The sequence below is a fragment of the Streptomyces sp. NPDC003027 genome, assembly GCF_053591435.1.
This window is the reverse complement of sequence record NZ_JBSFTU010000018.1, coordinates 56,612-110,250: the sequence shown is the minus strand read 5'-3', so window position 1 is coordinate 110,250 and position 53,639 is coordinate 56,612. Positions and strand designations below refer to the sequence as shown.

Here is a 53,639-nt window from a genome sequence, read left to right as displayed (position 1 = left end):
AACCGCTCCGCCCCGGCGGCCTGGGGGCCGACGGCGTGCGCGGTCCACTTGAGCGAGCCGTCGGGCCAGCGGGCCGTGGTCCACGTCTGTACGGGGACCTCCTCGCCGTCGGCGGTGGTGAGCGCGAAGGTGCGGTCGGCGGGGTGGACGCCCTTGGGCCACGGCACGCCGAACGTGGACCCGGGCGCGGCGCCGAGCCCGCCGCCCTCCAGCCAGCCGACGGAGACGGGCCGGTCGGCGGCGGGCGTTCCGGCGGCGGGCGCGGCCTGGGCGCTGCCGCGCCCGAGCGCCCAGCTGAACTGCGCGGCGGCCCCGGCGACGGCGGCGGCCTTGAGGAGGGACCTGCGGGGAATCGAGGACATCGGGCTTCCTTTCCATGTGCATGACATACGACCGGGACGACCCGCCCCGGTCCCCCGGGCCCGGGCCCGGCGTCAGGGGGTCGTCGTCGTGGTGCGGTGTTCGATCGCCAGGGTCGAGGCGACGAGCATGCCGAGCGCCGGGGCGGCCAGGGGGGCCGCGAACCAGGCGGAGGCCGCGATCACGGCGAAGCCGCAGACGACCAGGAGCGAGCCGGCCGGGTCGCGGACGGTGCGGCGGGCCGCGGCGGGCAGCAGCGTCCGCCACGACGCTCCCGGCCGCCAGGCCGCACCGGCCCGCAGCACCGTGACGACGAGGCCGATCGCCGCCAGCACCCCGATCGCGCCCACGACGGGCCCGCCCGGAAGTCCCGCCCGTACGATCGCGAGATCGAGCCACACCAGGCCGAGGGCGGCCCACCCGGCGAGACCCACGAGCCAGCCGCGCCGGGCCGCGGACCGCAGGTCGGCGGCGAACCGCCGCCACCCGCTCTCCTCTCCCCCGGTCCAGTGGCGCAGATGCGCCGCGCCGGCGGCCAGCGCCGCCGGCAGGGTGACCAGCGGCAGGGACGCGACCGCGATCCACACCCCCACGAGAAGGCACTCGGCGAAGACGCCGAACCCGGCCAGTGTCCGCGGCTTGAGCATCCCCTCAGCCCTTGAGTCCCGAGGTGGCCATACCGTCGATCAGATATCGCTGGAAGGCCAGGAAGAAGAGCAGCACCGGCAGCAGCGCCACCAGCGACATGGCGATCATGCCGCCGTAGTTGGCCACACCGTCCTGGTCGACGAACATCTTCAGACCGAGCGAGACGGTGTACTTCTCCGGCTCGTTGAGGTAGATCAGCGGCCCCATGAAGTCGTTCCACGCGTTGATGAAGGTGAAGATCGCGCTGGTGATCAACGCCGGCCGGCACAGCGGCAGCACGATCGACCAGTAGATCCGCAGATGCCCGCAGCCGTCCAGCCGCGCGGCCTCGTCCAGCTCCTTGGGCAGGTTCCGCATGAACTGCATCATCAGGAAGACGAAGAAGGCGTCCGTCGCCAGGTACTTGCCGAGCAGCAACGGCGTGTAGGTGTTGATGAGTTCGAGCTTCTGGAACAGCACGTACTGCGGGATGAGCAGCACGTGGTACGGCAGCAGCAGCGTGCCGATCATGACGGCGAACAGGATGCCGCGCCCGGCGAAACCGATCCGGGCGAAGGCGTACGCCGCCAGCGAGCAGGAGAAGAGCACGCCGACCACCGAACCGACGGCGAGCAGGAGGGAGTTGGTGAAGAAGGTCGAGATCGGGATGTCGGCGATGCCGTCGGCGAGCCTGCTGTAGTTCTCCACGATCGGATCGGTGGGGAACAGCTCCAGACTGCCGACGATCTCGTCGTTCGGCTTGAACGAGCCGCCGATCACCCACACCACCGGATAGAGCACGACCGCGAGGACGGCGAGCGCCCCCACGTGCCAGGCGACCGAGCCCGTACTCCGCGATACGCCTGTCATCGTCATCGGGAGGCCTCCTCGTAGTGCACCCAGCGCCGCTGGGACCAGAACAGCACCGCCGTCACCAGACCGACGGCGAGCAGCAGCATCCAGGCCATCGCCGAGGCGAAGCCCATCCGGCTGTTCTCGAAGCCCTGGATGTAGAGGTAACAGGTGTAGACGAGCGTCGCGTCGGCCGGTCCGCAGGCGTTGCCCTGGCCGCCGAGGATGTAGGCGGAGCCGAAGATCTGGAAGGAGTGGATGGTCTCCAGGAGCACGTTGAAGAAGAGCACCGGCGAGATCATCGGCAGGGTGATGTGCCAGAACCGCCGCCAGGCGCCGGCGCCGTCCATCTCCGCCGCCTCGTACAGCTCGCGCGGCACCTGCTTGAGACCCGCCAGGAAGATCACCATCGGCGCGCCGAACTGCCAGACGGTGAGCGCCACCAGGCTGTAGACGATGCGGTCCGGGTCACCGATCCAGCCGCCCGCGTCCAGGCCGAACAGCTGCTGGGTCCGGTCGACGACGGCATCGTCCGAGAAGAGGGCGCGCCAGACGATGGCGACGGAGACGCTGGCGCCGATGAGCGAGGGCGCGTAGAAGGCCGCCCGGTAGAAGCCCTGGCCCCGCCGGCTCTGGTTGAGGAGCAGGGCCACACCGAGCGCGGCGGCCAGCTTCAGCGGCGTACCGACGATCACGTACCAGCTCGTCACCTCCACCGAGGTCCGCCAGCGTGGGTCGGCGAACATGTCGGTGAAGTTCCGCAGGCCGACCCAGCGCGGAGCGTCGAAGAGGTTGTAGTCGGTGAAGGCGAAGTAGAGCGAGGCGACCATCGGTCCCGCGGTCAGCAGCAGGAAGCCGGCGATCCACGGGGACATGAAGAGATAGCCGGCGAGGTTCTCGCGTCGCGCCCGGCGGCCCGCGCCCGGCGGGGCGGGAGCCGTGGCGGCGGCGAGGCGCGGCCCGGCGGGCTCCGCCTCCGGCGACGCCGAAGGTACCTGTGTCATGGCGGGGCCCATCAGGAGCCGAGCGCCGTCGCGCACTCGGTGAAGTACTGCTTCACCGCGTCCCCCACCGACCGCTTGCCGAGGGCCATCTCCTCCGCGAGGCGCAGGAAGGCCGCCTCGCAGACATCGGCGCCGGCCGGGTGCGGGGTGATCGTCTCCAGGACGCGGGTGTCGACGAGCTGCTTCTCGTACGCCGCGATCTGCTGGGCGACCGGGTCCGACGGCTTGAAGGCCTCGTACTGCGCCGTGGTGGCCGGAACACCTCGGTCGAAGCCCATGACCTTGGCGACCTCGGGGTCGTGGACCATGAAGTCGATGAACTGGGCCACTTCCGCGGGGTGCTTGGTGCGCTTGGAGCCGCTGAGCATCAGCGAGCCGAGGTACTGCCCGGTCCGCTTGCCGTCGGTCGTCGGGATGGGCGCGAGGCCGTACCGGCTCTTGCCCTCCGAGGTGTAGCGGATGGTGAAGTTGTCCCAGGTGAACTCGGAGGCGGCGAGCTCGGCGGCGACGGCGGACTTCGGCTTGACCTGCGCCACCCGCTTCGGGTCGGAGTAGAGGCCCGCCCTCACCCCGGCGTACCCCTTGGTCCACCAGTCGGTGAGGTCGCCCTCGGTGAAGCCGAGTCCCTTGTCGGTGAAGAACGCCTTGCCGTGCTGGCGCAGATGGAGGTCGTAGAGGTACATCACGCCGTACATGCCGCTGTCGCCGGCCCGGCCCTGGGTGTCGCGGATCGTGGCGAGGGCGGCGTGGAACTCGTCCCAGGTCCAGCCGGGGCGCGGGGTGACGCGGGCCTTCTCGAAGACGGCCTGGTCGATGACGAGCGCCATGGAGTTGCTGCCGACGGGGACGCCGAGCAGCCTGCCGTCGATCTCGCCGAACTTCTCCAGGCCGGCCCGGAAACCGTCCATGCGCAGGTTCCCGGCCTTCACCTGCCCGCTCAGGTCGAGCAGGACGTTCTTCTCGTCGTACTTCCGCAGGAAACCGACCGCGTTCTGGAAGACGTCTGGCGGATTGCCGCCCGATGCCTGGGTGTTGAACTTCTTCCAGAAGTCGAGGTAGGGCTGGAAGTCCGTCTTGACCTTGATCTTCGGGTACTTCTCCTCGAAGAGCGCGATCGACTGGTTGATGCGCTTGGCACGGTCGTCCGAACCCCACCAGGCGTACCGGATGGTGACGGTCCCGTCGCCGGAGCCGCCACCGCTGCCACAGCCCGCGGCGGTCAGGCCGAGAGCGGCCAGTGAGCCACCCGCGAGCTTGAGCACTCCCCGCCGGTCGACCGTCCCTTGAGTACGCACCGTTCCTCCTGCGATTGAAACGTTCCAAGAAAGCGCTTGCTGGCACAACGTAAAGACGGCCGGGCCGGACGTCAACGGTTCGGACAGGATCCGTCGGGGCGCTTCTCGCGGAAGCGGCTCAGTCGAGGTGGAAGACCTCGGTCAGCGGCACCATGGAGGCGTCCGGAGCGCCGTCGAGCGCCTCGAAGAACGGCGCCATCCGCGTCTGCCAGCGCGCGTTGACCCCGGTGGCCGCCATGGCGGCGCGGGCGGCCTCGAAATCCTCGGTCTCCAGATAGCCGACCAGAAGTCCGTCCTCCCGCAGGAAGAGGGAGTAGTTGCGCCAGCCGGCGGCGGTCAGGGCGTCGAGCATCTCGGGCCAGACGGCCCGGTGCTGGGCGCGGTACTCGTCCAGCCGGTCGGCGCGGACCTTGAGCAGAAAACAGACGCGTCGCATGGCGCCTTCCGTCCGGGAGGGCGACCGCCCTGCTGAATGGATTCAAGAAAGGAGGGTTGTTCGATATATCGAACTGCACTCGCTTCCTCGAACAGGACCGTAAGGCGGAGGAACTCCCACGCGCAAGGGCCGGACGGGCCCCGTAAAGCGGGTCCGTCCGGCCCTGTCGTACGCGGAGCCGGCTCCTGGCGGGGCGGCTGCTACTCGAGCAGCTCCGCGTACGAGCCCATGGCCAGGGCGATGTCCGCCTGGGCCCAGAACCGGTGGTAGGTGAAGACGGGGGCGGTGCCGCCCGCCAGATAGGCCTCGATCTTCGGCCAGGCCGGGTCGTCCTGGTAGAAGGAGCGGATCGAGGAGAAGGTGGACGAGGAGTTCACCGTGTCACCGTTCGGCATGGTGCCGGTCCAGCCGCTCGGCACGTACACGGGGTCGTCGAAGCGGTTGTAGTCCGCGCGGGTCTCCGGGACGGCGATGCCCAGCGGGTCCTGGTGGTGGGCCCACATGCCGTCGAGGAGTGCCTTGGCGACCCGCTTGGCCTCGGTATGGCCGGACTTGGCGGCGTAGTACGTCAGGGTCTTGGCGTAGGCGGCGGCCACGCCGACGTCGTCGGTGTAGTCGGTGACGGTGACGTGCAGGCCCGCGTTGGCGCCGGGGTTCGCGGCGTTCCAGGTGTCGGGGGCGCCGGACCACCGGAGCGTGGAGGGGATCCGGTAGGTGCCGTCGGGGTTGACCGTGGTCTTCGACAGGGCCCAGGCGACCCACTTGTCGAGGACGGTCTTGGCGGCCGTGTCACCGGTCTGCCGGTAGTACTCCGCCACCCGCTCCATCGACCAGGCCTGGAAGCCGAACCACTGGTTGGACGCCGGGTCGTGGTAGACCGGCTTCTCGTCGTAGAACAGGCCGTGGAAGGTGGGGGTGCCGGCCGGCGGGGTGGCGTAGCGGCCCTGCCAGCTGTTGGTGGCGCCGCCCGCGATGGCGCCCTCGGAGGACTGGAGCCAGCGGTAGAACTCCAGTTGACGGTCGAGGCTGGTCGCCCAGTCCGCCGCGCCGGTGGCCGACTTGGGCTTGAGCGGGGCGTACTCGCTCAGGGCATAGGCGGCGAGCGGGTTCTGGTAGCCGCCGTGGGCGTGGCTGGAGCCGATCCGCCACGACCAGCCGGCGGCGGTGTCGGTCGCGCCGCCCCAGGCGTAGTACCAGGACATCAGGTAGTGCGCGCTGTCCTTGCCGTTGCCGGCGGGGCAGGCGGTCGGCCCGACGCAGTTCCCGGACTTCTTGAAGTACTTGTCGAACATGGCGTAGCGCAGGTAGTCACCCATCTTGGCCGCCTTGGAGACGGTGGCCGTGACCTGGGCGCCCTTGCCCTGCTCCTTGGCCCAGATGTCGGCCCAGTAGGCGGCCTGGACGGCGCGGGCGTCGGCGTCGGGGGCGTTGGTGAACTTCCACTGCTTGGCGTAGGAGGCGTCCCCGGTGAAGAGGTCGAGATAGCCGTTCTTCCCGCCGTAGCGGAAGTTGTCGCAGGTGGGGTGGGTGACGGTCTCCCAGACGGACTCCTGCGGTCCGCGCTGGAAGGTGTTGATGTACGAGGGTCCGGTCGCCGCCGGTCCCGCGGAGCACTTCCCGGGCTCGTTGCCGAAGCCGTAGACGTTGTCGACGTCCTGGAGCCAGTGCATGCCGTAGATGTCGTCCGTGCCGTACGTGCTCTTCAGCTCGCCGGCGATCGGGTCGGAGCCGGCCGTGACGCCGGAGTCCAGCCGCGCCGGGTACTGCGACGGCAGATCGTGCTCGGGCGCGTAGGTGGCGGGCTTGGAGGCGTTGTAGGTACCGGTCGTCGGCTGGTCGGCGTGGGTGGGGATCATGTACTTCTCCATGATGTCCCAGGCGCCGTTGAACTTGGTCCAGTCGCCGGTGATCTTGCCGTACATCGCCTGGAGCCAGATCAGATAGCTGTACGCCTCCGAGGTCGTCTGGTGGCCGTGGTCCGGGGCCTCGACGATCAGGGTCTCCACCGAGTGGTACGGAATGCCCTCGGGTGAGAAGTAGCCGTTGGCCGGGTTCGTGATCTTCCCGTGGAGGTCGAGGAAGCGGGCGTCGTACGTGGAGTCGGCGGCCAGTTGGGCGACGGTGACCTCGGCCTTGGTGTGGCCGGGGGCGGTCGCGGTGAAGACGGCCGAGCCGGTGCCGGTGGCCGCCGCGGCGACGGTCACCTTCTGGGCGGTGTTCCAGTTCGCCGGGGTGAAGGTGAGCCGCCCGCCCGTGCTGACGGTGAGGCCGGCGTTGCCGGAGGTGCGCGTGACGGCGACGGTGACATCGCCCGCCGGCCGGGTGGAGAGCTTCAGGTCGAAGGTGCCGGTGGTTCCCTGGCGGACCCCGAGCTGGGCGGGCGTGGCGACGAGGGCGGGACCGGCGGCGACGGTGATGCCCACCGGGGCCGATTCGCCGGAGGCGCCCATGCTGTCGTACGCCTTGGCGTAGAGGGAGTGGGCGCCGGCCGCGAGGCCGGTCGCGCTGAACGTGAACGGCGCGGTGGTGTCCGTGCCGAGCAGGGTGGTGTCGCTGTAGAACTCCACCTTGCCGACGCTCGCGCCGTCGGCGGCGGCCGCGGTGGCGGCCAGCGGGACGGGGTCGCCCTGGGTGAAGACCGCTCCTGCGGCCGGGCTGGTGAGCACGGCGACCGGTGGCTGGTGGGCTCCGGCGCACGGCGTGCCGTTGACGGCGAAGGCGGTGGGCGCGGCGTTGGTCCCGGTGTAGCCGAACTGGGCACCGGTGGTGACGGCCGCTCCGGCGGCGACGGTCCTGTTCCAGGCGGCGTGGGTGACGGTGACGGTCCTGCCGGACTGGGACCAGGTGCCGTTCCAGCCGTTGGTCAGCTTCTGGTCGCCGGTCTGGTCGTACGTCAGTGTCCAGCCGTCCAGCGGGGTGGTGGCGCGGTTGGTGAGGGTCAGCTCGGCGGTGAAGCCGGATCCCCAGTCGTTGGTCTTGTAGTCCACGCTGCACTGCACCGCCGCGGCGTGGGCGGTGGTGCCGACGGCGGTCATTCCGAGGGGTAGGGACAGGGCTGCGGCAAGCGCGGCCAGTAGGCCGCGTCGTCTGCGGGGCCGGCGTGGTGGCATGCGGTGGTTCTCCTCGCGGCTCGGGGAGGTGGGGGCGTGCGGAGAAGAAGGGCACATTCTCTGAACCAGTGGGAGCGCTCCCACTGTGCAGACGGGACGCGAGGGCGTCAAGGTGCCCGAAGAATCGAACACATTCGACCAGAAACTTCTTCAACTCCTCTGTTGCTTGGCGCCGGTTGCCGCTACGGTCTGGGCCCACCAGTGGGAGCGATTCCGTCAGTCGGCGCGTCGTCAGAGACGCGCCCTCGCTGCAAGGAGTCGCTCATGCGACATCCCCCACGTCTGTCCGCGCTGCTCGCCGGAGCGGCGCTCACCATGGCGGGCACCGCTTTCGCCGTGGTCGGTACGGCCTCCGGAGCAGCGGCCGCACCGGTGTGCACGGTGGCGTACTCGGTCGTCGGCCAGTGGTCCGGCGGCTTCCAGGGATCCGTCACCGTCACCAACAACAGCACCGCGCTGAGCGGCTGGAGTCTCGGCTTCGACTTCCCGGCCGGTCAGCGCGTCAGCCAGGGCTGGGGCGGGAAGTGGTCCCAGGCCGGGACGAAGGTCACGGCCGTCAACGAGAACTGGAACGGTTCGCTCGCCACGGGCGCGAGCGTCACGGCCGGCTTCATCGCGTCCTGGTCGGGCACGAACACCGCGCCCACGGCCTTCACGCTCAACGGCACCGCGTGCGACATCGCCTCCGGCCCCGGCCCGACCCCGACACCCACTCCGACACCCACCCCGACCCCGACCCCGACCCCGACACCCACACCGACGCCCACCGATCCGACCGACCCACCGGACCCGGTCGGCGGTGCGCCCGAGCTGAGCGTGGCCGGAAACCGGCTCGTCGACCAGAACGGCGCCACCCGCCGGCTCCTCGGCGTCAACCGCTCCGGCGGCGAGTTCATGTGTGTACAGGGCCACGGCATCTTCGACGGCCCGGTCGACGACGCCTCGGTCCGTGCCATCGCGGACTGGAAGGCCAACACCGTCCGTATCCCGCTCAACGAGGAGTGCTGGCTGGGCCTGTCCAACATCAAGCCCGAGTACCGGGGCGCGAACTACGTCAACGCCGTCAAGGACCTGGTCGGCCGCGTCCTGGCGCACGGTATGACGCCGATCGTCGAACTCCACTGGACGTACGGCCAGTACACCGGCAACTCGGCGGGCTGCTCGGACGTCCACGCCTCCTGCCAGAAGCCGATGCCGAACGCGCAGTACACACCGGCCTTCTGGAAGTCGGTCGCCGACACCTTCAAGAGCGACCGCCGGGTGGTCTTCGACCTCTTCAACGAGCCCTATCCGGACCGGGCGACCTCCACCGCGGCGCAGGCATGGACGTGCTGGCGCGACGGCGGCACCTGCCCGGGCATCGGCTACGAGGTCGCCGGCATGCAGGACCTGCTGGACGCGGTCCGCGCGACCGGGGCCCGCAATCTCGTCCTCGTCCCCGGCATCGCGTACTCCAACGACCTCAGCCAGTGGCTCGCCCACGCCCCCACCGATCCCACCGGCAATCTCGCCGCGGCCTGGCACGTGTACAACTTCAACACCTGCTCCAACGAGGCCTGTTGGGACAGCACCCTCGCTCCCGTCGCCGCCAGGGTCCCCCTGGTCGCGGGCGAGATAGGCGAGAACACCTGCGGTCACGCCTTCATCGACCGCGTCATGAAGTGGTTCGACGACCGCTCCCTGTCGTATCTCGGCTGGACGTGGAACACCTGGAACTGCTCCTCGGGTCCGGCCCTGATCACCTCGTACGACGGCACACCCACCGCATTCGGCATCGGGCTGCGCGACCATCTGCGCGCCCTGAACTGAGAGGCATCCCCGAAATGAGCCGCACAACGAGCCGCACCACGAGCCGTACCGCCCTTCTGGCGGCCCTCGGCCTGATCACCGCCACGGGCGCCACGGCCACCGTCATGACGTCCACCGCCGGGGCAGCCGCCGCCGGCTGCAAGGTCGAGTACCAGATCACCAACCAGTGGAGCACCGGCTTCGGAGCCAATGTCGTGGTCACCAACACCGGTGACCCGCTCAGCGCCTGGACGCTGGAGTGGTCCTACGCCGGTGACCAGAAGGTCACCCAGGGCTGGAACGCCACGATCACGCAGTCCGGCGCCGCCGTGACCGCCAGGAACCTCTCCTACAACGGAAGCCTGACGACGGGTGGTTCCACCTCCTTCGGGTTCAACGGCTCCTACAGCGGGACCAACGCCCTCCCCGCGTCCTTCACGCTCAACGGCGTGACCTGCAACGGCGCGACCCAGCCGCCGACGACACCGCCGACCACGCCGCCCACGACGCCTCCGACCACCCCGCCGCCGGCCGGTGGCAAGGCCGACAACCCGTACGCCGGCGCCAAGGTGTACGTGAACCCGGAGTGGTCCGCGAAGGCCGCCGCCGAGCCCGGCGGCAGCAGGGTCTCGAACCAGCCCACCGGCGTCTGGCTCGACCGCATCGCCGCCATCGGGGGTGTGAACGGCGGCATGGGGCTGCGCGACCACCTCGACGAGGCCCTGACGCAGAAGGGCTCCGGTGAGCTCGTCGTCCAGCTGGTGATCTACAACCTGCCGGGTCGCGACTGCGCCGCCCTCGCCTCCAACGGCGAGCTCGGCCCGACCGAGATCGACCGGTACAAGACCCAGTACATCGATCCGATCGCGGCGATCCTCGCCGACCCGAAGTACGCGGGCCTGCGGATCGTCACCACGGTCGAGATCGACTCGCTGCCGAACCTCGTCACCAACGTCTCCGGACGGCCCACGGCCACCGCCAACTGCGACGTGATGAAGGCCAACGGCAACTACGTCAAGGGCGTCGGCTACGCGCTGAACAAGCTGGGCTCGATCGCCAACGTCTACAACTACGTGGACGCGGGCCACCACGGCTGGCTCGGCTGGGACGACAACTTCGGCGCCTCCGCCGAACTGTTCAAGCAGGCCGCGACCGCCGAGGGCTCCACGGTCTCCAAGGTGCACGGCTTCATCGTCAACACCGCCAACTACAGCGCGCTGAAGGAGGACCACTTCACCATCGACGACAGTGTGAACGGCGTCTCCGTGCGCCAGTCGAAGTGGGTCGACTGGAACCGATACGTCGACGAGCTGTCGTACGCCCAGGCGATGCGCGCCAAGCTGGTGTCCCTCGGCTTCGACTCCGGTCTCGGCATGCTGATCGACACCTCTCGCAACGGCTGGGGCGGCACCGCCCGGCCCAGCGCGCCCGGCGCGCGGACGTCGGTCGACACGTATGTCAACGGCGGCCGTTACGACCGGCGCATCCACCTCGGCAACTGGTGCAACCAGGCGGGCGCGGGGCTCGGCGAACGGCCCAAGGCGGCTCCGGCGGCGGGCATCGACGCGTACGTGTGGATGAAGCCTCCGGGCGAGTCGGACGGTTCCAGCAAGGAGATCCCGAACAACGAGGGCAAGGGCTTCGACCGGATGTGCGACCCGACGTACACGGGCAACCCGCGGAACGGCAACAGCATGTCGGGCGCGCTGCCGGACGCGCCCATCTCGGGCCAGTGGTTCTCCGCCCAGTTCCAGGAGCTGCTGAAGAACGCCCACCCCGCGCTGTGACGGACGCCTGTCCGTGACGCGCGCCGGGGGCCGGCCGGAACTCCGGTTCCGGCCGGTCCCCGGCCACGGTCAGCGCGGATGGAGGGTCGATCCGCGGACCACCAGCTCGGGCTGGAGCACGACCTGCCGGTGCCGGTGCACGGCATCGGTGTCCCCGGCCTCCTCCAGGAGCAGTTCGGTGGCCAGGGTGCCCAGCGTCGCGGCGGGCTGCCGGACCGATGTCAGCGGAACGGCCGCCGCGGCGGCGAACTCGATGTCGTCGTATCCCACGAGGGCGATGTCCTCGGGGACCTTGACCCCCGCCGCGTACATCGACTGCAGCACGCCGAGCGCGAGCAGGTCGTTGGCGCAGAAGACGGCGGTGGGACGCCGTGCCGTCCCCAGGAGCCGCGCGCCCGCGTCGCGGCCGGCGTTCACGTCGAGCCGGTCGGCGACGATCTCGTGCAGGGCGTGCGGCGGCAGCCCGGCCTCGGCCAGGGCGTTCAGCGCTCCGGTGCGCCGGTCGCGGACCTGGTGGAGATGCGGCGGCCCGCTGACGTAGGCGATCGAGGAGTGGCCGAGGGAGACGAGATGACGGACGGCCAGCGCGCCGCCCGCCACGTCGTCCACCGAGACGGAGCACTCGGAGGGGCCGCCGGCCACCCGGTCCACCAGGACGAAGGGAATGCCGTGCCGCCGGAACTCGCGGAGGTTGTCGCCGCTGGGGTCGGCCGGTGTGACCAGGACGCCGTGTACGCGCTGTTCGGCGAAGAGGGAGAGGTACTCGGCCTCGGCCTCGGGGCTCTGGTCGCTGTTGCAGACCATGACGCTGAGCCCGGCCGCGCGGGCCGAACGCTCGGCCCCACGGGCCAGGTCGACGAAGAACGGGTTGCCCATGTCGAGCACGAGAAGCGCGAGGATGCGGCTGCGTCCGGCCCTCAGCTGGCGTGCCGACTCGCTGCGCACATAGCCGAGACGCGCGATCACGTCCTGCACATGGCGGCGTGTGCGCTCGGAGACGCGGTCGGGCCGGTTGATCACGTTGGAGACCGTGCCGACCGAGACACCCGCCTCCCGGGCCACGTCCTTGATCCCGGCACCCTGCCCGCCGCCGCCTGCCGTACGCCTCACCTGGAGCGTCCCGTCCCCTTCACGTGCCACCGCCGCCCGAATGCGGATTGGATCGTATCAACGGGTGTTTCTCGGCGGGCCGGACGCTGCTCCTGGTACTGAGCCGAACAGCGCCCGCTGAGCCGCGAGCCGAGCCGTTTCACCGTCTAAAACGATTCATCCCGGGACAGGGTGTTCCCGCCGGGGCGTCCGGGCCGCCCGCCGACCGTCTTGCGCGTTCAGCGGATGTCGCCTTCCCAGTCCCAGCGCAGCGGGTCGCCGTCGCGCGGACCGTACTGGGCGCGGCCGCCGGGCCCGTACGTGCCTATCTCGGTGGCCAGGGCGGCTCCCTCCCGGAGCTGCTCCGGCGTCCAGCCGGTGACGTCCAGGAGCAGTCCGTCCAACGGACCGGCCACCAGCTCCCGGTAGTCGTGCCCCGGCCTGGGCCCCGGGTCGGGGTCGTCGTGGTCGGCGCCGTACACGCGGCCTCTCATCAGCTCGTCCATACCCGGCAGCATCGCATCCACCACTGACACTCGCCCGGCCGCCGACCGGCCGCCTCGCTCAGCCGGAGCCTGACAGGCGCTCCAGCGTTTCCCGAGCGGCCCTCGCCGCCCGTCCGGCCTCGAGTGCGCGGAGTGCGGCCGCTTCGGCGTCCTCGCGGGCCTGGTCCCGTGACCGCTCCGCCTCCCGCCGCCGTCGCTCCAGATCGGCGAGGCGGTCCTCCGCCTGCGCCAGGCGCCGACCGGCTCCGTCCCGGGCCTCCTCCGCCTTCCGAAGCTCCCTGTCACGGCGTTCCGTCTCGCGCCGAGCCGCCGCGACCGCCTCCTTCCGCTGCTTCTCCCGCTCCTCCTTCTCCCGATCCCTCTTCTCCCGGTCCCTTCTCTCCTGCTCCCGTACCTCGGGTTGGTCCTTCCGGGCGGTGGTGCCGCCGCTCTTCGGAGGGGTGAGTACGGCGGTCGGCCCCGGCTCGAGTCCGATGAAGCCGACGCTCGCCGCCGGCGCTCTTTCCAGGACTCCGGTGGCCCACTGCCCGGCCACCCGCTCGTCGGTGAGCACCGTGCGCAGGATCTCCTCGACCTCCCGCACGACGCCGTCGCCCACCGGCTGTCCGGCCTCGGCGGCGAGGTCGCGCGCCTGGCGGGCGAGCGCCGCCAGGACGGCGTGCTGCCGGTGGCCGAGCTCCCTCAGCCTGGCTCCGTCGAGGTTGCGGTGAGCCTCGCGCAGGGCGTGCCCGAGTCGGAGGAGCTGCTCGGTCTCCTCGGGCCTGTGCCGTACGAGAAGAGTCGAGGCCCAGGCCCCGAGCGTCGGTTTCCGCAGCCCGCCGATCCGCCGGGCCGCCTCCGCGTCACCGGCCTCACGGGCCCGGGCGACGTGGCTGTTCCTGGCGGCGGTGAATTCCGCCGGCACCAGCCCGTAGAGCTCCGAGGCGACGGCTTCCACATCCACGTCCACGCCACCACTGTCGTGCATCCGCCGGGCGCTCGCGCTCCGACGTACCAGCCGGCCCGCAGGGTTTCCCGCTCGCCGCCGAAGCGGGAGGGTCGAGCGGGTCGTCGGCCCGCATGCGTGGTACTCCTCGTCCATGTCGATCTCAGGACCAGAACCTACTCCGGGGCCGCAGGCGCCCACCGCCCGAGCGACCGTGCAGCACGACGACGAGCGGGTCCGGGTCACTCGGTGGGACTTCGAGCCGGGGACCCGTACGGGCCGCCATGTGCACGCGTACGACTACGTCGTCGTCCCGGTCACCGACGGCACCATCGGCGCGTACGCCCCCGACGGCTCGGTGACCCGCTCACAGCTGGTGGCGGGCGAGTCCTACGCGCGTCCGGCCGGCGCCGAACACGACGTCGTCAACGTCGGCGAGGCGGGCCTGAGCTTCGTGGAGATCGAGCTCAAGGACGCCTGAGCCCCGCCTGCCGCCCGGCAGCCGGTCTCCCCGGCCGACGCTGCGCAGCCGTCACGGGTGGTTCTCGGGCCCGCGCCTGCCGGCCGTCAGGGATGCCACCAGGACCCCGGCGAGAGCGGCCCAGGCGACGGCGGCGAACCCGGCGCGGGACCACCCGGCGGCGCCGAGGAGGACCGCCGTGACCAGCCCGGCCGCGAGGGCCCGCCGGTCGGTGAGGAAGGCCCCCATCCGCCGCCCGGCGCCCGGTTCACGCCACTCCAGGAGGGCCGCCCGGCACACGAGCGCCGCCGCGGCGACCACCGCTGTCATGACGCTCACGTCCATGGCCCCGCCTTCCGTGCTGTCGCCCTCCATGTTCCCTCACGGCATGCTCGCCGACGGTGCCCCGGACGCCCGAGATGCGGCGCCCCCGCGCCGGGGAGCATCCTGGCAGTGTGACGTCGCACGGCGCGGCCCGCCCCGGGGTGTCGGCCGGCACCGGGGACACGGCCCGGAGAGCGGACGCCGGCGGGCAGCCGCTGGGCGTGCTGCCGCTGACGCTGGCCGAGGCCGCTCTGCGGACGATCGAGGCGCTCGGCGGGTACGCGGGCGGCGTCTATCTGCGCTCCGGTACCCCTGGTCTGCTGCGGCTCGCGCTCCTCGCCGGGCTGCCCGGCTCCCTGTTCCGGCCCTGGTGGCGGATGCATGTGAACCGCCCCTTCCCCGTGGCGGAGGCGTACCGCTCGTCCCAGCCGGTGCACCTGTCCGACGTCGACGAGGCGATGCGGCTGTTCCCGCAGCTCGTGGCGAGTCTCCCGTTCCCTTTCGCCTCCCACTACGCGCCGGTGATCAGCGGTCGTGAACGGTTCGGCGTCCTGGTGGTCATGCGGGCCCCGGGGATTCCCGTCGACGCGCGGGACCGCCGGCGGATGCTCCAGGAGGCTCGACAGCTCGGGGAGGCGCTCGGCGAACTGGCGGCGGACGGCACGACGGTCGAGTGGCCCGGCGAGCCGGTGTGCGTCCAGCTGCCGTCGGCCGGTACGCCGCCGATACGGATCGGCTACTTCGACTGGGACCTGGAATCCGGAAGGGTGATCGCCGACGACGGCCTGCGGGCGATCCTCGGCGGCGACGCGCCGTTCCCCGGGACCATCGAGGCCCTCACGGCCCGCCTCGCGCCGGAGGACACCTACGCGCTGTGGACGATAGCCCGCCGGGCGGCCGAGTCGGGGGCGCCGGTGGCGCGCAGGATCCGGCTCAGAGGGCCCGACGGCGGACTGCATCTGCTGGAGGTCTCCGCCCGCGCCGCCCCCCGTGTCCGACCACGCGACGGACCCGGCCACGGACCGGACGACGGACCCGGCCACGGACCGGACGGCGGACCTGACCACGGGCGCCGCGGTGGGCGGCTGACCGGCTCGCTCGTCGACCTCGGCACCGGTCTCGTCGGCTCCGACCCCACCGACCGCCTCCCCCGGGCCGTCCTCGCGATCGACCGTCTCGGGCGGATCACCTACGTCAACCACCGCACCGAGGACCTGGTGGGGCGGCCCCGCGCCGCGCTGGCCGGGCGGCCGCTGACGGAGGTCTTCCCGTGGTTCGGCAGGCCCGCCCACGAGGAACAGCTCCGGGCGGCGCTGCTGGCGGAGGAACCGGTCCACTTCCTGGCCCACCCCGCGGAACGGGAGTGGCTCTCGGTCTCGCTCTACCCCGGCCACGACGGGGTGACGCTGCTGCTGCTCCCCGAGGAGGACCCCGCCTACCGGCCCGCCTCCGTGAGCAAGCCGGACATGGGATTCGGCTCACCGGCGGACCGGGCGTCCGCGCTGTACCGGCCGGTGGCACTGGCCATCGCGCTCACCGAGGCCGTGACGGCCCGCCAGGTGTCGGCGGTGGTCACCGACGAGCTGCTGCCCGCGTTCGGCGGCCGCCAGCTGGCGATCTACCTGCTGAGCGAGCGCCATCTCTATCTGGCCTGGGAGACAGGTTTCCCGCCCGGGTTCCTGGAGCCGTTCGACGGGGTCGGTCTCGACGCACGGTTGCCGGGCGTCGAGACGCTCACGACCGGCCGGCCCCTGTTCTACGAGTCGATGGAGCAGCTCGGCGCGGCCTACCCGGGGCTTCCGCTGGACTCGCACACGGGAGCGCGGGCCTTTCTCCCGCTGATCGCCTCGGGCCGGCCCGTCGGCTCGTGCATCCTCGGCTTCGACCGGCCGCGGGGCTTCAGCCCGGAGGAGCGCACCGTGCTGACGGCCCTCGCCGGTCTCATCGCGCAAGCGCTGGAGCGGGCCCGCCGGTACGACTCCGAGTCGGCGCTGGCCCGCGGCCTGCAGGACGCCCTCCTCCCGCACCGGCTGCCGGTGCTCGACCGCGTGGACACGGTGGCGCGGTATCTCCCCGGTACACAGGGCATGGACGTGGGCGGTGACTGGTACGACGTGATCGAGTCACCGGACGGGCTGCTGGCGCTGGTGGTCGGCGACGTGCAGGGCCATGGGGTCGCCGCCGCCGCCACGATGGGCCAACTCCGCAGCGCGGTGCGGGCGTTCGCCATCGGCGGCCACCCTCCGCAGGAGGTCCTGCGGGGCACCAACCGGCTGCTGATCGCCCTCGACCCGGGACAGTTCGCCAGCTGCTGCTACATCGTGCTCGATCCGCGGACCGGCGCCATCCAGGCCGTACGGGCCGGGCATCCGCAGCCGTTGCTGCGCCGCCCGGACGGTACGACGGAGGTGCTGGACCTCGCGGGCGGGCTGGTGCTTGGCATCGACGACGACGCGTCGTACCCCGTCACCGAGGCCCGGCTGGATCCCGGCGCGGTCCTCGCCCTCTTCACCGACGGTCTCGTGGAGCGGGCCGGCCACGACATCGACGAGGGCATCGAACAGCTGCGCCGCGCGCTCTCCGCCACGGGCGCGATTCCGCTGGCCGAGACCGCGGACCGGCTGATCCGCGACGCCCGACGGGCCACCGACCGGCCGGACGACATCGCCCTCCTGCTGGCGGCCCGCTGGGCGGAGCACCCCTGAACGGCACTCCCCACGCGTCACCCGGTCGGCGCCGGGCACTGGTCGGCGGGACGGCATCCGGCGAGGCTGGGGCGAGCAGCAGGCCCCCCGAGGAGGACATGTGCAGCAGGACAAGCAGCCGGAGTACGGCCCCGTGGTCTTCCGCGACCGCTCCGCCGGGTTCGCGTTCCTGACCCGGTCCACGGCGACGAGCGAGCAGACCATCGAGTGGGACGACGGCAAGACGTACCCCGTCGTCGACGTCGAGATCTCCTCGGAGAGCCACCCGTTCTACACGGGCAAGGCCCGCACCGTGGACTCCGAGGGCCGGATCGCGAAGTTCGAACGCCGCTACGGCGAGGAGTCCTCCTGAAGCGTGCTCCAGCCGGGGGGCTCCAGGGCTCCGCCCTCACCGCTCCGGGCTCACCTCAACGGGCGGAAGAAGGCACGCAGTTCGGCGGCGACCTGTTCGGGTTCCTCGTGGGCCATGAAGTGGCCGCCGCGGCCCGGGGTGCTCCAGTGGCGCAGATCGCGGAACGTGCGCTCCGCGAGGCTGCGGGGGAAGTCCGCGTACGCCGGCTCATGGCTCAGGGTGACGGCGGCCGGGACCTCGACCGGCGGGACGGGCTGGTTGAGGGCGTAGTGGTAGTACTGCCGGAAGGACGAGCCGATGCAGCCCGTCGCCCAGTACAGGGTGGCGACGGTCAGCAGCGTGTCCCTGTCCCAGCGGGACTCCACGTCCCCGCCGCAGTCGCTCCAGTCCCGGTACTTGTCGACGATCCAGGCGAGGAGCCCGGCCGGTGAGTCGCGCAGGGCGGCGGCGAGGGTGTCGGGCCGGGTGCACATGATCTCGCTGTAGCCCTGGTCGCCGGCGTCGTAGGCGGTGAGCGCGTCGAGATAGGCGCGCTCCTCGGCGGTGGGCGGTTGTGCCTCGAAGTCGCCGGTGACGACGGCGGACGTGATGTGCACGCCGACGACGTCGCGGGGGTGGAGGGCGCCGAGCCACTGTGTCACTCCGCCGCCGATGTCGCCGCCGAAGGCGCCGAACCGGTCGTGGCCGAGGGTCTCGGTCATCAGCGTGTGCCAGGTCTCGGCGACCCCGCGGCGGGTGAAGGGCCGGGCCGGCGGTGCCGAGTACAGGAAGCCGGGCAGCGACGGAACGATCACGTCGAAGGCGTCGGCCGGGTCACCGCCGTGCGCGGCCGGGTCGGCGAGCAGTTCGGCGACGGGCAGCATCTCGACGAAGCTGCTCGGCCAGCCGTGGGTCAGGACCAGCGGGAGCGGCGCCGGGGCGCCCTCGGCGGTCCGGCCGCGGAGACGGACGAAGTGCACGGGGCGCCCGTCGACGTCGGCGAGGTACTGGGGATAGGTGTTGAGTCGCGTCTCGGCCTTGGCCCAGTCGAAGCCGTCCGCCCAGTAGGAGACGAGCTCCCGCAGATGGCCGGGGTCGGTGCCGGCGGCCCACGGGGTGGGATCGGACGGTTCGGTGTAGAGGGTGCGGGTGAGCCGGTGCCGCAGGTCGTGCAGGACGTCGTCGGACACGGAGATCCGGAAAGGCGTGACAGTCATGGTTCCTTCGCTCAGGAGTACTCGGGCGCCGGGCGCTCCTGTGCGCGGCTCAGACCGCCGCGGCACCGAGGAGGGCCCCTACAGGCTGCTGGTCGTCCATGTGGGTCTCACCTCCCGGGTTCGGCGTGTCTTGTGACCGTACACGCGGCAGCACGTCGCGCGCATCCGGACCACGACGACGGGCCGTCCGTGCCGCGGTGAACGAGGACCGCCCCTGCCTGGTGCTCGGCAGGGGCGGTCGTGCGCGCCCCCCTCATCGGGGGTGCGCCGGTGTGCGTACGAGGGAAGGCGCTCAGGCCTCGACGACGCCGGAGGCGCCCACGGCGATCTTCGCGCTGGTCGCACCGGAGCGGGAGCCGAGGGACTCGATCTTCTTGACCAGGTCCTGGCCCTCGACGACCTCGCCGAAGACGACGTGCTTGCCGTCGAGCCAGTCGGTCACGATCGTGGTGATGAAGAACTGGGAGCCGTTGGTGTTGCGGCCCGCGTTCGCCATCGAGAGCAGGTACGGACGGTCGTGCTTGAGCTGGAAGTTCTCGTCCTCGAACTTCTCGCCGTAGATGCTCTTGCCGCCGGTGCCGTTGCCGTTGGTGAAGTCACCGCCCTGGAGCATGAACTGCGGGATGACGCGGTGGAACGGGGAGCCGGCGTAGCCGAAGCCGTGCTCGCCGGTGGCGAGCTCACGGAAGTTCCTCGCCGTCTTCGGGACGACGTCGTCGAAGAGCTTGAAGACGATCCGGCCGGCCGGCTCGTCGTTGATGGTGATGTCGAAGTAAACGTTGTTGCTCATGGGGACATCCTGTCATTCTCGCGGGGCCGCCCGCGCACGGGCTGCCGCCACATGACGGATCCCCGTACCCCGCCGTGGGTACGGGGATCCGGGGATCCGGGGTCGTCGCTACGCCAGCGGGCCGGTGCCGGGCGCCTGCGGGATGCCGGGGGCCTCCAGGGTGCCGTCGGAGGTGACGGGGGCCGTCTCCTCCAGCAGGGTGTCGAGACCGGTGTCGTTCTGGAGGAGTCCGGTGGGCCCCGCCGCGCCGGTGTCGGCGGTCGCGTGGGGCGGCGGGCTGACGAGGGCCGTGACGACACCCGCGGCGAGGGAGGCGATGGCGAGCATGCTGCGCTTCTTCATGCCCTGGTCAACTGCCGAGGCGCCCCGGGGTTACGGCCTCGCACCCAGGCGAACAGAGGGAGCGAGGCCACGGCGGCGAACGCGCACCACGTGGAGACGAACTCCGTCCGCCACAGCAGGACGCAGACGACCGCTCCGACCCCGGTCAGGGCGCCGAGCAGACGCAGCAGCCGGTCGCGGGCGAGCAGCAGCGCCCCGACCGTGGCCAGGAGATAGCCCGCGATCACCGGGAACGCGTACGGCAGGTCGAGAACGTAGCCGAGGGTGCGGCCGCGGACCTCGGCAGCGACGGGCCGGCCGCCGGCCAGGCGGTGGGCGAGGACGGCGGCGGTGAGCGCTCCGGCGGCGACCGGCACCACAAGACGCCCGCGGTGCGCGGGCGCGGCGGCGGTCAGGGCCCCGAGCGGCACCCAGAGCGCCAGCAGCGGCAGGGCGATCACCGCCCAGGCGAGGGTGGCCGGGCCGGTACCGCCGCCCGCGCGCCACACGACGGACTCGACGACCTGGTGGGCGCCGACAAGGGACCCCGGCTCGTGAAGATCTCTCTGCCCACGCTCAAGGGGGTCGCCCTCACCGGCGACTTCGAGGGCGTGGTGACCATCGGAGCGGCCTTCGACACCAAGCCCGCCTACAAGACGTTCAGGCTCCACTCGACTCGCCCGAGCGCTTCGTGCTCGACGTCAGCCGTCCGGCCGGCTGCCCGGCCTGAACGGCGACCGCCGCGACGGGGCCGGCCCCGCCCGCCGGCCCGGACGCCGGGGTTCAAGCGTCCGGGCGGTTCAGACGTCCGCGCCGGTCTCCACGTACACGGTCGTCCCCAGGCGGCGGGCCCGGTCGATCTCGGCGAGGCGCGCGAAGTTCCGGGGAGCCATCTCCCGCTCCCACTCGGCGAGGGTGCGGACGCTGAACTCGCTGTGCTCGTCGGGGTCGAGCACGACGGCGTCGATCTGTTCGGGCGTCAGGACCCCGCCGTCGAAGATGAACCCGATGTGGTTGGCCGGCCACTCCTCGCCCCGGTCGCGGACGAAGTGGGTCCCCAGCAGCTTCGGTTTCCCCTCGAAGACGATGCCGGTCTCCTCGTGGCATTCGCGCACCGCCGTCTCCCACGGCGTCTCCCCCGGGTCCATGTTCCCGCCCGGCCACTGCCACAGCTCGGTCCGGTACGTGGCGCGCAGCTGGAAGGGCCGGCCGTCGGTGTCGGTGAAGTACAGGCAGGCGTACGCCGTCGCTCTCGGCAGCGTCGCGATGTACTCGGCGGGCGGCAGCCAGGTGTTCGCCATGGGGGGGGCTCTCTCTCGACGGACGGACCAGGTGGATCACCCCCATACAAGCGGTCCGCGCGGCGGCGTCGGCCGACCCGCGAGCACGTCACCGGATCGTGTGATCACGGGGCGGGCCCACGGCCACGAGCCCCGTCTCGTACGCGATGATCACCAGCTGCACCCGGTCGCGGGCGTCCAGTTTGGACAGCAGCCGGGTGACGTAGGTCTTGGCGGTGGCGACACTGATGACCAGGCGCTCGGCGATCTCGGTGTTGGACAGACCGCTGCCGATGAGGGTGAGCACCTCACGTTCGCGGTCGGTGATGGCGGTGAGGCCGCCCCCGCGTGGGGCGCCCGGCGCGGGGTGGTCGGCGAAGTCCTTGATCAGGCGGCGAGTGACGCTCGGCGCGATCAGGGCGTCCCCGGCGGCGACGACGCGGATCGCGGCGAGGATGTCGTCCAGGCCCATGTCCTTGACGAGGAAGCCGGAGGCCCCGGCCCGCAGCGCGCCGTAGACGTACTCGTCGTCGTCGAAGGTGGTCAGGACGAGGACCCGGGTGGGGCCGGGGTCCGCCATGATCGCCCGGGTGGCCTCGATGCCGTCCATACCGGGCATGCGTAGGTCCATCACCATGACCTCGGGGCTCAGGCTCCGGGCGAGCGCGACCGCTTCGGCGCCGTTCCCGGCCTCCCCGACGACCTCGAGGCCGGGTGCCTCGGCGATGACCATCCGCAGGGCGGCGCGGATCAGGGGCTGGTCGTCGGTGAGGACGACGCGTACGGCGTGGTCGGTCATCGGACTCCTGTCGGCAGGGGGAGGCGGGCGATGACGCGGAAACCGCCTTCGGCTCGTGGTGCCGCGGAGAACTCGCCCCGCAGCAGAGTGACACGCTCGCGCATGCCCACGAGGCCGTGTCCACCATCGGTACGGGCACCGCCACCCGCACCGCCGCCGGTGGCGGAAGCGGAGGCGGGAGGGGCCGGGGCACCGCTGCCCGTCGAGATGTCACTCCGGCCGTCGTCGACGACCTCGATGGTCAGTTCGTCCTGCCGCTGGTCGACCGTCACCCGGCAGGACCCGGCGCCCGCGTGGCGGACGACGTTGGTGACCGACTCCTGGATGATCCGGAAGGCCGAGAGGTCGATGTCCGGAGGCAACGGACGTCGCTCGCCGCGCCGTTCGACATCGACGCGGACCCCGGCAGCCGTCGTGGCGGCGGCCAGTGCCTCGACGTCCGCGAGCCCGGCCAGGGAGTGCAGCGAACCACCGTCGTCCCCCTGCCCGGCCCCGTCCCCGTTCCCTTCCCCGTTCCGTTCCTCGTCCCCGTTCCGCCGCAGGGCACCGAGCATCCGCCGCAGCCCCGACAGCGTCTCCCGGGCGGCGGTCTCCACCGCGGCCATCGCCTCCCGCGCCGCGTCCGGCCTGGTGTCGATCACCCGGACGGCGGCGCCGGCCTGGAGGGCGACGACGCCGATGGTGTGGGCGACCATGTCGTGCATCTCGCGGGCGATGCGAAGCCGTTCGTCGCTCACGGCGCGCGCCGCGGCCTCGGCGTGCGTCCGCTCGGCGTACACCCGCGCCTGATAGGCCGAGTTGCCGATCAGCCAGGCGATGACCGCCGTCAGCGCCACGGCCAGTTCCTCCGAGGTACCGACGCTCCAGCCGAACGCCAGGCGGGTCATCAGATAGCCGGCGAGCACGGCGAGGGCGAGGAGGAGGGCGATGACGCCGGTCCGGCGCGGCCGGGTGGCGGCGATGACGTACAACGCCACGTCGACCATCAGGAACTGGGGCAGCGGGATCTCGCCGACGCTGAGCGGAAGCGTGCCCAGGGCGGCTGCGGAGAGAAGTAACCCCAGCGCTGTCAGGGGCCGCTCGCGCAACCGCAGGCTTCCGCCGACCACCAGGGCGGTGGCGAGCGCCAGCAGGGTCAGACCGTCCCATCGGAGGTAGAACACCCCTGCCCGCACCGCGGGCCCTTCCTGGCCGGGCAGTTCCATCCGGGTGAGGAACGTGAAAGCCGTGCCCGCGCACCAGGCGACGACCGGCCAGACACCGAACGGTACGCGCTTGAGCCAGGGGAGGGAGGCGGCGGCATGCATGATCAGATCGTAGGGCCTGGCGGTGGCGTGGTCATCGGACCAGGGTTGTACAGCCCCGGTCGACAGCGCGCCCCGTCGAGTGCCATCGCCGGTCCGACGACGTCGCGGGGGCCGCCACGGCACCGTGGACCGCATGATCGAAGTCAATGAACTCACCAAGCGGTACGGCGGAACCACCGCGGTCCACGCGCTGACCTTCACCGTGCGCCCCGGGCGGGTCACCGGGTTCCTCGGACCGAACGGCGCCGGCAAGAGCACCACCCTCCGCCTGATCCTCGGCCTGCACGCTCCGACCAGCGGGGGTGTCACCGTCAACGGGCGCCCGTTCCGGGCCCGTCCCCGCGGACTGCGGCACGTCGGGGCGCTGCTCGACGCGGGCGACGCCCACGGCGGCCGCACGGCTGCCGCGCACCTGTCGGTGCTCGCCCGCGGCAACCGCATCCCGCGGAGCCGGGTCGAGGAGGTCCTCGACGAGGTCGGCCTCGCGGGCGCGGCCCGACGCAGGATCGGCGGCTTCTCGCTCGGGATGCGACAACGTCTCGGGATCGCCGCCGCGTTGCTGGGCGATCCGCCGGTGCTGCTCTTCGACGAGCCGCTCAACGGGCTCGACCCGGAGGGCGTGAAGTGGGTGCGGGGCTTGTTCCGGCGGCTGGCGGGCGAGGGCCGAACGGTCTTCGTATCCAGCCATCTGATGTCCGAGATGGAGCACACAGCCGACCAGCTCGTCGTGGTCGGCCGGGGCGAACTGATCGCGGCGGAGAGCCTTACGGAGTTCTCGGCCCGGGGCAGTCGGCCGAGCGTGACGGTGGCCGCCGCCGACGCGGCGGCGCTGGCTCGCGTACTTCTCGCCGAGGGCGCGGCGGTGCGGGATGAGGCCGGCGGCCTGCTGACGGTGACGGGGCTCGACGCGCCGCGGATCGCTGAACTCGCCCTGCGCCACCGCATTTCGCTGCACCAGCTCACTCCCCGGACCGCCTCCCTGGAGGAAGCTTTCATGGAACTGACCGCCGCCGGCGTCGAGTACCCGGCGGGAGGGGCCCGATGACCGCCGCCGCGACGCACCGCCCACCGACCGGCGCATCGCGGCCCGCACCGCGCCCGCCGGAGCCCCGGGCCCGCTTCGGTGATCTGATGGCGGCCGAGTGGCTGAAGGTCCGGTCGCTGCGCTCGACCGGCTGGTCCCTGCTGCTCTCCGCCCTGGCGGTGCTCGCGTTCAACGTCGGAACGGCCTATGACGACTACCGCTACTGGCCAGAGTTCGACGCGGTGCACCAGGCCGACTTCGTCCGGTTGAGGATGGGCCTGTGGGACGCGTTCACGGGGAACGGTGCCATGGTCCTGATGCTGTGCGCCAGCGCGATGGGCGCCGTGGCGGTCGTCGGGGAGTACAGCACCGGCATGATCCGTACGACGTTCGCGGCGGTTCCCGCCCGCCGTTCGGTGATGGCGGCGAAGGTGGTGGTCGTCTCGGCGGTCCTGGCGCTCTTCGGCGCGGTCGTGGCGGGTACCTCGTTCTGGCTGACCCAGGCCGTCCTGGCGGGGCGCAGCGCGGGGGTGTCGATCGCTGAGCCGGGGGCCGTGCGCCTGGTGGTCGCGTCGGCGCTGCTGGCTCCGGTGGCGGGGCTGGTCGGCATGGCGATCGGTACGCTCCTGCGGCACAGCGCGGCGACGATGGTCGCGAACGTGGTGGTGGTGCTCCTGCTGCCGATGGTGCTCGGCGACGAGCGGCGCTGGTCGGCCGTCCTCGCGCACGGCCTGCCGTACCACGCGTGGCGGCGGCTCGTCGTGGCCGGGCCGTACGAGGTGGCGTACCCGTGGTCGCTCTCCGGAGCGTGGCTGGTGTACGGCTCGTGGGCGGTGGCGGCCGCGGTGGTGACGGTGACGGCCGTGCACCGGCGGGACCAGTGAGCGGCCGCCGTCGACGGTGTCAGGGAAGGTCGAAAGGCTCGCGGTCGAGCCGGCGGACGATCCGGTGCTCATGGATCATCCGGCCGACCAGCGCGGCTCCGTAGACGACGAAGCCGACGCCTACGAGCCAGGACTGCAGCACGAGGACCGTGCCGAACTCCCCGTAGGTGACGGCGTTGGAGGCGATCAGGGGGGAGAAGACGAACTGGGAGAAGACGCGCAGTCCGAGCAGCCCCAGGGCCGTGCAGACGGCCCCGGGCGCGAGGGCGCGCCAGCGGATGCGGCCGCAGAGCAGGAAGCGCTGTGACCACCAGAAGAAGAGGAAGGCTCCGGTGACGTCGGCCGCGGCGACCAGGACGGTACCGGCGGCGGAGGTGTGCGCCGGTGTCGGGGCGCCGACGAAGAGGAGGAGCGAGGCGACCAGGACGGCGAGCCAGACGACATGGCGCCACATGGTGTGCCAGCGGGCGGTGGGCAGGTCCCACACCCGTTCGTACCCCGTCTGTACGGCGGAGCCGAAGGTCACGCCGAACGCGGCGAGGGCGGCGAGACCGAAGGCGGTGGTCCGTTGCAGTGCCTGTCCCGGCTTGCCGAAGATCGCTTCGACCTCTTCCTGGGAGACCTCGGAGACGCCGAGGCCGTGGATGAGCCAGCGGGCGAAGCCCTGGCCGCTGGCGAGGTCGGCCGAGGCGACGACGATGAGCAGCGGTACGAGGGTGAGGAGGCTGAGGGCCGCGAAGCCCATGGCGCGGTGCATCAGCTCCATCTCCCGCCCCCGGCTCCAGGCGAGTCCGACGGCCGAGGTCAGGACCCGCCGGTGAAGGCGGTGGAACCAGTGACCGTGTTCGGCGGGGGCACCGTCGTGCGGCGCACCGGAGGTGGGGGGCATGCCACGGGGAGTACCCGCCGAGGGGCGGGAGCCCTCCGGTATGCCGCCGAACGGGGGTACGCGGAGGGCGGCGTCAACGGCGGCCGGACGCGAGGCAGGTACGGGTGCAGCCGTCGGGCGCGGTGTCCACGGGGTCGGGGCCACGGGTGGAGGCCTGGAGGGCGGCGCTCACCAGCGTCGCCAGCAGGTCGATGTCCGATCCCATCTCCAGCCGGACGGTCACCCAGCCGGATCCCGCGCGCAGCCGTACGGCGCTGGACCCGAGGAGGGCGGGCCGCAGCTTCGCGATCATCGCCCGGCTGAGATGGACGTCCGCCTCGTGTTCCCCGTGGAAGTGGACGATCTCGCGCGTCGCGGTCCGCAGACCGGTTTCCGCTCCGCAGAGGGCGGGGTCGGCGATCAGCGAGGGCCAGCTCATCAGGCGTTCACTGGCGTGCCTGGCTGTGTTCATACCGAGGAGCGTGCCGGGGCGGGCTGCCGTGCACAAGCGTCCTGCCGAAAGAATCGCGCCGAGGCTCGAAACATACGTGGGGCAGCGCCGGCGAAGGTGACCTGCGGTGCGGTGGCGGTCACGCTGACGGCATCGAGGGGCCTCCGGGTCTACCTGGACGAGCAGGCAGGTGGCGGGCCGGCGCTCGCCCTCCTCGGCGAACGCGTCGAGCCGGCGCGGTACGCGATGCGGCGGAAGGTCGGTCGAGGCCACTTCCCGCAGCGCCCCGGGTGCTGGGGCGGGGGTGGCGTTGAACTAGCGTTGCCCCCATGGAACTCATCGGAGAGATCACGGCCGACCGACCGCTGCTCGTCCTGGCCGTCAAGGAGGAGGCGCAGTTCCTCGACACGGATCTGCCGATCCTGCTGACCGGCATGGGCAAGGTGAACGCGGCGACCGCGCTCGCCATGGCGCTCGGCCGGGGCCCTCGGCCCTCCGGTGTCGTCAATCTGGGCACGGCAGGCGCGCTGCGCCCCGGCTGGACGGGTACCCATGTCGTCGGCACGGTGCTGCAGCATGACCTCGACGGCGAGATGCTGGCCAAGCTGGCCGGCGAGATTTGCGGCACGCCGCTGACCCTGCCCGACGGCGGGGACGTCGTCCTGGCCACCGGTGACGCCTTCATCGCGGACGAGGCCACCCGGGCCCGGCTCGCCCTCCGCGCGCCGCTGGTCGACATGGAGGGGTACGCCCTGGCGTCGGCCGCCGCCCTCGCCGGGGTGCCGCTGCGCATCGTCAAGCACGTCAGCGACGACGCGGGCGAGGGAGCGGGCCGGACCTGGCGCGAGACGGTCGCCGGCTGCGCCCGTTCCCTCGCCGACTGGGCCGCGGCGAACGTTCTTCCGTACCGCTCCTGAGCCGTCCTCACCGCTCCTGAGCCGTCCTCCGGATCAGCCGGTGCCGGGGCCGAAGCGGCGGCGGTAGGCGGACGGGCTGAGTCCGGTCTCTCGGTGCATCAGGGCGCGGAGGTTGGCGGCCGTGCCGAGGCCGCTGGTGCGGGCGACGACGTCCAGGCGTGCCTCGCCGCGTTCGATCAGACGGCAGGCCAGGGCCACCCGCTCGCCGGTGAGCCAGGCCAGCGGCGTGGTGCCGAGCTGGGCCCGGAAGCGGCGGTGGAGCGTCGCCGGACTGACGCAGGCGCGGGCGGCGAGGTCGGCCACCGTGAGCGGGGAGCCGAGGCGTTCCTGCGCCCAGGCCAGCAGCGGGGCGAGGGACTCGTCCGGTGGGTCGGGAACGGGGCGCTCGACGAACTGGCGCTGTCCGCCGTCCCGGTGGGCCGCGAACACCAGTCGGCGGCTCACCGCGTTGGCCACCTCGGCGCCGTGGTCTCGGCGCACCAGGTGCAGTCCGAGATCGAGGGCGGCGGCGCTGCCCGCCGCGGTGAGGATGTCGCCGTCGTCGACGAAGAGAACGTCGGGTTCGAGCCGTACGGCGGGGAAGCGGGCGCGGAACGAGTCGGCCCACTGCCAGTGGGCGGTCGCCCTGCGGCCGTCGAGGACCCCCGCCTCGGCCAGCGTGAAGGCACCGCTGCAGAAGCCGACCAGGCGCGCGCCGCGGGCGTGGGCGCGGCGGATCGCGTCGAGCACGGCGGGGCGGCGCGGGACCTCGACGTCGGGGCGGTTGGGGACGATCAGGGTGTCCGCCTCGTCGGCCGCTTCGAGTCCCGCGACGCCCGTGAGGGTGAAGAAACCGTCGCGCATGAGGGTCCGCGGCTCGGGCGAGCAGAGCCGGAATCCGTACAGTTCGCGGCCGATCTCGGGCCGGCGCAGACCGAAGATCTCCGTCGCACAGCCGAGTTCGAAGGGGTTGGAGTTCGCGTCGACGACGACGACGACCCGGTGGAGGCGCCTCCCGTCCTCCTGCGACTCGTGCGACCCGTGCGCCTCATGCTGACTCATGCTGACTCATGCTGACTCATGCGAGGATCCTTGCGGCATGTGCTCTTTCTAGCACTCGCGGCGGCTCGCGGTCACGGCCCAGGATTGGCCCATGAGCGAGCTGAACAGTGAGTCGAAGAACGAGCCCATCGCCCTCGACCGGGCCCTGTCCTCCTTCGAGGAGTTGTGGAGTCCCCGCATCGTCACGCACGTGAACGACTACGACGTGCGCGTCGCCAAGGTGGCGGGCGAGCACGTCTGGCACGCCCACGACGACACCGACGAGTTCTTCCTCGTCCTCGACGGGGAACTGCGCATCGCGCTGCGCGAGGACGGGGAGGAGCGCACGGTCTCCCTTCCCCGGGGTTCGGTCTTCACCGTGCCGAAGGGCGTGGAGCACCGCCCGTACGCACCGGCCGGCGCGTCCATCCTGCTCTTCGAGCCGACCGGCACCCTCTCGGTCGGCGACCGCCACGACGACGTCCCGGACCATGTCGACGCGACGACGGGGCACGCCCTCGGCGGGTAGCCGTGGCGGCCGTGGCCGTCGAAGCACCGTGAGCCGTCGGTGCACCCGTGTGCCGTTGAAGCGCGGCGGGGACGCGACCATCCTGGAGTGGAGGGAGGGACCCGCGAAGGGCAGGAGGCGAGTCACGTGCAGGAGTCCGGCCCCGGCGACGCGAGCGGTGGCAAAGCCCGGTTCGACGACGTCTACGACCAGCCCGACCCGCGCGCGTACTTCCGGCGTCTCGCGCCGCTGGAGTACGAGATCCCGCAGCGGGCCCAGGCCGCCTTCCGCCGCGCGGCGGCCGAGCGGGACGGCGGCACGGTGCTCGATCTGTGCTGTTCGTACGGGATCAACGCCGCCCTCCTCAACCACGACCTCACGCTGGCCGAGCTGTACGCGCGCTACACGGGTCCGGAGGTCAGCGAGCTGACCGGCGCCGAGCTCGCCGAACGGGACAAGGCGTTCTACGCCGCACGGCGCCGCCCGGACGCCGCCCCGGTCCTCGGGCTCGACGTCGCCGGCCACGCCCTGCGCTACGCACGCGAAGTGGGCCTCCTGGACGACGCCTTCGCGGAGAACCTCGAAGGGGACGAGCCTGCGAGCCCCCGGCTGCGCGCGGCCATGGCGGATGTCGGGCTGATCACCCTCACCGGCGGCGGCAGCTACCTGACCCGGCGCACCTTCGCCGCGCTGCTCCCCTGGTCGCGGCGGCCGCTGCGGGTGAGCGCGTTCGTACTGCGTACGGTGGACTACGCCCCGATCGCCGCCTGTCTGGCGGAGTACGGGCTGCGGACCGTCGTCGACCCGTCGGTGACCTATCCGCAGCGGCTGTTCACCGACGAGCGGGAGCAGCGGTTCGCGATCGAGACGGTCCGGGCCCTGGGGGCGGACCCCACCGGCCGGGAGACGGAAGGCCGCTTCCACACGGTCCTCTACGAGTCGGTTCCGGCGTCCGGCCAGGAGGGCGGGGGCCCGTCTTGAGCCGAACGGCCCGGCCGGCGTCAGCCGCCGGTCAGGGATCCGGCAGACGGCCCGCGCTCGAGAGACGGTTCCGGAAGGCGTACGACGAGGAGCGCGGCCACGTCGTCGTCGAGACCGTCGGCCCCGTAGGCGACGAGGTCGGAGTGGAGCAGGGCGGGGAGCCGGTCCCCCGGCTCGGCCGCCCAACCGCGCATCCGCTCCTCCAGCGGGTAGAAGACGCCGGCGCGGTCGCGGTTCTCGCTCACGCCGTCGGTGAACAGCAGCAGCCGGTCCCCCGGCCTGAAGGGCACCTCCTCGACGCGGTGCCGTGCCTCGACGAGACCCGCCAGGTTGACCGGCAGGGAGGGGTCGGCGAAGTCCACCGGCCGCACGCGTCCGCCCCGTTGCAGCAGCGGGGCGGGGTGCCCGCAGCTGAGGAGCCGTACGACGTCCTCGCCGTCCGGGATCTCCACGAGGACGACGGTGGCGAACCGCTCGGCCGCGTCGGTGTCCGGGTCCCAGGCGCCGTACCGGCCGAGGCCCTCTTCGAGCCGGTCGGCGAGCTCGGTCAGGCCGGCGGCGTCGTGGACGGCGGCGCGGAAGGAGCCGAGCAGCACGGACGCGGTCTCGACGGCCCCGAGCCCCTTGCCCTGGACGTCACCGAGCATCAGGCGGACGGCTCCTGGCACCCGGACGGCCTCGTAGAAGTCGCCGCCGATCCGGGCCTTGGCCGCCGCGGCGACGTACAGCAGATGCAGTTCGACGGGGCCGAGCCTCGGCGGGAGCGGCCGCAGCACGACCCGCTGCACGACCTCGGCGACGGCCGTGAGCTCGCGAAGGTCCCGTTCGTAGCGCGCCCGGACCCGGCTGACCCAGGCGGCGGCCGCGGTGAAGGTCGCGAGCACCACCTCGTTGGCGAGGAGGTCGGGGGCGAGGGGCTCGCCCCTGGAGGCGCCGAGCAGCGCCCGCAGCGCCATGACGACGCCCCCGATGAGGACGGTGCCGCGGACGCTCCAGGTGATGGCGGCGAGGGCGGGCGCGGCGACGAGGAGACGGTCGAAGCGCTCCCGGTCGGGCGTGAGCAGATCGGCGGCGACCGTCAGGACGATGACCAGGAACGGCAGTGCGCGGCCGACGGTGATCTGTGTGCGCGTCCGGGACAGGGGAGACTGACGGTGACCACCAGAGGGCATTCCGTGATCGTACGCAGGGGGAGCACCGGCCTCACGGTGGCGCGTCCCTGGCGTGTCCGCCCGGGCCGGCGCGAGCCGGTCAGCGGCGCCGCGCGGACGCGGCCGACTCGACGGGCCCGGTCCGGCCCGGGGGTTCCGCGCGGTCGACGTGTCGTGCGGTCCGCCGGGCGGGCGTTCCTCGCGGCAGTCGGAGCGCGGCGGCCGCGCCGAGTGCGGCGACGGCCGCCAGGACCAGCAGGACGGTGGTCTCCCGGCCGCGGCCGGCGCCCGGGTCGCTCGTCATCAGCGCCGTCGCGACGGCGACGCCGAGCGCCGGCCCGATGTTCATGGCCGTCTGCTGGAGCCCGCCGGCGACCCCGGCGTCGGCCACGTCCGCGCGGCGCACCAGCACGGCGGTGGCGGTGACCATGACCGTACCGAATCCGGCGCCGACCAGGGCGAAGCAGGCGCCGGTCGCCAGGGCCGGCGCGGCGTCGCCGAGGCAGGAGAGCAGCAGGACGCCGAGGGCCAGGAGGGCCGCTCCGGACACGGTCGTACGGCGTGGCCCGAAGCGGCGCGCGAGGAGCGCGGCGACGGGCGCGCCGAGCACCATCAGGACCGCGAGCGGCAGCACCCGGAGCGCGGTGCGCAGCGGGTCGAGTCCGAGGACGTCCTGGAGGAGGAACGTCGTCACGAACAGCGTTCCGGACAGGGTCGCGGCGGCCGCGAGGAGCGCGCCGAGTCCGGCGAGGACGGGCGCCGACCGCAGGAGGCCGAGGGGCACGAGCGGGTGGGCGGTGCGCCGCTCGTGCCGGACGAGGGCGGCCCCGGCCGCCGACGCGGTGACGAGCGCGAGCACGGTGGCCGCGGGCCGGCCGGCGGGGCCGGTGGCGAGCACATGGACCAGGCAGGCGAGCGTCACGGCGAGCAGACAGGCGCCGGGCAGGTCGAGCGAGGTGCGCGTGGCGGGCGCGCCGGCCGGCGGGTCCGGCAGCCGCAGGGTGAGGGTGAGGAGTCCGACGGCCAGGGCCGGGGCGGCGGTGAGGAGGAAGACGGCACGCCAGCCGTACGCGCTGACCAGCGCGCCGCCGACGAGGGGTCCGGTCGCGGCGGCGAGGCCGATGGCGCTGGTGCGCAGGGCGATCGGCATGGCCAGCCGGTCGGGTGGGAAGGCGGCGCGCAGCAGGCCCAGGGTGGCCGGTTGCAGCAGTGCGCCGAACACGCCTTGGGCGACGCGCAGGGCGATGACCCAGCCTATCCCGGGCGCCGCGGCGATGCCGGCCGAGGCGGCGGCGAAGCCGAGTGCGCCGAGGGCGAGGATCCGGCGGTGGCCGTAGCGGTCGCCGAGCCTGCCCGCGAAGACGAGGAGGCTCGCGACGGCGACGAGGTAGGCCGTGCTGGTCCACTGGACCTGGTCGATGTCCGCGCGCAGATCGCGCTGGAGTGCGGGCTGGGCGAGGGTGAGGACGGTGCCGTCGAGGGCGACGACGGCGGCGCCGAGGACGCCGCAGGCGAGCGTGAGGTGACGTGGCGGTGTCACCGTACGCGCTCCGCCGGCCCGAGGTGCGCGTCGACGGCGGCCCGCACCAGGGGCTCCACGTCGTGGGTGCCGGTGGCGAGCTGGAGGCTGCCCCAGCCCCACAGCTGGGCGATGCCGTGCAGGTTGGCCCAGAGCGCGCCGGCGACGTCGGACGCTCGGGAGTCCGCGCCGGCGTCCGTGCCGGGGCGGGCGAGGGCGACGAGTCCGGTCAGCAGCTCGAAGAGGGGCAGGCTCGTCTCCCGCAGCCCGAGCCGGCCGCTCTCCAGCAGGTCGTGACGGAACATCAGCTCGTACATGCCGCGACGGTGGAGGGCGAAGTCGAGATAGACGCGGGCCAGGGTGTGCAGCCGGGCGCGGGGCTCGTCGTCCGGGCCCTGTCCGGGGCCGGCCGCGTCGGCGACACGGGCCGCGAGTTCGGCGAAGCCCTCGCGGGCGATGGCGGAGAGCAGATCGAGGTGGGTCGGGAAGTGGCGGCGGGGCGCCCCGTGGGACACCCCGGCGCGCCGGGCGATCTCGCGCAGGGAGAGGGCCTGGGCGCCTTCCGCGTGCACCAGGTCCACTCCGGCTTCGACCAAGCGGGCGCGCAGGCCGGCCTCGGCCACGGATTCACGGGTCATAGACAGTGTCTACCAGCACGTCGTAGACACTGTCTACGCATCCGGGCAAGATCGACGAGGGCCTCCGGTACACTCGTCGGAAGCGAAGGGGAGTAGCCCCGCGAACCGGTCGTCGACACACTGGAACCCCCGGGTTCCCGGTGGCCGGGTCCGTGCGGAAGCGCGGACGGGCGAGACCTTCGGCCAGGCATTCGCCACGCCCGCACACCGTGGGCGCGGTCCGTCATGCCGGGCCGAGTGGTTCTTCCGTCGCCCACCGCGGTGCCGTGCGGATCCCGGGCCCGGACCGAGCAGAGAGCCCCCGGTATGCACCTCGACCCCTTGGCGGTCCTCACCGCCTTCGGGCTGATCTTCCTCGCCGAGCTTCCCGACAAGACGATGTTCGCGTCCCTCGCCATGGGCACGCGGATGCGTCCGCTGTACGTCTGGTTCGGCACGTCCACGGCGTTCGTCGTGCACGTCGCCATCGCCGTCGGCGCCGGCAGCCTGATCGGCCTGCTGCCCGACTGGATCGTCCGGCTGATCTCGGCCCTGCTCTTCGCGTTCGGCGCCTTCATGCTGCTGCGCGGCGGGGACGACGGAGGGGAGGACGAGGCGGGCGGCAGGACCGTGACCGGCTTCTGGCCCGTCTGGTCCACCGCGTTCACGGCCGTGTTCATCAGCGAGTGGGGTGATCTCACCCAGATCACCACGGCCAACCTCGCCGCCACCGACGGCACCTGGTCCACCGCGATCGGGTCCGCCGCGGCCCTGATGAGCGTCTCGGCCCTCGCCCTGGTCGCGGGCCGTTTCATCGCCAAGCGCGTCCCGCTGAAAACGGTGCAGCGGATCGGCGGCCTGTGCATGGCGGCCCTGGCGATCTGGTCCCTCACCGAGGTCTTCGTCGGCTGACACCCGGACGGCGGGGATGCGCCCGCCCCCGGCCGCGCGGGATGCGCCGGGGCGGGTGCAGTCCGTGTCGCCGACGACGGCGTCCACCCTGGGGAGGGGGGCGACCTCGTCGAGACAGATCCGCTGCGCCACCGCGTACCGGCCACGGTGGAGGGACTCCGCGTCGGAGCCGGCCCAGTCCTCGCGCAGGACCCCACGCCCGCCCGCTGAAGCGCCATGGGGCGAACCTGTCGACCCGCCCCCGCGCCCGACCCGAGCGGAGACGCCCCCGCCCTTGTTGAAGCAATGAATCACTGCTTCACTTCTTCCATGCCCTACCGACGCACGCCCGCCGTCCAGGCCCGCCTCGACGCCCAGCGCGCCACGGTCGTGGACGCGGCCATCGGGCTGCTCGCCGAGCACGGCTACGCCGGCTGCACCATGGCCGCCGTGGCGGCGCGGGCGGGGATCGCCACCGGCAGCGTCTACCGCCACTTCGCCGGCAAGGCGGAGCTGGCCGTCGAAGTGTTCCGGACGGTGGTCTCGCGCGAGGTCGCCGCGGTGTCCGAGGCGGCCGGCCGGCCCGGGCACGCGGACGCCGCCGAGCGGGTCGTCGCCGTCATCGAGACGTTCGCGAACCGCGCGCTGAAGTCGCCGCGCCTGGCGTACGCGCTGCTCGCCGAGCCTGTGGACCCGGCGGTGGACGCCGAACGACTGGTCTTCCGGCGGGCGTTCCGCGACGTGTTCGCCGAGCGGATCGCCGAGGGCGTGCGCTCCGGCCACCTCCCGCCCCAGGACGCCGCGTTGACGGCCTCGGCGCTCGTGGGAGCGGGCGCGGAGGCGCTCGTCGGCCCGCTGGCGGCGGGCACGGTCGGGCCGGACACCGTACCCGCCCTGGTCACCTTCACCCTGCGAGCCCTGGGAGTTCCCGATGCCGACCACGCATGAGGTCACCAACCAAGTCCCGCCGCTCACCGGTTACGACGTGTCGGCCGACCCGGCCCTGCTGGAGGGGATGCGCCGGGAGGGTGCCGGCTGGGCCGAGGCGGAGGTGCGCGAGCTGGGTGTGCTGGCCGGTGGTGAACAGGCCCAGGAGTGGGGCCGGTCGGCCGAGCGGAACTCTCCCGTGCTGCACACGCACGACCGCTACGGCCACCGTGTCGACGAGGTGGAGTTCCACCCGTACTGGCACGAGCTGATGACGGTGGCCGTGCGGCACGGGCTGCACGGGGCGCCCTGGCGCGACGAACGCCCCGGGGCCCATGTGGCGCGTGCGGCGAAGGTGTTCGTCTGGGGGCAGGCCGACCCCGGCCATCTGTGCCCGGTGTCGATGACGTACGCGGCGGTGCCCGCCCTGCGGGCGCAGCCCGATCTGGCCGCGGTGTACGAGCCCCTCCTCACCTCTCCCTTCTACGACTTCGGGCTGCGCGAGCCGACCTCGAAGCGCGGGATCATCGCCGGGATGTCGATGACCGAGAAGCAGGGCGGCTCGGACGTCCGGGCGAACACGACACGTGCCGTACCGGCGGGCGAGGACGGCTGGTACGCGCTGACCGGTCACAAGTGGTTCACCTCGGCGCCGATGTCGGACGTGTTCCTCACCCTGGCGCAGGCCCCCGGCGGTCTGTCGTGCTTCCTCGTGCCGCGCGTCCTGCCGGACGGCTCGCGCAACGCGATCCGGCTCCAGCGGCTCAAGGACAAGCTGGGCAACCGTTCCAACGCGTCGTCCGAGATCGAGTACGAGGGCGCTCTCGGCCGTCTCGTGGGCGAGGAGGGCCGGGGCGTGGCCACCATCATCCGGATGGTGAACATGACCCGTCTGGACTGCGCGATCAGTTCGGCCTCGGGCATGCGCCAGGGGCTGGTGCAGGCCGTCCACCACGCCACGTACCGCCGGGCGTTCGGGGCGCGCCTGGTCGACCAGCCGCTGATGACCAACGTCCTCGCCGACCTGGCCGTGGAGGCGGAGGCGGCGACGATCGCGGGGCTGCGGCTGGCGGGCGCCGTGGACCGGGCGGCGGCGGGTGACGCGGACGAGGAGCTGCTGCGCCGGATCGGCCTCGCGGTGACCAAGTACTGGGTGTGCAAGCGGGCTCCGGCGCACGCGGCCGAGGCCCTGGAGTGCCTGGGCGGCAACGGTTACGTGGAGGACTCGGGGCTCCCCCGGCTCTACCGCGAGTCGCCGCTGCCGTCGATCTGGGAGGGCTCCGGCAACGTCGCCGCGCTCGACGTGCTGCGGGCGATGGGGCGGCAGCCGCACGCCGTCGAGGCGTTCTTCGCCGAGGTCGACCGGGCGGCCGGCGCCGACCGTCGGCTGGACGCGGCCACGGCCCGGCTGCGCAAGGAGCTGGCCGACCTCGGCGACCCGGCCGCCCTCCAGTACCGCGCGCGCCGTCTCGTCGAGCACATGGCGCTGGTCCTGCAGGGCTCGCTGCTCGTCCGCCACGGTCACCCGGCGGTGGCGGACGCGTTCTGCGCCTCGCGCCTGGACGGCGACTGGGGCGTCGCCTTCGGCACGCTGCCCCCCGGCCTGGACACGGCGGCGATCATCGAGCGCGGTACGCCCGCGGCGGCCGGCCCGTGATGCCTCCGGGCGTCGGCCGGTGCCCCGCTTCCCTCCACCGGCCGTGGTCCTTCCCGTTCCGGCGGGCGACGGGGCGGTGGACGACACCTTGGAGGGACGGCCGTGCAGCGAGTGGTCGGGGACCGGCCGCACGCCGACGACGACACCGTGGTCACGGGCGTCCGGCTGCACGCTCGGGTGGCGTAGGACCCTCTCGCCGGAACCCTGACCGTCGGTGAGCGGGGTGCCCCGGCCGCTCGCGACCCTGCCCCGGTTGTTTCGAGTTGCGTTCCCCGGGACAGGCGCAAGGCTGGGAGGCAGAACCCGCGTACCCGCAGGGAGAAACGATGCACGATCTCGCAGCCCTGGCCGACGAGCATCTCGCCAACGCGCGCGACGACGCGCACGGCAGGAGCGCCCAGCTGCTGGTCCATGACGGAGTGCTCCGGCAGAGTGTCATCGCCCTGACGTCGGGGACGGTGCTCGACGAGCACAACGCGCCACCCGCCGCGAGCCTGCAGGTGCTGCGCGGGCGGGTGAAGGTGACGGCGGCCGACCGTTCGGAGGAACTGTCGGCGGGCGAGCTGCAGATGATCCCCAAGGAGCGGCACGGCCTCGCCGCCCTGGAGGACGCGGTCGTCCTGCTGACCGCCGTCAACGACTAGTCGCGCCGTCAGGGGTCGGCGCAGCGGGCCCCTCAACGCCACGGGAAGACGCGCGGTGGTGTTCCCGCGTCGGTCATTCGGCCTCGACGGCGCTCACACGGTCTCGTTCAGATCCCGCGCGTAGTACTCGATGGCCCGCCGGTACCGCCGTACGTGCGCGTCGTCGCTGGTCGCCGCGACCAGGTTGAGCAGCAGCCGCGTGGACTCGTGGTGCTCGCCCGTGTTGAACAGCGCCATCGCCAGGAAGGTGCGCAGTGCGCCGTCGTCGGGGAACTCCTCGGTCCCGCGGCGGAGCGTGTCGACGGCCTGTCCGTAGCGGCCGAGGACGCGGTACGTGCTCCCGAGGCCCAGGAGCGCCCCGCGGCGGTCCTCGGCCGACAGGGCGCCCGTGCCGGTGGTGGCGAGCGCGCGTTCGTAGAACGGGACCGCTTCGGCCTCCAGGCCGAGGACGTCGTGGGCCCAGGCGGCCTGGTAGGCCACCTCGGCGTCGTCGGGGTACCGCGCGGCAAGCTCCACCAGCCGGATCCTCGCCTCCTCCTGACCGCCCTGCTCCCGCAGCCGTATCGCCTCCGCCAGCAGGTCGTCCCGTACGTCGCTCACATCGTCGCTCACGTCGTCGCTCATGGCGTCATCGTCGCAGGCGGCCCGGGGCCGTGGCGCGGCGGATGCCAGATGACGGGGAACCATAGCGCCGCCCGCCGGTTGTGGCGGCCGGGACCATAGGAGCCCGGTCCGGCGTGCCCCTACCCTCCCGGCCATCACCCCGTCCGTACGAGCCGCCCGGGAGACTCCATGCGACCACCGTCCCGCTCCGTCCGCCGGTCGGCGGCGCTGCTGCTGTTCGCCGTTGCCGCCGCCCTCCTCCCCGCCACGACGCCCGCCGCCTCCGCCGCGTCCACCGCTCCCGCACCCGTGCCCGGCCAGCTGCGGCCGTACAACGTCGATGCCGTCTACACCTCGGGGGTGTCGTCCGGCGGCTACATGGCCACGCAGCTCCACGTGGCGTACTCGGGTACGTTCAGCGGCTCGGCGGCCTTCGCCTCGGGCCCGTACGGCTGCGCCCGGAATTCGCTCTCCACCGCCCTCAACGCCTGCATGAACACCACGCAGGACCTCCAGCTCGGGAATCTGGAGCAGACCACCCGGGACTGGTCGGCGCGGGGGCTCGTCGACCCGGTGGCCCAGCTGGCGGGCGACCCGGTGTACGTCTTCAGCGGCTCGAACGACTCCACGGTGAAGCGGCCGGTGGCCGACGCGCTGGCGGACTACTACGGCCGGTTCGGCGCGCGGGTCCGGTACGACCGCTCCACGGCGGCCGGGCACGCCTGGATCAGCCCCCTCGGCCCCAACTCCTGTACGGTCACGCAGAGTCCGTGGATCAATCATTGCGGGATCGACGCGCAGCGGGACCTCCTCGGCCATCTGCTGGGCTCCGTCGAGGCTCCGAGCGCCTCCCCCGGCGGTGCGCTGATCCAGTTCGACCAGAACGCCTATGCCCCCGGTGGCACGGCGGCGGCGCACTCCCTCGACGACCGGGGCTTCCTGTACGTGCCCACGTCCTGCTCGGCCGGCGCCGCCTGCACCCTCATGGTGGCCCTGCACGGCTGCAAGCAGGGGTACGGACACCAGGGCTTCGGGACGCGGTTCGTCGACAAGGCGTACCTCAACGAGTACGCCGACACCAACGACATGATCGTGCTCTACCCGCAGGCCGCCGCGACGGCCACGCTGGAGAACCCCAACGGCTGCTGGAACTGGTGGGGTTATCTCGGTGACTCCGCCTACGCGCGGCACGGCGGCAAGCAGATCGAGACGGTCATGGCGATGGTCCGGGCGCTGGGCGGCGGCTCCACGCCGCAGCCGGAGACCGGTCGCGTCACCCTGGAGAGCGTGGACGCCGAGGACGGCTATGTGAAGGCGGCGACGGACGGTTCGGGGGCGGCGGTGGGCACGCTGGAGGACAGTCACGGTCTCGCGCTCGGCCGGGGCACCGACGGCCGGGTGAACCGGGCGCTGCTGTCCTTCGACACCTCGCGGATCCCGGCGGGCAAGGAGATCGTGCGGGCCCGTCTGACCGTGCGTCGCGGCAGCGGTTCCGGCGATCCATGGGCTTCGCCGACGGGCAACCGGCTCCTCGTGGACGTCCGCGCGGGCTGCTTCGGGGCATGCCCGGTCGAGGCGTCGGACTGGTCGGCGGCGGCCACGGTGGAGGGCGGGGCCCAGATCGGTGCCTTCTCGTCGGGGAGCGCCACGTCGACGGAGCTCTCGGCGGCGGCCCTCGCCGCCTTCGACCGGAACGGGACCACCCAGGTGCGGCTGCGTTTCGAGTCGGCGCCCGACTCCACGGCGTATCTCTTCATCGGCAGGGACGCTCCGGCGGCGCTGACGGTGGAGTACCGGTAGGCCGCCAGGCGGACCGGGGGAGGCGTCGGGCGCTTGCGCCGAGGGCTCAGTGGGGGCTCAGTGGGGGGACTTCGTCCATTCCAGCGTCACCCGCAGGTTGGCGCTGGTGCTGCCCTTCACGATGATCGCGGTCAGCCCTCCGGGCTCGACGCCGAGCTGGCAGCCGAACTCCACGGTCGCCCGGTCGGGCGCCGCCGCCCGCAGGGCGTCGCTGAGCTGCCCCGCGAAGGAGGACAAGGCGCGGGTGACCCCGGAAAGGTCGGCCACGTGATCGGCGAGCCCTTCGAGCTCCACGTCGGGGCCGACGCGCTCCGTCTCCACGTAGAGGACACCGTCCGCGACCTCGACCTTGGTGACGTCCGGCATCACACGACTCCTCCGGGGCGGGGTTGCGGGCAGGACGCCAGTATCGCCGGGCGGCGCCGCACGCGCGTCCGTGGCGGGCATACGGCGTAGCGGCGGGGGAACGGGCGGGCCGGCCCTTCGGGGGACGGCCTCCGCCGCCCGATCTCCGGAGGAGGCGCCATGGCGCGTGACGCGGCGTACCGCCGGGTTCAGCGTGGCGGCTCCGGCAGCTCCTCGCCCGTCTCCAGAAGGCTCTTGAGGCTGGAGAGCAGGGCCGGCCACCCCTCGGCGATCAGGTCGCGGATCATGCCGTCGGGCTCCAGGTCGTCGTGCACGACGGTCAGCTTGACGATGTCCCCGGCCGGTTCGATCGCGAAGGTCACCTTCGAACGGCGCTCCTTGGCCAGCTTCACGTACATCTCGTCGCCGATCCCGACCGCCTCGGCCCACTCCGGCGTGAAGGTGTGCCAGGTGTACGACAGGAGCCGGCCGGGCTCGGCCGCGAGGACGGTCTGCTCGGGGTCGGCGGTCTTGCGGCCTCCCTCGTCCCAGACCATCGGCGACCCGGCGGTCCACTCCGTGTCGAAAGCCACGCCCCAGTACCGGCGCGTGAAGGACGGGTCGGTCAGGGCCTGCCAGAGCTCGTCGGGGGTGGTGCGGATATAGGTGGTGTAGACGAAGGCGTTGGTGTCCATCGGGTTGTGCTCCCCTCGCTGACGTCGGGTCGGCGAGCGCGGCGGGGTGGACGCGCTCGTGGGCGTACTGCTCTAACGAAGCCCGGCCCCGGCGGGTCGCAGCGCCGCCGTCACCAGCCCCTCGACCTCCTCCTTCGTCACCGTCCCGCCCCCGACCACACGGTCGAGCACGAGCCCGTCCACGCAGACGAGCAGCGTGAGCGTCCGGCCCTCCGGGTCCTCGACGCCCTCGGCGGCGAGGAAGCGGCGGACCGCGTCGCGTGCGGGATTCTCCCGTGGTACCAGGATTTCGCGGAGCTCCGGGTCGCGCACGCTCTCGACCGCGCAGGTGTAGCGGGCGAGCGAACGACGCCGGCCCTCACCGGCCAGGCGGGCCACGGCGAGGGCCGTGAGGCCGTCGGCGAGTTCGGCGGCCGAGCGGAACGCCGGGGTTCGCCGTACCGCCGCCGTCAGCTCCGCCTGGTCGAGTTCGACCAGGCGGCGGACGAGAGCGGACAGCAGCGCCGAGCGGGTGCGGTAGTAGGCGGAGGTCGTTCCGGTCGGAAGCCCTGCGGCGGCATCCACCGCCCGGTGGGTCAGCCCGCGCATGCCGGCGTCGGCGAGGACGCCGAGCGCGGCGTCGGCGAGCAGGGTGCGTCGGTCGGTGGCGGGCCGGTCGGGGGTATGGCGAGGCGAAGTCACCCCCTCTTTCTACACCTGTAGAAGCACGGCGCTACTCTTCTACAGCTGTAGAAGCGGAGAAGAGGAGCAGGGGACCATGGGGAACACCGCTGTCGTCGTCGGTGCCGGCATCGGGGGGCTCGCCGCCGCCATCGGGCTCCGCCGCGTCGGCTGGGAGGTGCGGGTCGTGGAGCGGGCGCCGGTCCTCGGGGACGCGGGTGCCGGGATCTCCCTGGCCGCCAACGGCGTCCGGGCCCTCGACTCCCTCGGCGTCGGCGCCGCCGTGCGGGCCGCCGCCCGTGGGCAGTACACCGGAGGCACCCGGACCCCGGGCGGTTCCTGGCTCGCCCGGATGGACGGCGCCGCCCTCGAACGCGCCCTCGGCACGCCCATCGTCGGTATCCCGCGTGCCACGCTGCACCGCCTGCTGCGCGCCGCGCTGCCGCCCGGTGTCCTGACCGTCGGCGCCGAGGTGACCGGCCTGGACCGTTCGAGTCCGGACCGGGTACGCGTGCTGCTGAACGGCGGACCCGACGGAACCGGCGCTTCCATGGACGCCGACCTGGTCGTCGCCGCCGACGGTGTCCACAGCCGTGTCCGGGGTCTGCTCCTGCCTTCCCACCCGGGCCCGGTCCACAGCGGCTCGACGGTGTTCCGGGCGATCACCGACCGCCCGCTGGACCTCCGTACGGACTTCGAGATCACCTGGGGACGCGGGGCGGAGTTCGGGCACATCGCGTTCGCCGACGGCCGGGCCGAGTGGCACGCGGTGCTCAACGCTCCGGCCGGCGTACGGTACGCCGATCCGCTCACCGAGCTCCGCGGGCGTTTCGCGGGCTGGCACGAGCCCGTCGCCCGGCTCCTGGCCGCGACCCGGCCGGACGCCGTTCTCCACCACGACGTCCACGAACTCGCCACCCCGCTGCCGTCCTTCGTCGCCGGCCGCGTCGCTCTGCTCGGCGACGCGGCGCACGCCATGACGCCGAACCTCGGCCAAGGCGCGTGCCAGGCTCTGGAGGACGCCGTCGTCCTCGCCGCCGCCCTGGCGGACGCCGCCGACACCGGCACGGCGCTGGCCACCTACGACGCCCAGCGCCGCCCCCGTACCACTACCGTCGCCATGGCGGCCCGCCGAGCCGGCCGGATGGGGCACCGGCTCAGCAGCCCGCCGGCCGTGGCGCTGCGCAACGCGGTTCTGCGGGCGGCCCCTTCGGGCATGACGGTCAGGATGATCCTGCGTCACGCCGACTGGACCGCGCCCCGCCTGCCGACCGGGGAGGCCAGGGAGGGGCGGGACACCGGTTGAATAGGTGTGGATCACGCTGTTCGACGCGCTGCTAGCGTGTCCGGATGTCCCTCAAGCACGCCGTTCTCGCCGCTCTCCTGGAGGGCGAGGCATCCGGATACGACCTGGCCAAGCTCTTCGACGTGTCCGTCGCCAACTTCTGGGCGGCGACCCCGCAGCAGCTCTACCGGGAGCTGGACCGGCTCTCCGAGGCCGGTCTGATCGCCGCCCGCGTCGTGCAGCAGGAGCGCCGCCCCAACAAGCGGATGTTCACGCTCACCGATGCCGGCCGGGAGGATCTCGTCGCCTACACGGCCACGGCCCCCCGCCCCACGGCCATCCGCGACGAGTTGATGGTGCAGGTGCAGGCGTGCGACGAAGGGGACACGGACGCCGTCCGTGGTTTCGTCGAGGAGCGGATGGAGTGGGCACGGGGCAAGCTCGCGCGGTACGACAAGGCGCGGGAGTGGCTGCTGGCGGGCCGGGACGAGGAGACGTACCTGCGTGAGGCCGAGCGGATCGGTCCGTACCTCACGCTGATGCGGGGCCGTTCCTTCGAGGAGGAGAACCTTCGCTGGGGCGAGCGCGTGCTGGCGATCCTGGATCAGCGGCGGTCCGTACGGCAGGGGTAAGGTCACCGGTCGGCGACCGGAGCGACCGGTGTCGGACAAGGGGTGGGCCTGATGAACGTCGGTGACATGGTGGAGGACTTCACTCTTCCGGACGAGACGGGGGCGCCCCGTTCGCTGACCGGGCTGCTCACCGACGGCCCCGTCGTCCTCTTCTTCTATCCCGCCGCGTTCACGCCGGGCTGTACGGCCGAGGCCTGCCACTTCCGCGATCTGGCGGGCGAGTTCCGGGCCGTCGGGGCCCGGCCTGTCGGGATCAGCGCCGACCCGGCCGAGCGGCAGCAGGAGTTCGCCGACCGCCACTCGCTCGGGTTTCCGCTGCTGTCCGACCCGGACGGCGCGATACGCGACCGGTTCGGGGTGACGCGCGGCTTCTCGCTCGCACCGACCAAGCGGGTCACGTTCGTGATCGGCGAGGACCGCCGGATCATCGAGGTCGTCCGCAGTGAGCTGCGGATGAGCGCACACGCGGACCGCGCGCTGGCGGCGCTCCGGGCACGCACGTCCTGAAGCACCGCTCCCCCGAACGCGGCCCGTCCCGCTCGCACGCGGGGTGGGCCGCGGACGGCCCGCTCCGCCTGACCCGCACACGGGAGCGGAGCGGGCCGTCCGGGTGCCGGGTTCAGCAGCTCATCGCCCAGGTGTGGGAGTCACCCCGGTCGTTGGCGGCGCCCTGGTAGCCGACCTCCTGGCCGGGGGCCAGGCAGATCGTCATGGCGCCGCCCTGCCAGGCGTTCTCGTAGACGCGGACGTGGTCCTTGACGCCGGGGCCGGAGATGCCGTGGTTGGCCCAGGAGGAGTCGGTGTCGGCGATCCAGCTCTCCCACCAGCCGTCGTCACCGCTCCAGTTGGCCCGCTGGCCCCCGAAGTCGGCCTCCTGCCAGACGCAGAAGTGGCCGCTCGGACAGTCGGCCGCCTGCGCAGGGGTCGTCATGGCCAGTCCGCCGGCGAGGGCGAGGAGAGCCGCCGCGGCGGTGGTGAGGAGTCGCTTCATGAAGCATCGTCGCCTTTCTGTGCAGTGGTGCGGGCGGAGAGCTCGACCGCCCGCTGCAGTGCGCGGGTGCGCAGCTGCCGGTAGGTGGTGAGCTGCTCCCGGCGCAGGGCGCGCACCTTCGCCAGCTCGGCGGGTTCCAGCCGGGCGCGCACGTCAGCGAGACCGCTCTCGCGTTCGCACCGGGCGGCGACGGCGGGGTCGGGGCGTTCCGGGCGGGGGAGGCCGGGCGGGGCGGCGCACCGGGTCCAGCGGTCCAGGGCCGCGCGGTGAACGGGGTCGGTCTTCATACGGGCCTGGGCTTCGGTGCGCAGGTTGCCGACGATCACCTGGGCGCGGAACCAGCGCGCCTGGTCGCCGTAGAGGGTGCCGCGAGCCGTGGCGAGGCAGCCGTCGCTGTGGGCGGTGACGGTCTGACCGGTGGCGAGGGTGACGGACAGCTCTCTGGGGCCGGCACCGAAGAGAGCCGCCTGGAGGCGGCTGTCGGCGGCGGGTGTGCGGGACCGGGTCGTCGCCGGGGTGAGGCCCTGGGCATGGAGGCAGTGCTCCACGAGGGTGCGCTCCGCGGTTCGGAGGAGGGCGTCCTGCGCCTGGGGTTCCGTGGGGAGCGAGGGCTCGGCGGCGACGGTGGTGCAGCCCGCGAGGAGAAGCGCCGCGGCGGTGCTCGCGAGCATGGTGCGGGCATGCCCGGACCTGTGGAACATGAACGGTCCCCCCTGAGAAATGCCTGGTCAGCAGGGTTCGACAGCGTGGCCGTCACACCCCGTGACGATCATTGCCCGGGGTGGGCCGGGGTCATGCGGAGGTCACCCGAAGGGGTCGAGAGCGCCGGAGTGCGCGCCGTTCGGGGGCGTTGTGAGCGCCTGCGGAGCGAGGCGCGGGGAAGGCCGGAGGCGCTCGCGTGGACGCGGGCGGACACGACGAAGCCCCGGTTGGACGGGGGATTCCAACCGGGGCCGATCGCCGTGATCAGCGAAGGGCGGTCACCTCAGAGGGGGGGCCTGGGGACCGGGCCCCTTCGCACTCACATATTGATGAACGATAAACCACGGCCCCTTGTTCCACCTCATCCGGGATGACCGGTGTGAGGCGTATCACCCCGTTTTAACCCGCTGTCTCGTCTCGTCTACGGACGGTAGACGGTACCCGGCTCGGCCTTGCCCGGCGCCAGGAGCTGGGGCACGGTCACGAACGTGAAGCCGCGCCTCTTCAGTTCGTCGATGATCCCCGGCACGGCCGGAACCGTCCCGTCGTAGATGTCGTGCAGCAGGATGATGCCGTCACCCTCGGCGCCGTCGACCGTGCGCTGGTGTATGAGCGCCGAATCGGTGGTGGCGTAGTCCTTGGCCGTGACGCTCCACAGGATCTGCGCGAGCCCCAGTTCGCGGCTCACCTCGGAGACCATGTCGTCGGTACGGCCCTGCGGCGGCCGCATCAGGGTGGGCTTGCGGCCGGTGATCCGCTGTATCGCCTCCTGGGTACGGGACAGCTCGTCGCGGACCTGGTCGGCCTCCAGGTCGGTCAGTATGCGGTGGGTCCAGGTGTGGTTGGCGACCTCGTGCCCCTCGTCCGCGATCCGCTTGACGACCTCGGGATACCGGTCGATGTGCTTCTTGCCGAGCAGGAAGAAGGTGGCGGGGACCTTCTTCTCCTTGAGTACGTCGAGCAGGCGGGGGGTGTCCTTGCCGGGCCCGGCGTCGAAGGTCAGCGCGATGCACTTCGCCTTGCCGCAGTCGACCGCGCCGGCCGCCCCGGCGCCCCCCTTGTCGTCCGAGTCGGCGACCTCGCCCCGGGCCTCGCCCGGGGTCACCGCGTCGACCCCGCAGCCGCCGAGCGTGAGAATCAGCGAGGCCGCCGCGAGAATCGCGACGGCCGGCCCCCGGCGCCTGCCCGGCTTGGTTCGGAACATGCTGCAACCCACTTCCCCATGTCATCCGCTTCGGTCAGCCACTCCGCCTGGTCAGGGCGGTGTCGCATGGCTCGCCGAGCACTCTACACAGGGTGTATACACGGCATGCATAGGGGGGTGCGCCTGGGCCTGGTCATGAGATACGAGGTGGGCACACGATGCCCCGGGCGGCGCCCGTCCGCTCCGCCCGGGGTGCGCGGCCGCCGACCGGGACGGCCGGCGAGTCAGAAGCTCGGCGGGTCAAGGGGCCGGCAGGTCGACGAGCCGGCAGGTCGACGAGCCGGCAGGTCGACGAGCCGGCAGGTCAGGGCCAGCAGGTCGTGGGGCCGTCGGCCCGACAGGTCAGCGGGAGGCCAGGAGCAGGCGGGCCTCTGTCTCCTGGTCGCCGGAGACGGACTGCAGCGACTGGATGTCGAAGCTGGCGGCGAGGGTCTTCTCCACCTCGTCGACCGCGTGGTAGCCGCCGGTCAGCACCGCTCCGACCATCGCGCTCAACGGAACGGGACGCACGTCCTCCCGCCGTCCGCCGGCCGTGTCGAACGTGGCCATCCAGACCGTGGGGGTCGGGGCGGTGGACGCCGCGGGCCCGGGCATCGTCATGTCCTCGAGTTCGTAGACGCTGTCGAGGACGTCGAAGACGGCCTGGGCGTCCTCACGGTTGCAGTCGCTCAGCTGCACGGTGACGTCGGTGTCGATGTGCATGTCGTACACGTCGCTCATCTCCTCACGCCCCGGGCGGGCGCCCGTCCTGCCACGCTTCCAGCATCCCTCGCGCCCGGGCTTCCCGCGAGGCCCGCCCCACGGGACGGATCGCCGGGGCGCGCTGACGCGGGAAGACGACGAAGATCGCCATCGATCCCACGGCGAGCTGTTCGGACGATTGAGAGTCGCTACGGGCGGTTATTCGCAACGAAGGGGTGAAAACGGGAGGTTACGTGACCAACCGTGACGAATTGGGTTCGCAGGGCGACGGTGGTCTCATAAGAGGACGTCACGAAACGCCGGAGGAACGCGCTGACCGGCGCTGGGGCGAACTCATGCAGGAGATCAGGGTCGCCCAGACAGGCGTCCAGATCCTCTTCGGTTTCCTGCTGACCGTCGTCTTCACCCCCCGCTTCCCGGAGCTCACGGTCCTCGACCGGACGATCTACATCATCACCGTGTCACTGGGCGCGGCGGCGACCGGCGCACTCATCGGGCCGGTCTCGTTCCACCGGTTGGTGGCGGGGCGTCGGATCAAGCCGCAGGCCGTGGAGTGGGCTTCGCGGCTCACCTTCATCGGGCTCGTCCTGCTGCTCGCGACGTTGGCGTCGGCGCTGCTGCTGATTTTGAGGGTGGCGACGGACGACGACTACGGTCCGTGGCTGGTGGTCGGTCTGGTCGCGTGGTACCTGCTGTGCTGGTACGTGCTGCCGCTATGGGTCCGCCATCGGTACACCAACAGCTCCCGCGGCTCCGGCAACAGCTCCTCCCGCCGCTCGGGCTCGCGTTCCGCTTCCGACTCGGGCTCGGGCCCGGGAGACGCCGGGAGCGGGGGCCGCGGCCCGCGCGGCGGCTGACGTCCTGATCAGTCGGCCGAGGCGGTGCCGGTGACCTGCTCGATCGTGTCGGCCTGGGAGGCGGGCTTGTCGGGCCGGTGACGGAGGACCCGGGCGAAGCGCAGAGTGACTCCGGCCGGATAGCGCGTGGAGCGCTGAAGGCCGTCGTAGGCGATCTCGACGACCAGTTCAGGCCGGACCCGTACGGTGAAACCGTCGTCCTCCACGGCCAGTTCACGCAGTATCTCCGTCTGCCGGCGCAGCATCTCGTCCGTGAGGCCCTTGAAGGTCTTGCCGAGCATCACGAACGTGGCATCGGCGGCCCTGGCTCCGAGGTGAAGGTTGGAGAGCAGTCCGGTGCGGCGCCCGTGCCCCCATTCCGCGGCGAGGACGACGAGGTCGAGGGTGTGAACGGGCTTGACCTTCAGCCAGGTACGGCCCCGGCGGCCGGCCACGTACGGCGCGTCGAGGGCTTTGACCAGGACTCCCTCGTGCCCCCGGGCCAGGGTGTCGGTGAAGAAGGCCTCGGCCGCCTCCACCTGGTCGGCCGAGGCGGGGTCCTCGACGACGGTACGGCGGACCCGCAGGGGCTCGGGCAGCAGACGGGCGAGGACCGTGTGGCGTTCGCGGCCGGGCCGGTCGATGAGGACCTCACCGTCCGCGGCGAGAACGTCGAAGAAGACGGGCGACACGGGCAGCGCGGCGCGGGCGGTGGCCACGTCGAGGCGGGAGCCGACCCGGGAGGCGATGTCCTGGAAGGGCATGGGCCGCCCGGTGGCCCGGTCGAGCGCGATGACCTCGCCGTCCAGGATGAAGGAGTCGGCGGACGTCTGGTGGGCGACGGCGACGACTTCGGGCAGCCGGGCGGTGATGTCGTCCAGGGAGCGGGTGAAGACCCGCACCTCGTCGCCCTCGCGGTGCACCTGGACACGGATGCCGTCGAGTTTCTCCTCGACCACGCAGGGGCCCAGGGCGGCGACTGCCTCGGTGACGGACGCGGCGGTGTGGGCGAGCATCGGCTGGACCGGGCTGCCGACGCGCAGGGCGAAGGCCTCCAGGGCGGCGGGGCCGTCGGAGAGCACCGCCCGCGCGACGCGGGGCAGCGATCCTTCCAGCATCACGGCGCGGCGGAGGTCGGCCGACGGTACGCTCGCGGCCCGCGCGACGCCCTCGAGCGCGATGGCGTCGAGGGCGCCCTGGCGCACCTCCCCCGACAGCAGCCGCAGCAGGAACTCCTGCTCGGAAAGGGTGGCGGCGGCCATCAGCTCATGGACGAGCGCTGCCCGCCGGGTCTGGGACCCGGCCCCCGAGACGGCGGCGAGAGCGGTCATGGTGGCATCGGTGCCGGCGAGGGTGAGGGTGGGGCTCTCGGCGGGCGGTACGGCGGGTGGGATCGCGGTCTTCAACACGCTCCAGCCCACTCCGATGCGGCCCTGTGGGAGCCGCCCGGAGAGATAGGCGATGACGAGCGGGCTCTCCTCGGGCGCGGCATCGGAGAACAGCTCGGCCAGAACCGCGATCTTGCCCGAACGGGCGGAGGTCGCGGCGACCTGGCGGGAGGCGTCGGCGAGTCGTGCCAGCAGCATGCGGTCATCGTGCCCGCGCAACCCCGCCATCGCACCTCGACCTCCGAGACTCGCGGCCCTCGACCTCCGTAACTCATCGCGCCCCGACCTCCGAACCCGGACACCCGGCCTGCCATCCGCCTTCCCGTCACCCGCCGCCCCCGCTCAACCGCGGACCGTGCGGTCGAGGGCCGGGCGGGCGGCGCCTTCCCCCGGCCGGGGCGGTGGCGCGGTGGGGGGACCGCTCAGGCGGGCCGTCTTCCGACGGAGCAGGCGGTCCAGGAGTCCCCGCCCGGTCCGGCGGCCTGGCGCTCGGGCCGGCGCCACCGGACCTGGTGGACGGTCGGCGGCCGAGAACGCCGAGACCGGCCCCGTCGCCCGGTCGGGACGAGGGGCGGGACGGTCCTCGCGGGCCTCGTCGAGCGCCAGGGCCAGGCTCATCCGGTGCCAGAGGATCTCGTCCGGGTCGTCCGCCAGGAGCATCCGGTCCATGATCTCCCGGGCGGCGGCGGATTCCGTGCGGCCGGACGGCGGCTCCGGGCGCAGCCGGTCGAGATACGCGCGCTCGTAGGGGTCGTCGACGACCTCGGCCAGCTGGACCGGATCGAGGAGCGAGGCGATCGCCGCCGCCCGCACCCAGGGGTCCTCGGTCGCTCTCAGCAGCAGGCCCAGCCGCCTGGCCCGCCAGTTGCGAGGCCGGCAGTCCTCCCCCGCGTCGATCAGGTCCCGGACGTTCCGCGGCAGCCTGCCGGTCAGCAGGGACGGGTGCGCCAGGGCGAACTCGCCCAGCTCTCCGGCGAGATAGAGCCACACCACCGCGCGGTAGCGGTTCAGGTAGAACCGCGCGGGGCTGAAGTGCCCTGTCCTCGCCAGCTTGGTGAAGCGGTCCGGCGTCACCGAGAGCAGCTCGGCGGCCTCTGTCGTACCGATCGCGCGGACCCGCTCGCGCAGGCCGTCCGGGAAGTCCGGCGCGGCCCGCAGCCGGTCGATCTCCCGCCGGTCCACCCTGCGCCGGCCGGCCGCTGAGCCCGTGGCGCCTCGTGTTCCCGGTCCTCCGGCTCCGGCCGTCGCGCCGGGCGCGGAGCCCGGCACCGTGCGGACCAGGCCCATCTGCACGGCGAGCCGGAACTCCTCGCGCCTCAGCTCAAGCTCCTGCGCGGCCCGCCCCAGCGCCAGCGTGCGCGCGCCTTCCTCCACCGTCATGACGATCTCCCCCGTGAGTGACGAATACTCTCGGTGACGACCGTAGCCGGTGGAGAGCCCGCCCGCCGTGGCCTGTGGACAACTCGGTCCGAGGCCACGCCTCCAGCGGTCAACGGCCCCCGCCGACCGTGTCAGAGTTCGGCGACGCCCGCCCTGCCCGGCTGCCGCGCCGCCACGCCGAGATGCTCGCCGACCCGGTTCACCAGCAGCGTCATCTCGTAGGCGACCAGGCCGACATCGGCCTCGGCGGCGCTCAGGACGCACAGGCAGCTGCCCTCCCCCGCCGCCGTCACGAAGAGCAGTGCGTCGTCGAACTCCACCATCGTCTGCCGCGCCCGGCCGGCCCGGAAATGGCGGCCCGAGCCCCTGGCCAGGCTGTGCAGGCCGGAGGAGACCGCGGCCAGGTGCTCCGCGTCCTCCCGCTTCAGGCCGCTGCTCGCTCCGGTCACCAGCCCGTCGTTCGACAGGACCAGCGCGTGCCGTATGTACCCGACCCGCTTGGTCAAGTCGTCCAGGAGCCAGTCCAGTCCCTTGTCCAGCGCCATCTTCGGTCCTCCCCCTGTGTGTTGCGTCCCCGTCGACCCGTAGTCCCCGTGGTCCGCGTGTCGCGCGCAAGCCTTACGCACTGCCGTGGACAGGGCAAGCACCCCGGGAGGCCGTGCGTGCCGCGGGACGGACCGATCCCCGGGCGCGGAAGCGGGTCCGCCTCCAGGGCCGTCGGGGCTACCCGACGGAGTCCAGGAGGCGGGCGGTGTGCGCTCTTCCCGCGTACTCCACCAGTCGGATCAGCACCTCCTTCCCGGAGTCGCGGTCCCGCGCGTCGCACAGCACCACCGGCGTGCCGCGTTCCAGGTCCAGCGCCCGCGAGACCTCGTGGGCTCCGTAGTCGCGGGCGCCCGCGAAGCAGTTGACCGCGACCACGAAGGGGATCTCGCGGTGCTCGAAGTAGTCCACGGCGGGGAAACAGTCCTCCAGGCGCCGCGTGTCGGCGAGGACGACGGCGCCGAGCGCGCCCTGGGACAGGTCGTCCCAGAGGAACCAGAACCTGTCCTGCCCCGGTGTTCCGAAGAGGTACAGGGACAGCCCGTGGCGGATCGTGATGCGGCCGAAGTCCATGGCGACGGTCGTGGTGGTCTTCTGGCCGACACCGTCCGTGTCGTCCACCGACTCCCCGGCGCGGCTGAGCCCTTCCTCCGTACGCAGTGGGCGGATCTCGCTGACGGCGCCCACCAGCGTGGTCTTGCCGACCCCGAATCCGCCGGCGACCAGGATCTTCAACGCGAGCGCCGTGGTGTCCACGCCGCCATCCTCACCGGTGCTCTCAGAGCGCTCGTAGTCCATTGATGACTTCCCTCAGGATCCGTTCGTCGGGGAGCTGTGCGGGCGGTACGGGCCTGCTGACCTTGACGAAGCCCGCTTCGAGGAGGTCGCCGAGGAGGACGCGGACCACGCCTACGGGCAGGTCGGCGTCGGCGGCGAGTTCCGCCACCGACTGGGTCTCGGCCCGGCACAGGGAGAGCAGGGCCCGGTGTTCGGGTCCGAGGAGCGCCTCCTCGGACCGGTCGGGCGGGTCGCCGTCGACGGCGACGAGGGCGATCAGGTCGAACCGGACGTCGCTGGGACCGGGTCTGGTCCGGCCGCCCGTCATCGCGTACGGCCGGACCAGCGGCCCGGCCGCGGCGTCGTACCACTGACTGCCCGGCACGGCCGGACCGCCGTCGCGATCGATGCCGAGACCGGTGCCGAGACGGGTGCTGTCCTCGTTCATCAGTCTCTCCGGTCAGCCCGCGGCCGGCGGAGCGGCGGTGAGCCGCGGCGGGGTCCGCAGATGCTCGCCGACCCGTTTCACCAGACGCGCCATCTCGTACGCGATGAGGCCGATGTCGGCGCTCACGGAGCTGAGGACGGCGAGGCACGAACCGTCTCCGGCGGCGGCGACGAACAGGAAGCCGTCGTCCATCTCCACCATGGTCTGGCGCACGCCTCCGGTGTGGAACTGGCGGCCCGCGCCCTTGGCGAGGCTGTGGAGCCCGGACGCGATGGCCGCCAGGTGCTCCGCGTCCTCACGGCTGAGGCTGCTGGAGGAGCCCACGGCGAGCCCGTCGTGGGAGAGCACGACCGTGTGCCGCACGTCGCGGACCCGGACGACGAGGTCGTCGAGGAGCCAGTCGAGTTCGCCGGACCGATGGTGGGAAATCCTCTCGTGGTCGATCATTCCTGGTCTCCTTCACTGCCGAGGCCGGTTCCGAGTGGGCGTCTGGTGCCGGGGGCCGGGCCGCCGCCCCGCGTCCAGCCGTCGCGGTAGGCGGTCATACGGTCCCTGACTCGTTCGGGGGTGCGTTCCCGCGTGCTCTGGACGGCCGGAGCGGGCCCCGGTTCGGCGGCGGGTGCCTCGCGCAGCTGCGGTACGAGGCTGGCCTGGCGCACCCTGCGCGGCAGTTCGCCGGAACGGTTTGCGGGGCCTGCCTTGGGCGGAGGAGGCGTCTGAGCGGGCGCCTGCGCGGCCACGGACGAGGAGGCGGGCCCGGCCGGCGTGGAGGGGCCACCCCGCGGCCTCAGCGGTGTGACGCCCGCCGCCGGCGTGCTGGGCGGCGTGACGTCGGCCGACGCCCTCCGTGGGCTGTGCTCCTCGTGGCCTGCCGGGAGGGCCCTTTGCAGGAGGTCGGTCGGCAGCAGGACGACCGCGGTCGTGCCGCCGTACGGGGAGGTCCGTAGCCGCACTTTGATGTCGTGCCGGGCGGAGAGCCGGCTGACCACGAACAGGCCGAGCCGGTCGCTGTCGAACAGGTCGAGGTCCTCGGACCGCTCGATCCGGCTGTTGGCGTCGGCGAGGGTGTCCTTGCCCATGCCGAGACCCCGGTCCTCGATCTCCAGGGCGTACCCGTTGCCGACCGGTTCGCCGCTGATCCGCACCTTGGTGTGGGGCGGCGAGAACTGGGCGGCGTTCTCGACGAGTTCGGCGAGGAGGTGGGTGAGGTCGGCGACGGCGCCGCCGACGACGGCCGTCTCGGGGAACCGGCGCACCTCCACGCGCGCGTAGTCCT

58 protein-coding genes and 1 pseudogene (2 of these 59 running past the window's edge) are annotated in these 53,639 nt (G+C 72.5%); 20 read left to right on the top strand and 39 right to left on the bottom strand.

Going from position 1 to position 53,639, the window contains the following annotated elements; translation table 11 throughout:
• The 7 genes from ACWDX6_RS15680 to ACWDX6_RS15650 all read right to left on the bottom strand — a co-directional run.
• On the bottom strand, nt 1–362 hold the 5' portion of the coding sequence (locus ACWDX6_RS15680) for an exo-rhamnogalacturonan lyase family protein (RefSeq protein WP_451485493.1). 2,386 nt of this gene lie to the left of the window's left edge; 362 of the gene's 2,748 nt are visible here — the first part of the coding sequence; it begins with the start codon at nt 360–362; its stop codon lies off the left edge, out of view.
• A 72-nt stretch (nt 363–434) separates the two neighbouring features.
• A complete protein-coding gene (locus ACWDX6_RS15675) occupies nt 435–1,007 on the bottom strand; it encodes a hypothetical protein (protein WP_451485492.1) in 573 nt (190 codons plus the stop codon).
• 4 nt (nt 1,008–1,011) lie between these two features.
• Nucleotides 1,012–1,863 (bottom strand): carbohydrate ABC transporter permease, encoded by an 852-nt coding sequence (locus ACWDX6_RS15670; protein ID WP_451485491.1) that lies wholly within the window; start codon nt 1,861–1,863, stop codon nt 1,012–1,014.
• The gene (locus tag ACWDX6_RS15665; protein WP_451485490.1) at nt 1,860–2,843 is read right to left on the bottom strand and encodes a carbohydrate ABC transporter permease; all 984 of its coding nucleotides are present in this window, start codon (nt 2,841–2,843) and stop codon (nt 1,860–1,862) included. Before ACWDX6_RS15665 ends, ACWDX6_RS15670 begins: the two co-directional genes overlap by 4 nt.
• 11 nt (nt 2,844–2,854) lie before the next feature.
• Nucleotides 2,855–4,138, bottom strand: coding sequence for an ABC transporter substrate-binding protein (locus tag ACWDX6_RS15660; protein WP_451485489.1), 1,284 nt, complete (start codon nt 4,136–4,138; stop codon nt 2,855–2,857).
• Between the two features lie 118 nt (nt 4,139–4,256).
• Nucleotides 4,257–4,574 (bottom strand): L-rhamnose mutarotase, encoded by a 318-nt coding sequence (locus tag ACWDX6_RS15655; RefSeq protein WP_451485488.1) that lies wholly within the window; start codon nt 4,572–4,574, stop codon nt 4,257–4,259.
• 200 nt (nt 4,575–4,774) lie between these two features.
• Entirely contained in the window at nt 4,775–7,684 is a 2,910-nt protein-coding gene (locus ACWDX6_RS15650; RefSeq protein ID WP_451485487.1) for a glycoside hydrolase family 48 protein, read from the bottom strand.
• A gap of 264 nt (nt 7,685–7,948) precedes the next feature.
• Here ACWDX6_RS15650 and ACWDX6_RS15645 point away from each other — a divergent pair, with 264 nt between their 5' ends.
• Nucleotides 7,949–9,493: a cellulase family glycosylhydrolase gene (locus ACWDX6_RS15645; protein ID WP_451485486.1), complete on the top strand. Its 1,545-nt coding sequence runs from the start codon at nt 7,949–7,951 to the stop codon at nt 9,491–9,493.
• A 14-nt stretch (nt 9,494–9,507) separates the two neighbouring features.
• Nucleotides 9,508–11,259, top strand: a complete 1,752-nt coding sequence (locus ACWDX6_RS15640) for a glycoside hydrolase family 6 protein (protein WP_451485485.1) — start codon at nt 9,508–9,510, stop codon at nt 11,257–11,259.
• Between the two features lie 69 nt (nt 11,260–11,328).
• Here the strand turns inward: ACWDX6_RS15640 and ACWDX6_RS15635 are convergent, their stop codons facing one another.
• From ACWDX6_RS15635 to ACWDX6_RS15625, 3 genes are all read right to left on the bottom strand, one after another.
• Nucleotides 11,329–12,369 carry a LacI family DNA-binding transcriptional regulator gene (locus ACWDX6_RS15635; RefSeq protein WP_451485484.1) on the bottom strand — a complete coding sequence of 347 codons (1,041 nt, stop codon included), beginning with the start codon at nt 12,367–12,369 and terminating at the stop codon, nt 11,329–11,331.
• A 218-nt stretch (nt 12,370–12,587) separates the two neighbouring features.
• Entirely contained in the window at nt 12,588–12,854 is a 267-nt protein-coding gene (locus tag ACWDX6_RS15630) for a hypothetical protein (protein ID WP_403290376.1), read from the bottom strand.
• Between the two features lie 58 nt (nt 12,855–12,912).
• Nucleotides 12,913–13,803: a hypothetical protein gene (locus ACWDX6_RS15625; RefSeq protein WP_451485483.1), complete on the bottom strand. Its 891-nt coding sequence runs from the start codon at nt 13,801–13,803 to the stop codon at nt 12,913–12,915.
• 130 nt (nt 13,804–13,933) lie between these two features.
• On the opposite strand from ACWDX6_RS15625, the gene ACWDX6_RS15620 reads away from it, so the two are divergent.
• The gene (locus ACWDX6_RS15620) at nt 13,934–14,260 is read left to right on the top strand and encodes a cupin domain-containing protein (RefSeq protein ID WP_451485482.1); all 327 of its coding nucleotides are present in this window, start codon (nt 13,934–13,936) and stop codon (nt 14,258–14,260) included.
• Between the two features lie 51 nt (nt 14,261–14,311).
• Here the strand turns inward: ACWDX6_RS15620 and ACWDX6_RS15615 are convergent, their stop codons facing one another.
• Entirely contained in the window at nt 14,312–14,584 is a 273-nt protein-coding gene (locus ACWDX6_RS15615) for a hypothetical protein (RefSeq protein WP_451485481.1), read from the bottom strand.
• Nucleotides 14,585–14,694: 110 nt separating this feature from the next.
• Between ACWDX6_RS15615 and ACWDX6_RS15610 the strand changes: the two genes are divergently transcribed.
• Nucleotides 14,695–17,268: a SpoIIE family protein phosphatase gene (locus tag ACWDX6_RS15610; RefSeq protein ID WP_451485480.1), complete on the top strand. Its 2,574-nt coding sequence runs from the start codon at nt 14,695–14,697 to the stop codon at nt 17,266–17,268.
• Nucleotides 17,269–17,368: 100 nt separating this feature from the next.
• Entirely contained in the window at nt 17,369–17,620 is a 252-nt protein-coding gene (locus ACWDX6_RS15605) for a type B 50S ribosomal protein L31 (RefSeq protein WP_451485479.1), read from the top strand.
• Nucleotides 17,621–17,670: 50 nt separating this feature from the next.
• Here the strand turns inward: ACWDX6_RS15605 and ACWDX6_RS15600 are convergent, their stop codons facing one another.
• The 4 genes from ACWDX6_RS15600 to ACWDX6_RS15585 form a co-directional block, all read right to left on the bottom strand.
• Complete coding sequence (locus tag ACWDX6_RS15600; protein ID WP_451485478.1) at nt 17,671–18,816, bottom strand: epoxide hydrolase family protein; 1,146 nt, start codon at nt 18,814–18,816, stop codon at nt 17,671–17,673.
• Between the two features lie 292 nt (nt 18,817–19,108).
• Nucleotides 19,109–19,606, bottom strand: coding sequence for a peptidylprolyl isomerase (locus ACWDX6_RS15595; protein ID WP_451485477.1), 498 nt, complete (start codon nt 19,604–19,606; stop codon nt 19,109–19,111).
• Nucleotides 19,607–19,714: 108 nt separating this feature from the next.
• Nucleotides 19,715–19,948, bottom strand: coding sequence for a hypothetical protein (locus ACWDX6_RS15590; protein WP_451485476.1), 234 nt, complete (start codon nt 19,946–19,948; stop codon nt 19,715–19,717).
• Nucleotides 19,945–20,436, bottom strand: coding sequence for a DUF6629 family protein (locus ACWDX6_RS15585; RefSeq protein WP_451485475.1), 492 nt, complete (start codon nt 20,434–20,436; stop codon nt 19,945–19,947). Before ACWDX6_RS15585 ends, ACWDX6_RS15590 begins: the two co-directional genes overlap by 4 nt.
• Before the next feature lie 30 nt (nt 20,437–20,466).
• Here ACWDX6_RS15585 and ACWDX6_RS15580 point away from each other — a divergent pair.
• A pseudogene (locus ACWDX6_RS15580) lies at nt 20,467–20,657 on the top strand (AMIN-like domain-containing (lipo)protein); the annotation flags it as partial.
• A 70-nt stretch (nt 20,658–20,727) separates the two neighbouring features.
• Here the strand turns inward: ACWDX6_RS15580 and ACWDX6_RS15575 are convergent.
• From ACWDX6_RS15575 to ACWDX6_RS15565, 3 genes are all read right to left on the bottom strand, one after another.
• The gene (locus ACWDX6_RS15575; protein ID WP_451485474.1) at nt 20,728–21,228 is read right to left on the bottom strand and encodes an NUDIX domain-containing protein; all 501 of its coding nucleotides are present in this window, start codon (nt 21,226–21,228) and stop codon (nt 20,728–20,730) included.
• An 88-nt stretch (nt 21,229–21,316) separates the two neighbouring features.
• Entirely contained in the window at nt 21,317–22,006 is a 690-nt protein-coding gene (locus ACWDX6_RS15570) for a response regulator (RefSeq protein WP_451485473.1), read from the bottom strand.
• Nucleotides 22,003–23,313: a sensor histidine kinase gene (locus tag ACWDX6_RS15565; protein ID WP_451485472.1), complete on the bottom strand. Its 1,311-nt coding sequence runs from the start codon at nt 23,311–23,313 to the stop codon at nt 22,003–22,005. The genes ACWDX6_RS15570 and ACWDX6_RS15565 overlap by 4 nt, the downstream gene beginning before the upstream one ends.
• Nucleotides 23,314–23,446: 133 nt before the next feature.
• Between ACWDX6_RS15565 and ACWDX6_RS15560 the strand changes: the two genes are divergently transcribed.
• Entirely contained in the window at nt 23,447–24,358 is a 912-nt protein-coding gene (locus ACWDX6_RS15560) for an ABC transporter ATP-binding protein (protein WP_451485471.1), read from the top strand.
• Nucleotides 24,355–25,221, top strand: a complete 867-nt coding sequence (locus ACWDX6_RS15555) for an ABC transporter permease (RefSeq protein ID WP_451485470.1) — start codon at nt 24,355–24,357, stop codon at nt 25,219–25,221. The genes ACWDX6_RS15560 and ACWDX6_RS15555 overlap by 4 nt, the downstream gene beginning before the upstream one ends.
• A gap of 19 nt (nt 25,222–25,240) precedes the next feature.
• Here ACWDX6_RS15555 and ACWDX6_RS15550 read toward each other — a convergent pair whose 3' ends face one another.
• Together ACWDX6_RS15550 and ACWDX6_RS15545 are read right to left on the bottom strand one after the other, a co-directional pair.
• Entirely contained in the window at nt 25,241–26,110 is an 870-nt protein-coding gene (locus ACWDX6_RS15550) for a YhjD/YihY/BrkB family envelope integrity protein (protein WP_451485469.1), read from the bottom strand.
• Nucleotides 26,111–26,183: 73 nt separating this feature from the next.
• On the bottom strand, nt 26,184–26,561 hold the full coding sequence (locus tag ACWDX6_RS15545) for a luciferase domain-containing protein (RefSeq protein ID WP_451485468.1): 378 nt from the start codon (nt 26,559–26,561) through the stop codon (nt 26,184–26,186).
• Between the two features lie 308 nt (nt 26,562–26,869).
• Here ACWDX6_RS15545 and ACWDX6_RS15540 point away from each other — a divergent pair, with 308 nt between their 5' ends.
• Nucleotides 26,870–27,457 (top strand): nucleosidase, encoded by a 588-nt coding sequence (locus ACWDX6_RS15540; protein WP_451485467.1) that lies wholly within the window; start codon nt 26,870–26,872, stop codon nt 27,455–27,457.
• A 33-nt stretch (nt 27,458–27,490) separates the two neighbouring features.
• Here ACWDX6_RS15540 and ACWDX6_RS15535 read toward each other — a convergent pair whose 3' ends face one another.
• A complete protein-coding gene (locus tag ACWDX6_RS15535) occupies nt 27,491–28,498 on the bottom strand; it encodes a helix-turn-helix domain-containing protein (protein ID WP_451485466.1) in 1,008 nt (335 codons plus the stop codon).
• A gap of 91 nt (nt 28,499–28,589) precedes the next feature.
• Between ACWDX6_RS15535 and ACWDX6_RS15530 the strand changes: the two genes are divergently transcribed.
• Entirely contained in the window at nt 28,590–29,006 is a 417-nt protein-coding gene (locus ACWDX6_RS15530) for a cupin domain-containing protein (RefSeq protein WP_451485465.1), read from the top strand.
• A 126-nt stretch (nt 29,007–29,132) separates the two neighbouring features.
• Nucleotides 29,133–29,966 carry a hypothetical protein gene (locus ACWDX6_RS15525; protein ID WP_451485464.1) on the top strand — a complete coding sequence of 278 codons (834 nt, stop codon included), beginning with the start codon at nt 29,133–29,135 and terminating at the stop codon, nt 29,964–29,966.
• 20 nt (nt 29,967–29,986) lie between these two features.
• Here the strand turns inward: ACWDX6_RS15525 and ACWDX6_RS15520 are convergent, their stop codons facing one another.
• The 3 genes from ACWDX6_RS15520 to ACWDX6_RS15510 all read right to left on the bottom strand — a co-directional run bounded on the left by ACWDX6_RS15520 (nt 29,987) and on the right by ACWDX6_RS15510 (nt 33,274).
• A complete protein-coding gene (locus tag ACWDX6_RS15520; RefSeq protein WP_451485463.1) occupies nt 29,987–31,138 on the bottom strand; it encodes a PP2C family protein-serine/threonine phosphatase in 1,152 nt (383 codons plus the stop codon).
• Between the two features lie 79 nt (nt 31,139–31,217).
• Nucleotides 31,218–32,657, bottom strand: a complete 1,440-nt coding sequence (locus ACWDX6_RS15515; RefSeq protein ID WP_451485462.1) for an MFS transporter — start codon at nt 32,655–32,657, stop codon at nt 31,218–31,220.
• Nucleotides 32,654–33,274, bottom strand: a complete 621-nt coding sequence (locus tag ACWDX6_RS15510; RefSeq protein WP_451485461.1) for a TetR/AcrR family transcriptional regulator — start codon at nt 33,272–33,274, stop codon at nt 32,654–32,656. Before ACWDX6_RS15510 ends, ACWDX6_RS15515 begins: the two co-directional genes overlap by 4 nt.
• Before the next feature lie 306 nt (nt 33,275–33,580).
• On the opposite strand from ACWDX6_RS15510, the gene ACWDX6_RS15505 reads away from it, so the two are divergent.
• The 4 genes from ACWDX6_RS15505 to ACWDX6_RS15490 all read left to right on the top strand — a co-directional run bounded on the left by ACWDX6_RS15505 (nt 33,581) and on the right by ACWDX6_RS15490 (nt 37,372).
• Nucleotides 33,581–34,165 (top strand): TMEM165/GDT1 family protein, encoded by a 585-nt coding sequence (locus tag ACWDX6_RS15505; protein WP_451485460.1) that lies wholly within the window; start codon nt 33,581–33,583, stop codon nt 34,163–34,165.
• Nucleotides 34,166–34,474: 309 nt separating this feature from the next.
• Nucleotides 34,475–35,092 carry a TetR/AcrR family transcriptional regulator gene (locus ACWDX6_RS15500; RefSeq protein WP_451485459.1) on the top strand — a complete coding sequence of 206 codons (618 nt, stop codon included), beginning with the start codon at nt 34,475–34,477 and terminating at the stop codon, nt 35,090–35,092.
• Complete coding sequence (locus tag ACWDX6_RS15495; RefSeq protein WP_451485458.1) at nt 35,076–36,728, top strand: acyl-CoA dehydrogenase family protein; 1,653 nt, start codon at nt 35,076–35,078, stop codon at nt 36,726–36,728. The genes ACWDX6_RS15500 and ACWDX6_RS15495 overlap by 17 nt, the downstream gene beginning before the upstream one ends.
• Nucleotides 36,729–37,054: 326 nt before the next feature.
• Complete coding sequence (locus tag ACWDX6_RS15490; protein ID WP_451485457.1) at nt 37,055–37,372, top strand: cupin; 318 nt, start codon at nt 37,055–37,057, stop codon at nt 37,370–37,372.
• A 93-nt stretch (nt 37,373–37,465) separates the two neighbouring features.
• Here the strand turns inward: ACWDX6_RS15490 and ACWDX6_RS15485 are convergent, their stop codons facing one another.
• Complete coding sequence (locus ACWDX6_RS15485) at nt 37,466–37,996, bottom strand: tetratricopeptide repeat protein (protein ID WP_451485456.1); 531 nt, start codon at nt 37,994–37,996, stop codon at nt 37,466–37,468.
• A 168-nt stretch (nt 37,997–38,164) separates the two neighbouring features.
• Here ACWDX6_RS15485 and ACWDX6_RS15480 point away from each other — a divergent pair, with 168 nt between their 5' ends.
• Nucleotides 38,165–39,775: an extracellular catalytic domain type 2 short-chain-length polyhydroxyalkanoate depolymerase gene (locus tag ACWDX6_RS15480; RefSeq protein WP_451485455.1), complete on the top strand. Its 1,611-nt coding sequence runs from the start codon at nt 38,165–38,167 to the stop codon at nt 39,773–39,775.
• 57 nt (nt 39,776–39,832) lie between these two features.
• Here the strand turns inward: ACWDX6_RS15480 and ACWDX6_RS15475 are convergent, their stop codons facing one another.
• The 3 genes from ACWDX6_RS15475 to ACWDX6_RS15465 form a co-directional block, all read right to left on the bottom strand.
• A complete protein-coding gene (locus ACWDX6_RS15475; protein WP_451485454.1) occupies nt 39,833–40,141 on the bottom strand; it encodes a CU044_2847 family protein in 309 nt (102 codons plus the stop codon).
• A gap of 188 nt (nt 40,142–40,329) precedes the next feature.
• Nucleotides 40,330–40,815, bottom strand: a complete 486-nt coding sequence (locus ACWDX6_RS15470; protein WP_451485453.1) for an SRPBCC family protein — start codon at nt 40,813–40,815, stop codon at nt 40,330–40,332.
• A 72-nt stretch (nt 40,816–40,887) separates the two neighbouring features.
• The gene (locus tag ACWDX6_RS15465) at nt 40,888–41,403 is read right to left on the bottom strand and encodes a TetR/AcrR family transcriptional regulator (RefSeq protein WP_451485503.1); all 516 of its coding nucleotides are present in this window, start codon (nt 41,401–41,403) and stop codon (nt 40,888–40,890) included.
• Between the two features lie 169 nt (nt 41,404–41,572).
• Here ACWDX6_RS15465 and ACWDX6_RS15460 point away from each other — a divergent pair, with 169 nt between their 5' ends.
• The 3 genes from ACWDX6_RS15460 to ACWDX6_RS15450 are packed head-to-tail and all read left to right on the top strand — an operon-like array spanning nt 41,573 to nt 43,899.
• Entirely contained in the window at nt 41,573–42,781 is a 1,209-nt protein-coding gene (locus tag ACWDX6_RS15460) for an FAD-dependent monooxygenase (RefSeq protein WP_451485452.1), read from the top strand.
• 44 nt (nt 42,782–42,825) lie between these two features.
• Complete coding sequence (locus ACWDX6_RS15455) at nt 42,826–43,392, top strand: PadR family transcriptional regulator (RefSeq protein WP_451485451.1); 567 nt, start codon at nt 42,826–42,828, stop codon at nt 43,390–43,392.
• A 51-nt stretch (nt 43,393–43,443) separates the two neighbouring features.
• A complete protein-coding gene (locus tag ACWDX6_RS15450) occupies nt 43,444–43,899 on the top strand; it encodes a peroxiredoxin (RefSeq protein ID WP_451485450.1) in 456 nt (151 codons plus the stop codon).
• A 112-nt stretch (nt 43,900–44,011) separates the two neighbouring features.
• On the opposite strand, the gene ACWDX6_RS15445 is transcribed toward ACWDX6_RS15450, so the two are convergent.
• The 4 genes from ACWDX6_RS15445 to ACWDX6_RS15430 form a co-directional block, all read right to left on the bottom strand.
• Nucleotides 44,012–44,383 carry a peptidase inhibitor family I36 protein gene (locus ACWDX6_RS15445; RefSeq protein WP_451485449.1) on the bottom strand — a complete coding sequence of 124 codons (372 nt, stop codon included), beginning with the start codon at nt 44,381–44,383 and terminating at the stop codon, nt 44,012–44,014.
• On the bottom strand, nt 44,380–45,084 hold the full coding sequence (locus ACWDX6_RS15440) for a hypothetical protein (RefSeq protein WP_451485448.1): 705 nt from the start codon (nt 45,082–45,084) through the stop codon (nt 44,380–44,382). The genes ACWDX6_RS15445 and ACWDX6_RS15440 overlap by 4 nt, the downstream gene beginning before the upstream one ends.
• 422 nt (nt 45,085–45,506) lie before the next feature.
• Nucleotides 45,507–46,289 (bottom strand): polysaccharide deacetylase family protein, encoded by a 783-nt coding sequence (locus tag ACWDX6_RS15435; protein ID WP_451485447.1) that lies wholly within the window; start codon nt 46,287–46,289, stop codon nt 45,507–45,509.
• A gap of 342 nt (nt 46,290–46,631) precedes the next feature.
• A complete protein-coding gene (locus tag ACWDX6_RS15430) occupies nt 46,632–47,009 on the bottom strand; it encodes a hypothetical protein (protein ID WP_451485446.1) in 378 nt (125 codons plus the stop codon).
• Between the two features lie 233 nt (nt 47,010–47,242).
• On the opposite strand from ACWDX6_RS15430, the gene ACWDX6_RS15425 reads away from it, so the two are divergent.
• On the top strand, nt 47,243–47,848 hold the full coding sequence (locus ACWDX6_RS15425) for a DUF6328 family protein (protein WP_451485502.1): 606 nt from the start codon (nt 47,243–47,245) through the stop codon (nt 47,846–47,848).
• 8 nt (nt 47,849–47,856) lie between these two features.
• Here the strand turns inward: ACWDX6_RS15425 and ACWDX6_RS15420 are convergent, their stop codons facing one another.
• From ACWDX6_RS15420 to ACWDX6_RS15390, 7 genes are all read right to left on the bottom strand, one after another.
• Entirely contained in the window at nt 47,857–49,413 is a 1,557-nt protein-coding gene (locus ACWDX6_RS15420) for an ATP-dependent DNA ligase (RefSeq protein WP_451485445.1), read from the bottom strand.
• Nucleotides 49,414–49,557: 144 nt separating this feature from the next.
• Nucleotides 49,558–50,595, bottom strand: a complete 1,038-nt coding sequence (locus ACWDX6_RS15415) for a DUF6397 family protein (protein ID WP_451485444.1) — start codon at nt 50,593–50,595, stop codon at nt 49,558–49,560.
• 131 nt (nt 50,596–50,726) lie between these two features.
• Nucleotides 50,727–51,140, bottom strand: a complete 414-nt coding sequence (locus ACWDX6_RS15410; RefSeq protein WP_451485443.1) for a roadblock/LC7 domain-containing protein — start codon at nt 51,138–51,140, stop codon at nt 50,727–50,729.
• 178 nt (nt 51,141–51,318) lie between these two features.
• Nucleotides 51,319–51,936: a GTP-binding protein gene (locus ACWDX6_RS15405; RefSeq protein WP_451485442.1), complete on the bottom strand. Its 618-nt coding sequence runs from the start codon at nt 51,934–51,936 to the stop codon at nt 51,319–51,321.
• The gene (locus tag ACWDX6_RS15400; protein WP_451485441.1) at nt 51,917–52,363 is read right to left on the bottom strand and encodes a DUF742 domain-containing protein; all 447 of its coding nucleotides are present in this window, start codon (nt 52,361–52,363) and stop codon (nt 51,917–51,919) included. Before ACWDX6_RS15400 ends, ACWDX6_RS15405 begins: the two co-directional genes overlap by 20 nt.
• A gap of 12 nt (nt 52,364–52,375) precedes the next feature.
• On the bottom strand, nt 52,376–52,810 hold the full coding sequence (locus ACWDX6_RS15395) for a roadblock/LC7 domain-containing protein (RefSeq protein ID WP_451485440.1): 435 nt from the start codon (nt 52,808–52,810) through the stop codon (nt 52,376–52,378).
• Nucleotides 52,807–53,639, bottom strand: the 3' portion of a protein-coding gene (locus ACWDX6_RS15390; RefSeq protein WP_451485439.1) for a sensor histidine kinase. 1,690 nt of this gene lie beyond the right edge of the window; only the last 833 of its 2,523 coding nucleotides appear in the window; the start codon falls outside the window, past its right edge; the stop codon is at nt 52,807–52,809. The genes ACWDX6_RS15395 and ACWDX6_RS15390 overlap by 4 nt, the downstream gene beginning before the upstream one ends.

Coding starts and splice junctions, on each gene's coding strand:
- ACWDX6_RS15675 (WP_451485492.1), bottom strand. CDS start 1,007: ATGCTCAAGCCGCGGACACTGGCCGGGTTCGGCGTCTTCGCCGAGTGC.
- ACWDX6_RS15670 (WP_451485491.1), bottom strand. CDS start 1,863: ATGACGATGACAGGCGTATCGCGGAGTACGGGCTCGGTCGCCTGGCAC.
- ACWDX6_RS15665 (WP_451485490.1), bottom strand. CDS start 2,843: ATGACACAGGTACCTTCGGCGTCGCCGGAGGCGGAGCCCGCCGGGCCG.
- ACWDX6_RS15655 (WP_451485488.1), bottom strand. CDS start 4,574: ATGCGACGCGTCTGTTTTCTGCTCAAGGTCCGCGCCGACCGGCTGGAC.
- ACWDX6_RS15650 (WP_451485487.1), bottom strand. CDS start 7,684: ATGCCACCACGCCGGCCCCGCAGACGACGCGGCCTACTGGCCGCGCTT.
- ACWDX6_RS15645 (WP_451485486.1), top strand. CDS start 7,949: ATGCGACATCCCCCACGTCTGTCCGCGCTGCTCGCCGGAGCGGCGCTC.
- ACWDX6_RS15640 (WP_451485485.1), top strand. CDS start 9,508: ATGAGCCGCACAACGAGCCGCACCACGAGCCGTACCGCCCTTCTGGCG.
- ACWDX6_RS15630 (WP_403290376.1), bottom strand. CDS start 12,854: ATGGACGAGCTGATGAGAGGCCGCGTGTACGGCGCCGACCACGACGAC.
- ACWDX6_RS15620 (WP_451485482.1), top strand. CDS start 13,934: ATGTCGATCTCAGGACCAGAACCTACTCCGGGGCCGCAGGCGCCCACC.
- ACWDX6_RS15615 (WP_451485481.1), bottom strand. CDS start 14,584: ATGGACGTGAGCGTCATGACAGCGGTGGTCGCCGCGGCGGCGCTCGTG.
- ACWDX6_RS15600 (WP_451485478.1), bottom strand. CDS start 18,816: ATGACTGTCACGCCTTTCCGGATCTCCGTGTCCGACGACGTCCTGCAC.
- ACWDX6_RS15595 (WP_451485477.1), bottom strand. CDS start 19,606: ATGAGCAACAACGTTTACTTCGACATCACCATCAACGACGAGCCGGCC.
- ACWDX6_RS15590 (WP_451485476.1), bottom strand. CDS start 19,948: ATGAAGAAGCGCAGCATGCTCGCCATCGCCTCCCTCGCCGCGGGTGTC.
- ACWDX6_RS15575 (WP_451485474.1), bottom strand. CDS start 21,228: ATGGCGAACACCTGGCTGCCGCCCGCCGAGTACATCGCGACGCTGCCG.
- ACWDX6_RS15570 (WP_451485473.1), bottom strand. CDS start 22,006: ATGACCGACCACGCCGTACGCGTCGTCCTCACCGACGACCAGCCCCTG.
- ACWDX6_RS15565 (WP_451485472.1), bottom strand. CDS start 23,313: ATGCATGCCGCCGCCTCCCTCCCCTGGCTCAAGCGCGTACCGTTCGGT.
- ACWDX6_RS15560 (WP_451485471.1), top strand. CDS start 23,447: ATGATCGAAGTCAATGAACTCACCAAGCGGTACGGCGGAACCACCGCG.
- ACWDX6_RS15555 (WP_451485470.1), top strand. CDS start 24,355: ATGACCGCCGCCGCGACGCACCGCCCACCGACCGGCGCATCGCGGCCC.
- ACWDX6_RS15550 (WP_451485469.1), bottom strand. CDS start 26,110: ATGCCCCCCACCTCCGGTGCGCCGCACGACGGTGCCCCCGCCGAACAC.
- ACWDX6_RS15545 (WP_451485468.1), bottom strand. CDS start 26,561: ATGAACACAGCCAGGCACGCCAGTGAACGCCTGATGAGCTGGCCCTCG.
- ACWDX6_RS15540 (WP_451485467.1), top strand. CDS start 26,870: ATGGAACTCATCGGAGAGATCACGGCCGACCGACCGCTGCTCGTCCTG.
- ACWDX6_RS15535 (WP_451485466.1), bottom strand. CDS start 28,498: ATGAGTCAGCATGAGGCGCACGGGTCGCACGAGTCGCAGGAGGACGGG.
- ACWDX6_RS15530 (WP_451485465.1), top strand. CDS start 28,590: ATGAGCGAGCTGAACAGTGAGTCGAAGAACGAGCCCATCGCCCTCGAC.
- ACWDX6_RS15520 (WP_451485463.1), bottom strand. CDS start 31,138: ATGCCCTCTGGTGGTCACCGTCAGTCTCCCCTGTCCCGGACGCGCACA.
- ACWDX6_RS15510 (WP_451485461.1), bottom strand. CDS start 33,274: ATGACCCGTGAATCCGTGGCCGAGGCCGGCCTGCGCGCCCGCTTGGTC.
- ACWDX6_RS15505 (WP_451485460.1), top strand. CDS start 33,581: ATGCACCTCGACCCCTTGGCGGTCCTCACCGCCTTCGGGCTGATCTTC.
- ACWDX6_RS15500 (WP_451485459.1), top strand. CDS start 34,475: ATGCCCTACCGACGCACGCCCGCCGTCCAGGCCCGCCTCGACGCCCAG.
- ACWDX6_RS15495 (WP_451485458.1), top strand. CDS start 35,076: ATGCCGACCACGCATGAGGTCACCAACCAAGTCCCGCCGCTCACCGGT.
- ACWDX6_RS15490 (WP_451485457.1), top strand. CDS start 37,055: ATGCACGATCTCGCAGCCCTGGCCGACGAGCATCTCGCCAACGCGCGC.
- ACWDX6_RS15485 (WP_451485456.1), bottom strand. CDS start 37,996: ATGAGCGACGACGTGAGCGACGATGTGAGCGACGTACGGGACGACCTG.
- ACWDX6_RS15480 (WP_451485455.1), top strand. CDS start 38,165: ATGCGACCACCGTCCCGCTCCGTCCGCCGGTCGGCGGCGCTGCTGCTG.
- ACWDX6_RS15475 (WP_451485454.1), bottom strand. CDS start 40,141: ATGCCGGACGTCACCAAGGTCGAGGTCGCGGACGGTGTCCTCTACGTG.
- ACWDX6_RS15470 (WP_451485453.1), bottom strand. CDS start 40,815: ATGGACACCAACGCCTTCGTCTACACCACCTATATCCGCACCACCCCC.
- ACWDX6_RS15465 (WP_451485503.1), bottom strand. CDS start 41,403: ATGCGCGGGCTGACCCACCGGGCGGTGGATGCCGCCGCAGGGCTTCCG.
- ACWDX6_RS15460 (WP_451485452.1), top strand. CDS start 41,573: ATGGGGAACACCGCTGTCGTCGTCGGTGCCGGCATCGGGGGGCTCGCC.
- ACWDX6_RS15455 (WP_451485451.1), top strand. CDS start 42,826: ATGTCCCTCAAGCACGCCGTTCTCGCCGCTCTCCTGGAGGGCGAGGCA.
- ACWDX6_RS15450 (WP_451485450.1), top strand. CDS start 43,444: ATGAACGTCGGTGACATGGTGGAGGACTTCACTCTTCCGGACGAGACG.
- ACWDX6_RS15445 (WP_451485449.1), bottom strand. CDS start 44,383: ATGAAGCGACTCCTCACCACCGCCGCGGCGGCTCTCCTCGCCCTCGCC.
- ACWDX6_RS15440 (WP_451485448.1), bottom strand. CDS start 45,084: ATGTTCCACAGGTCCGGGCATGCCCGCACCATGCTCGCGAGCACCGCC.
- ACWDX6_RS15435 (WP_451485447.1), bottom strand. CDS start 46,289: ATGTTCCGAACCAAGCCGGGCAGGCGCCGGGGGCCGGCCGTCGCGATT.
- ACWDX6_RS15430 (WP_451485446.1), bottom strand. CDS start 47,009: ATGAGCGACGTGTACGACATGCACATCGACACCGACGTCACCGTGCAG.
- ACWDX6_RS15420 (WP_451485445.1), bottom strand. CDS start 49,413: ATGCTGCTGGCACGACTCGCCGACGCCTCCCGCCAGGTCGCCGCGACC.
- ACWDX6_RS15415 (WP_451485444.1), bottom strand. CDS start 50,595: ATGACGGTGGAGGAAGGCGCGCGCACGCTGGCGCTGGGGCGGGCCGCG.
- ACWDX6_RS15410 (WP_451485443.1), bottom strand. CDS start 51,140: ATGGCGCTGGACAAGGGACTGGACTGGCTCCTGGACGACTTGACCAAG.
- ACWDX6_RS15405 (WP_451485442.1), bottom strand. CDS start 51,936: ATGGACTACGAGCGCTCTGAGAGCACCGGTGAGGATGGCGGCGTGGAC.
- ACWDX6_RS15400 (WP_451485441.1), bottom strand. CDS start 52,363: ATGAACGAGGACAGCACCCGTCTCGGCACCGGTCTCGGCATCGATCGC.
- ACWDX6_RS15395 (WP_451485440.1), bottom strand. CDS start 52,810: ATGATCGACCACGAGAGGATTTCCCACCATCGGTCCGGCGAACTCGAC.